The sequence below is a fragment of the Maribacter sp. MMG018 genome (assembly GCF_018100785.1).
Lineage (GTDB): Bacteria > Bacteroidota > Bacteroidia > Flavobacteriales > Flavobacteriaceae > Maribacter.
Genome location: NZ_JAGJEC010000001.1, coordinates 1095759 through 1153429 on the forward strand (window position 1 = coordinate 1095759; position 57671 = coordinate 1153429).

At 39.1% G+C, this 57671-nt stretch carries 48 protein-coding genes and 1 tRNA gene (2 of these 49 cut by a window edge); 16 read left to right on the forward strand and 33 right to left on the reverse strand.

Annotation, left to right across the window (positions count from 1 at the left end):
• The 6 genes in view from J8L85_RS04790 to J8L85_RS04815 are tightly spaced (at most 24 nt apart) and all read right to left on the reverse strand, a layout consistent with a single transcriptional unit that may run on beyond the window.
• A protein-coding gene (locus tag J8L85_RS04790; RefSeq protein ID WP_211015066.1) for a lipid A biosynthesis acyltransferase crosses the window boundary here: on the reverse strand, nucleotides 1-682 show its 5' portion. 206 nt of this gene lie to the left of the window's left edge; the window shows 682 of its 888 coding nt (coding positions 1-682); the start codon lies at nucleotides 680-682; its stop codon lies off the left edge, out of view.
• Between the two features lie 24 nt (nucleotides 683-706).
• Nucleotides 707-949: a phosphopantetheine-binding protein gene (locus J8L85_RS04795; RefSeq protein WP_211016298.1), complete on the reverse strand. Its 243-nt coding sequence runs from the start codon at nucleotides 947-949 to the stop codon at nucleotides 707-709.
• Nucleotides 950-951: 2 nt separating this feature from the next.
• A complete protein-coding gene (locus J8L85_RS04800; RefSeq protein WP_211015068.1) occupies nucleotides 952-2175 on the reverse strand; it encodes a beta-ketoacyl-[acyl-carrier-protein] synthase family protein in 1224 nt (407 codons plus the stop codon).
• Nucleotides 2176-2191: 16 nt separating this feature from the next.
• Nucleotides 2192-2938 (reverse strand): 3-oxoacyl-ACP reductase FabG, encoded by a 747-nt coding sequence (gene fabG, locus J8L85_RS04805; protein WP_211015070.1) that lies wholly within the window; start codon nucleotides 2936-2938, stop codon nucleotides 2192-2194.
• A 19-nt stretch (nucleotides 2939-2957) separates the two neighbouring features.
• Complete coding sequence (locus tag J8L85_RS04810; protein WP_211015072.1) at nucleotides 2958-4079, reverse strand: WG repeat-containing protein; 1122 nt, start codon at nucleotides 4077-4079, stop codon at nucleotides 2958-2960.
• Nucleotides 4076-5611, reverse strand: coding sequence for an aromatic amino acid ammonia-lyase (locus J8L85_RS04815; protein WP_211015074.1), 1536 nt, complete (start codon nucleotides 5609-5611; stop codon nucleotides 4076-4078). The genes J8L85_RS04810 and J8L85_RS04815 overlap by 4 nt, the downstream gene beginning before the upstream one ends.
• Before the next feature lie 116 nt (nucleotides 5612-5727).
• Between J8L85_RS04815 and J8L85_RS04820 the strand changes: the two genes are divergently transcribed.
• Nucleotides 5728-6975, forward strand: coding sequence for an NAD(P)/FAD-dependent oxidoreductase (locus tag J8L85_RS04820; protein WP_211015077.1), 1248 nt, complete (start codon nucleotides 5728-5730; stop codon nucleotides 6973-6975).
• 36 nt (nucleotides 6976-7011) lie between these two features.
• On the opposite strand, the gene J8L85_RS04825 is transcribed toward J8L85_RS04820, so the two are convergent.
• Entirely contained in the window at nucleotides 7012-7614 is a 603-nt protein-coding gene (locus J8L85_RS04825; RefSeq protein ID WP_211015079.1) for a hypothetical protein, read from the reverse strand.
• A 452-nt stretch (nucleotides 7615-8066) separates the two neighbouring features.
• Here J8L85_RS04825 and J8L85_RS04830 point away from each other — a divergent pair, with 452 nt between their 5' ends.
• The gene (locus tag J8L85_RS04830) at nucleotides 8067-9725 is read left to right on the forward strand and encodes a solute:sodium symporter family transporter (RefSeq protein ID WP_211015080.1); all 1659 of its coding nucleotides are present in this window, start codon (nucleotides 8067-8069) and stop codon (nucleotides 9723-9725) included.
• 9 nt (nucleotides 9726-9734) lie between these two features.
• Here J8L85_RS04830 and J8L85_RS04835 read toward each other — a convergent pair whose 3' ends face one another.
• The 5 genes from J8L85_RS04835 to J8L85_RS04855 form a co-directional block, all read right to left on the reverse strand.
• The gene (locus J8L85_RS04835) at nucleotides 9735-10568 is read right to left on the reverse strand and encodes a phosphatase PAP2 family protein (protein WP_247656555.1); all 834 of its coding nucleotides are present in this window, start codon (nucleotides 10566-10568) and stop codon (nucleotides 9735-9737) included.
• A 158-nt stretch (nucleotides 10569-10726) separates the two neighbouring features.
• On the reverse strand, nucleotides 10727-12868 hold the full coding sequence (locus J8L85_RS04840; RefSeq protein ID WP_211015082.1) for a Tex family protein: 2142 nt from the start codon (nucleotides 12866-12868) through the stop codon (nucleotides 10727-10729).
• A 28-nt stretch (nucleotides 12869-12896) separates the two neighbouring features.
• The gene (metG, locus tag J8L85_RS04845) at nucleotides 12897-14966 is read right to left on the reverse strand and encodes a methionine--tRNA ligase (RefSeq protein ID WP_211015084.1); all 2070 of its coding nucleotides are present in this window, start codon (nucleotides 14964-14966) and stop codon (nucleotides 12897-12899) included.
• A gap of 132 nt (nucleotides 14967-15098) precedes the next feature.
• A complete protein-coding gene (locus J8L85_RS04850; RefSeq protein WP_211015086.1) occupies nucleotides 15099-16808 on the reverse strand; it encodes a DUF1501 domain-containing protein in 1710 nt (569 codons plus the stop codon).
• Nucleotides 16809-16822: 14 nt separating this feature from the next.
• Nucleotides 16823-18316: a DUF1800 domain-containing protein gene (locus J8L85_RS04855; RefSeq protein WP_211015088.1), complete on the reverse strand. Its 1494-nt coding sequence runs from the start codon at nucleotides 18314-18316 to the stop codon at nucleotides 16823-16825.
• A gap of 186 nt (nucleotides 18317-18502) precedes the next feature.
• Between J8L85_RS04855 and J8L85_RS04860 the strand changes: the two genes are divergently transcribed.
• On the forward strand, nucleotides 18503-18862 hold the full coding sequence (locus J8L85_RS04860; RefSeq protein ID WP_211015090.1) for a YraN family protein: 360 nt from the start codon (nucleotides 18503-18505) through the stop codon (nucleotides 18860-18862).
• An 87-nt stretch (nucleotides 18863-18949) separates the two neighbouring features.
• A complete protein-coding gene (locus tag J8L85_RS04865) occupies nucleotides 18950-19609 on the forward strand; it encodes an aspartate kinase (protein ID WP_211015092.1) in 660 nt (219 codons plus the stop codon).
• Here J8L85_RS04865 and J8L85_RS04870 read toward each other — a convergent pair whose 3' ends face one another.
• The 4 genes from J8L85_RS04870 to mfd all read right to left on the reverse strand — a co-directional run bounded on the left by J8L85_RS04870 (nucleotide 19610) and on the right by mfd (nucleotide 26094).
• Complete coding sequence (locus J8L85_RS04870) at nucleotides 19610-20935, reverse strand: TlpA disulfide reductase family protein (RefSeq protein ID WP_211015094.1); 1326 nt, start codon at nucleotides 20933-20935, stop codon at nucleotides 19610-19612.
• An 83-nt stretch (nucleotides 20936-21018) separates the two neighbouring features.
• Entirely contained in the window at nucleotides 21019-22296 is a 1278-nt protein-coding gene (locus J8L85_RS04875) for an APC family permease (protein WP_211015097.1), read from the reverse strand.
• Nucleotides 22297-22415: 119 nt separating this feature from the next.
• Nucleotides 22416-22754 (reverse strand): TerB family tellurite resistance protein, encoded by a 339-nt coding sequence (locus J8L85_RS04880; protein WP_211015099.1) that lies wholly within the window; start codon nucleotides 22752-22754, stop codon nucleotides 22416-22418.
• Nucleotides 22726-26094: a transcription-repair coupling factor gene (gene mfd, locus J8L85_RS04885; RefSeq protein WP_211015101.1), complete on the reverse strand. Its 3369-nt coding sequence runs from the start codon at nucleotides 26092-26094 to the stop codon at nucleotides 22726-22728. Before mfd ends, J8L85_RS04880 begins: the two co-directional genes overlap by 29 nt.
• Nucleotides 26095-26457: 363 nt before the next feature.
• Here mfd and J8L85_RS04890 point away from each other — a divergent pair, with 363 nt between their 5' ends.
• The gene (locus tag J8L85_RS04890; RefSeq protein ID WP_211015103.1) at nucleotides 26458-26880 is read left to right on the forward strand and encodes a TerB family tellurite resistance protein; all 423 of its coding nucleotides are present in this window, start codon (nucleotides 26458-26460) and stop codon (nucleotides 26878-26880) included.
• 48 nt (nucleotides 26881-26928) lie between these two features.
• Here J8L85_RS04890 and fbp read toward each other — a convergent pair whose 3' ends face one another.
• Entirely contained in the window at nucleotides 26929-27939 is a 1011-nt protein-coding gene (fbp, locus tag J8L85_RS04895) for a class 1 fructose-bisphosphatase (protein WP_211015105.1), read from the reverse strand.
• A 109-nt stretch (nucleotides 27940-28048) separates the two neighbouring features.
• On the opposite strand from fbp, the gene J8L85_RS04900 reads away from it, so the two are divergent.
• The 3 genes from J8L85_RS04900 (at nucleotide 28049) to J8L85_RS04910 (ending at nucleotide 31711) form a co-directional block, all read left to right on the forward strand.
• Nucleotides 28049-28528 (forward strand): GNAT family N-acetyltransferase, encoded by a 480-nt coding sequence (locus tag J8L85_RS04900; protein WP_211015108.1) that lies wholly within the window; start codon nucleotides 28049-28051, stop codon nucleotides 28526-28528.
• 30 nt (nucleotides 28529-28558) lie between these two features.
• The gene (locus J8L85_RS04905) at nucleotides 28559-29806 is read left to right on the forward strand and encodes an aspartate kinase (RefSeq protein WP_211015109.1); all 1248 of its coding nucleotides are present in this window, start codon (nucleotides 28559-28561) and stop codon (nucleotides 29804-29806) included.
• Between the two features lie 87 nt (nucleotides 29807-29893).
• A complete protein-coding gene (locus J8L85_RS04910) occupies nucleotides 29894-31711 on the forward strand; it encodes a lysophospholipid acyltransferase family protein (protein ID WP_211015112.1) in 1818 nt (605 codons plus the stop codon).
• A gap of 1 nt (nucleotide 31712) precedes the next feature.
• On the opposite strand, the gene J8L85_RS04915 is transcribed toward J8L85_RS04910, so the two are convergent.
• From J8L85_RS04915 to J8L85_RS04960, 10 genes are all read right to left on the reverse strand, one after another.
• On the reverse strand, nucleotides 31713-32207 hold the full coding sequence (locus J8L85_RS04915) for a GNAT family N-acetyltransferase (RefSeq protein WP_247656556.1): 495 nt from the start codon (nucleotides 32205-32207) through the stop codon (nucleotides 31713-31715).
• A 100-nt stretch (nucleotides 32208-32307) separates the two neighbouring features.
• A complete protein-coding gene (locus J8L85_RS17980) occupies nucleotides 32308-32748 on the reverse strand; it encodes a YtxH domain-containing protein (protein ID WP_247656557.1) in 441 nt (146 codons plus the stop codon).
• 54 nt (nucleotides 32749-32802) lie between these two features.
• Nucleotides 32803-33189, reverse strand: a complete 387-nt coding sequence (locus J8L85_RS04925) for a VOC family protein (RefSeq protein WP_211015114.1) — start codon at nucleotides 33187-33189, stop codon at nucleotides 32803-32805.
• On the reverse strand, nucleotides 33186-33644 hold the full coding sequence (locus J8L85_RS04930) for a DUF1801 domain-containing protein (RefSeq protein ID WP_211015116.1): 459 nt from the start codon (nucleotides 33642-33644) through the stop codon (nucleotides 33186-33188). The genes J8L85_RS04925 and J8L85_RS04930 overlap by 4 nt, the downstream gene beginning before the upstream one ends.
• 93 nt (nucleotides 33645-33737) lie before the next feature.
• Nucleotides 33738-34682 (reverse strand): 2-hydroxyacid dehydrogenase, encoded by a 945-nt coding sequence (locus J8L85_RS04935; protein WP_211015118.1) that lies wholly within the window; start codon nucleotides 34680-34682, stop codon nucleotides 33738-33740.
• Nucleotides 34679-35425: a dienelactone hydrolase family protein gene (locus J8L85_RS04940; protein WP_211015120.1), complete on the reverse strand. Its 747-nt coding sequence runs from the start codon at nucleotides 35423-35425 to the stop codon at nucleotides 34679-34681. The genes J8L85_RS04935 and J8L85_RS04940 overlap by 4 nt, the downstream gene beginning before the upstream one ends.
• A 195-nt stretch (nucleotides 35426-35620) precedes the next feature.
• Nucleotides 35621-36973, reverse strand: a complete 1353-nt coding sequence (mgtE, locus tag J8L85_RS04945; protein WP_211015122.1) for a magnesium transporter — start codon at nucleotides 36971-36973, stop codon at nucleotides 35621-35623.
• Nucleotides 36960-37829 carry a 16S rRNA (adenine(1518)-N(6)/adenine(1519)-N(6))-dimethyltransferase RsmA gene (rsmA, locus tag J8L85_RS04950; protein WP_211015124.1) on the reverse strand — a complete coding sequence of 290 codons (870 nt, stop codon included), beginning with the start codon at nucleotides 37827-37829 and terminating at the stop codon, nucleotides 36960-36962. The genes mgtE and rsmA overlap by 14 nt, the downstream gene beginning before the upstream one ends.
• A gap of 17 nt (nucleotides 37830-37846) precedes the next feature.
• Nucleotides 37847-38479: a DUF4286 family protein gene (locus J8L85_RS18095; protein WP_211015126.1), complete on the reverse strand. Its 633-nt coding sequence runs from the start codon at nucleotides 38477-38479 to the stop codon at nucleotides 37847-37849.
• 73 nt (nucleotides 38480-38552) lie between these two features.
• A complete protein-coding gene (locus tag J8L85_RS04960) occupies nucleotides 38553-40337 on the reverse strand; it encodes a tetratricopeptide repeat protein (RefSeq protein WP_211015128.1) in 1785 nt (594 codons plus the stop codon).
• Nucleotides 40338-40552: 215 nt separating this feature from the next.
• Here J8L85_RS04960 and J8L85_RS04965 point away from each other — a divergent pair, with 215 nt between their 5' ends.
• On the forward strand, nucleotides 40553-41860 hold the full coding sequence (locus tag J8L85_RS04965; RefSeq protein WP_211015130.1) for an MBL fold metallo-hydrolase: 1308 nt from the start codon (nucleotides 40553-40555) through the stop codon (nucleotides 41858-41860).
• 6 nt (nucleotides 41861-41866) lie between these two features.
• On the opposite strand, the gene serS is transcribed toward J8L85_RS04965, so the two are convergent.
• From serS to J8L85_RS04980, 3 genes are all read right to left on the reverse strand, one after another.
• Nucleotides 41867-43138, reverse strand: a complete 1272-nt coding sequence (gene serS, locus J8L85_RS04970; protein WP_211015132.1) for a serine--tRNA ligase — start codon at nucleotides 43136-43138, stop codon at nucleotides 41867-41869.
• A gap of 127 nt (nucleotides 43139-43265) precedes the next feature.
• A complete protein-coding gene (locus tag J8L85_RS04975; protein ID WP_211015134.1) occupies nucleotides 43266-44594 on the reverse strand; it encodes an HTTM domain-containing protein in 1329 nt (442 codons plus the stop codon).
• Complete coding sequence (locus tag J8L85_RS04980; protein ID WP_211015136.1) at nucleotides 44594-45523, reverse strand: bifunctional riboflavin kinase/FAD synthetase; 930 nt, start codon at nucleotides 45521-45523, stop codon at nucleotides 44594-44596. The genes J8L85_RS04975 and J8L85_RS04980 overlap by 1 nt, the downstream gene beginning before the upstream one ends.
• A gap of 54 nt (nucleotides 45524-45577) precedes the next feature.
• Between J8L85_RS04980 and J8L85_RS04985 the strand changes: the two genes are divergently transcribed.
• Together J8L85_RS04985 and J8L85_RS04990 are read left to right on the forward strand one after the other, a co-directional pair.
• Complete coding sequence (locus tag J8L85_RS04985; RefSeq protein WP_211015138.1) at nucleotides 45578-49357, forward strand: reprolysin-like metallopeptidase; 3780 nt, start codon at nucleotides 45578-45580, stop codon at nucleotides 49355-49357.
• Complete coding sequence (locus J8L85_RS04990) at nucleotides 49354-50037, forward strand: hypothetical protein (protein ID WP_211015140.1); 684 nt, start codon at nucleotides 49354-49356, stop codon at nucleotides 50035-50037. Before J8L85_RS04985 ends, J8L85_RS04990 begins: the two co-directional genes overlap by 4 nt.
• Before the next feature lie 6 nt (nucleotides 50038-50043).
• Here J8L85_RS04990 and pth read toward each other — a convergent pair whose 3' ends face one another.
• The 3 genes from pth to J8L85_RS05005 all read right to left on the reverse strand — a co-directional run bounded on the left by pth (nucleotide 50044) and on the right by J8L85_RS05005 (nucleotide 52371).
• The gene (pth, locus tag J8L85_RS04995) at nucleotides 50044-50673 is read right to left on the reverse strand and encodes an aminoacyl-tRNA hydrolase (RefSeq protein WP_211015143.1); all 630 of its coding nucleotides are present in this window, start codon (nucleotides 50671-50673) and stop codon (nucleotides 50044-50046) included.
• A gap of 84 nt (nucleotides 50674-50757) precedes the next feature.
• Complete coding sequence (locus J8L85_RS05000) at nucleotides 50758-51384, reverse strand: 50S ribosomal protein L25/general stress protein Ctc (protein ID WP_211015145.1); 627 nt, start codon at nucleotides 51382-51384, stop codon at nucleotides 50758-50760.
• 45 nt (nucleotides 51385-51429) lie between these two features.
• Complete coding sequence (locus J8L85_RS05005; protein WP_211015147.1) at nucleotides 51430-52371, reverse strand: ribose-phosphate pyrophosphokinase; 942 nt, start codon at nucleotides 52369-52371, stop codon at nucleotides 51430-51432.
• Between the two features lie 166 nt (nucleotides 52372-52537).
• Here J8L85_RS05005 and J8L85_RS05010 point away from each other — a divergent pair.
• From J8L85_RS05010 to J8L85_RS05030, 5 genes are all read left to right on the forward strand, one after another.
• Nucleotides 52538-52618, forward strand: a tRNA-Leu gene (locus J8L85_RS05010).
• A gap of 445 nt (nucleotides 52619-53063) precedes the next feature.
• The gene (locus J8L85_RS05015; RefSeq protein WP_211015149.1) at nucleotides 53064-53732 is read left to right on the forward strand and encodes a sigma-70 family RNA polymerase sigma factor; all 669 of its coding nucleotides are present in this window, start codon (nucleotides 53064-53066) and stop codon (nucleotides 53730-53732) included.
• 152 nt (nucleotides 53733-53884) lie between these two features.
• Nucleotides 53885-55843 (forward strand): glycoside hydrolase family 172 protein, encoded by a 1959-nt coding sequence (locus J8L85_RS05020; RefSeq protein ID WP_211015151.1) that lies wholly within the window; start codon nucleotides 53885-53887, stop codon nucleotides 55841-55843.
• 453 nt (nucleotides 55844-56296) lie between these two features.
• Nucleotides 56297-56953: a sigma-70 family RNA polymerase sigma factor gene (locus tag J8L85_RS05025; RefSeq protein ID WP_211015153.1), complete on the forward strand. Its 657-nt coding sequence runs from the start codon at nucleotides 56297-56299 to the stop codon at nucleotides 56951-56953.
• Between the two features lie 175 nt (nucleotides 56954-57128).
• On the forward strand, nucleotides 57129-57671 hold the beginning of the coding sequence (locus J8L85_RS05030; RefSeq protein WP_211015155.1) for a FecR domain-containing protein. 669 nt of this gene lie beyond the right edge of the window; only the first 543 of its 1212 coding nucleotides appear in the window; it begins with the start codon at nucleotides 57129-57131; the stop codon falls past the right edge of the window.

Consider the following 57671-nt stretch of genomic DNA (forward strand, 5'->3'; position numbering starts at 1 on the left):
GAGATGCCAAAACATAAGGTCCCATAGGGAATTCCGCTTCGGCCCCAAGAAATTCTTGTTTCAAGGTTTTTGTTCCGGGAAGATAACGATCTCCGGTAAAAACAACTAATCCTCCTTTGTCCAATGCCGCATGAATTTCAAATATGTGAGACATATCGTCTTTTACAACTATGAACTCCATAGATGATTCCGATACTTGACTTTCCATGTATTCTTTAATGTTCTCCCTCTCGGCATGGGTCGTTACCATATGTATTTTTGAAATGGAGTAACGACTTTCCAAGAAGTAATGAGACACCTCAAAGTTGCCTATGTGTCCACTAATTAGAATACCTCCTTTGTTCTGTTTTAATAAATGGTCTATATGTTCAATACCATCATGTGTGTACGAGAATTTATCCTTAAATACGGTCGATATGGCAAACCGGTCGGTAAGCACCTTGCCCAATGCATAGTAGTTCTTGTATATGCACAAGATACTTTTCGTGGTAGAATACTTTAATCGTTTTTTAAAGTAATAATAGATGGCCTTTGAGCTATCAAAAGAGAACAGAAAATAATAAAGTACTATAAACCGAAGTATAAAATAGGCAGTGCCTATTCCAAAAGTTTTAAGGAAAAAAATGTACAGTTTATATCCTAGTAGAGTGCCTTTTGATTTTCCTTTCCACTCGGTTGCCATTGAATTTTGGTTCTTGGTATTTGCTTAGTCCAGTTTTCTTTCTATTAGGTCATAGAAGTCCTGCAATGTTACGATGTTGACAAAATCCTCACCTACCAACTTAACCCCGAAATTGCTTTCTACGGCAACTACTAGATCCACAAAATCCAAGCTATCCAAGCCAATGGCCTCTTTAAGGTTGGCACCAGGTTCCAATGCTTCTTCCTCGACCTCAAAGTCGTCTATGAGAAAGTCGTTAATTTTTTCAATTATGGTTTGTTTGGTCATCATTATTGGTCAACACTTTTTACGATTAAAGCGGAATTTGTTCCGCCAAATCCAAATGAATTGGACAAAAATACGTCAATTTTTTTATCTATCGTTTTACGGGCAATGTTTAGTTTGGCAGAATCTTCGTCTGGGTTTTCCAAGTTAATATTAGGGGCGATAAAACCGTTTTGCATCATTAACATAGAATAGACCACTTCACTGGCGCCTGCCATCCAACACTCATGGCCTGTCATAGATTTTGTAGAACTTACAAAGGGTTTGTTTTCTCCAAAAACTTCATGAATCGCCTTTGCTTCATTGGCATCGCCAACGGTTGTAGAGGTTGCATGGGCGTTTACGTAATCTATATCAGAGGTTTTAAGGGTGGCGTCCTCTAATGCTTTTTTCATAGCTCTGGCAGGGCCGTCAACATTGGGCGTAGAGATATGGTCACCATTGGAAGAAAAGCCGTAACCGACCACTTCGGCAAGTATGGGTGCGCCACGTTTTACGGCAGATTCGTAGCTTTCTAAAATTACGGTCGCCGCACCACCGCTGGGTATTAGGCCGTTTCTGTCCTTATCAAAGGGTCTAGATGCCTTGGTGGGTTCGTCCGGTCTAACGGCGAATACTCCCAAACCGTCGAAACTTGCCATAGAAATATGGTTGATCTCTTGTGCCCCGCCCGTTATTATACAGTCTTGAAGGCCACTTTTTATCAGTTGGTACGCAAGCCCGATAGAGTGCGATCCACTGGCGCAAGCTGCACTTAGGGTAAGGTTGATGCCCTTTAGTTTAAAAATGGTGGACAGGTTCATGGTCACCGTAGAGTTCATGCCCTTGAAAATGGCTCCTGAACCTACCAGGGTCGTGTCTTTTTTCTCTTTAATGGTATCTATAGATTGTACAACGGATAGTGCTGTACTATCATTGCCATAGATGATGCCTACTTCGTTATTATCAAAAAAGTCTTGGTCTATTTTTGCGTTTTTCATCGCTTCGAGAGAAGCTACATAGGCATACCTGCTTTCCTCGCCCATACTTATACGTTGTCTTCTGGAAAGCATTTTTTTTAGGTCGGGGTCTTCGACAACCCCAGTTAATGGAGACCTATAGCCAAATTCTGTACGAACTGGGTCGATGGATATTCCAGATTTTCCTTCGTAAAGAGATTTTTTTACCTCTTCTAGATTCTTGCCTATACAAGAGTATATGCCCATACCGGTAATTACTACTCGCTTCATCCTCCTCTTTCTTTTACTATGAATAAATACCTCCGTTAATATTTATTACCTCTCCCGTAATGTAAGATGCCTTGTTAGAGGCTAAAAATGAGACTACGTCGGCCACCTCTTCGGGTTTGCCAAATCTATTTGCGGGTATCATTTTTTTAAGTTCCGACTCGTCCAATTCTTCGGTCATGTCGGTTTCAATAAAGCCTGGAGCAACTGCGTTTACAGTTACTTTTCTTTTTGCAACTTCTTGTGCCAAGGCCTTCGTGGCCCCGATTACAGCACTTTTGGCAGCGGAATAGTTGGTTTGTCCGGGAGTACCTTTTAAACCGGATACAGAAACTATATTGATTATTCTTCCGTATTTATTGACCAATAATTTTTGTATCAAGGCATTGGTTACATGGTAGAAACCGTTAAGGCTGGTGTTGATCACAGATGACCAATCTTCTGGGCTCATCCACATGAAAAGACCGTCTTTTTTTATTCCGGCATTGTTTACCAATACTTCGATAACCGCATTTTCGTTTGTATTGTGCCAATTGTCCAAGGTAGATTTGACACTTTCGTTGTCGGTAACGTTGAATTGTATTATTTCTCCAGATCCGCCCGCTGCTTCTACTAGGGCAAGCGTTTCCTCGGCGGCCGTTTTATTGGTGTTGTAATTTATCAGTAATTTATAATCCAGGTCCTTGGCCAATTGTATGCAAACAGCTCTTCCGATTCCTCTAGATCCGCCTGTTACCAAGGCGTACTTGGTCTTTTCCTTTCCCATTTAATTTTTAAATTCCTTTTTAATTCTTTACGAACGGTTCCGCATTTTGGTACCATTTGTTACCTAAAAGCTCTCCTTTTGTATTAAAGAAGCCCCATCCTTTTTTAGATTTTAGTCTAGCATAGTCGCCTAAAAAGCCTTTGTCATTGTTACCTGCTAAAAAGGCCAATCCTGCAGTAATGCTGTATTCTGTCGGAATTATCATGTTTCCGGAGGTGTCGATGAATCCCCAATTTTTTTCTTTTACGGGTGCCAATCCGTTGGCAGAGAATACTTCGGCATCCCTATATTGAAAATCTATGACCGTTTTACCTTCCATATCTATATACCCCCACTCTTTGTCTTTGGCAACGGGTGCCAATCCGTTGGAGAATGCTCTTGCTTTACTGTATGTTGGTGGTATTACCCATTCTCCCTTAGAGTTTACAAAACCTGTTTTTTTATCTTTTCTTGCATAAGTAAGGCCAGAATCACCATGAAAGTTCCATACTTTATCTGCGCCTTCGATTACGTTAAAAGTGCCGTTGTGTATAATTCCGAAATTACCTCCTTTTTTTCCGTACACTCCAGAGGTGTTGTAGGTATTCCCGATTTCTTCATATTCAAAAGGGACGATTACTTCACCCTTATTGTTGATCATGCCCCACAACTCTCCTTTTCTGGCTTTCGCATAGCCATCTCTAAATGCTTTTATTTCATCATAGGTAGGCTCTAGAATGGTTTTGCCATCGGTGCCTATAAGGCCTATTTTGTCATTTTGGCGAATAAGGGCCACACCCTCTTGAAAATCGTAATATTTATCCGATGCCGGTGCATTAAGTTCTTTTTCGTTTTTATCGATATACCTCCATTGATCGTCCTTTAAGACCAGTGCGTAACCGGAATTGAAGTATTTGACCTTGTCGTACGTTGGTTCAATGACCCATTCTCCTTTTGTATTGATAAAGCCCCAGGCCTTATCTTTTTCTGCTGCTGCCAAACCTTCAGAGAAGCTTTTGGCTACTTTGTACTGTGGTTTTATAATATATTCACCAGACTTGTTGATGTAACCGAACAGCCCGTCTTCGCGAACCAAGGCCAGTTCCTGGGCAAAGGACATCGAGAAACAGAATACTAATAATAGTGAGAAAGCTTTTTTCATGACTTTTTATTTTGATGGTTTATAATATAGTTCTTTACTTCATTTACATAAGGATACATAACCTTATCTTCTTTGAATGGGGGAACTATTTTACGAACAGCATCGTACATTTTTTTGGTTTTCGAGGAAACCTTGTCCTTTACTTCCAAATATTCTATTGCCTGTACAATAGTTATCATTTCTATGGCAACTACCTCAAAGGCGTTTTCAATTACTTTTTTTGTAATCAGGGCCGCGTTGGTACCCATGCTTACAATATCTTGATTGTCGTTATTGTTCGGTATACTGTGAACGTACATGGGGTTCGACAACATTTGGTTTTCTGCCGTTGTCGATGTGGCCGTGAACTGCACACCTTGCATTCCGAAATTTAATCCTAATGTACCTAAATTAACGAAAGGAGGCAAGATATCGTTTAACTTAGAGTTAAGAAGGTAATTAAGTTGTCTCTCGGCGAGCATACTCATTTTCGTAACGACTATTTTAAGCTTGTCCATTTCTAGGGATACGTAATCGCCATGAAAATTACCGCCATGGTAAACATTTTGTTTTTCGATGTTTACGATGGGGTTGTCGTTGGCAGAATTCACCTCTTCTATAAGAATTCGTTCAACTTCGTTCAAGGTATCCAATACGGGACCCAATATTTGGGGAACACAACGAATAGAGTAGTATTCTTGTACTTTTTCTTCGAACACGGCCACATCATTGTTGGCATTGTATAAATGATGTTCTCTTTTTCTGGTCAAAGTACTGTCCTCTAAATGGCTGCGCATAGATCTTGCGATCTCTCGCTGGCCTTTGTGTCTTTTGGTTTGGTTGAGTTCAAAAGAGAGATGGTCGTCATAGGCCTGCATAATTTCATTGATGGCGGAAGAACAAGCAATGGCCCATTCTAGCAATCTTCGGGTGTAAATGGTATTTACAATGCCGATTCCGGTCATTACCGAAGTACCGTTTATAAGCCCTAGCCCTTCTCGCAACTCTACTTTTATAGGTTGTATGCCCTCTATTTTGAAAACTTCTGCTGTGGGTCTTTTTTCTCCTTTGTAGAAAACTTCGCCTTCACCTATAAGTACAAGTGCCAAATGTGCCAATTGGACCAAATCTCCACTTGCCCCGACACCGCCATGTTCATAGATTAAAGGGATAATATCTTTGTTCAATAATTCTGTCATTACCTTAACAACAGATACGTGTACTCCAGAATTCCCCAAGCTTAAGGTGTTTAACCTTGCCAACATGGCCGCTTTCACATATTTGGGAGGAATCGGATTTCCGGTTCCGGAAGCATGGCTGCGTATAAGATTGTACTGCAGTTCCAATGTTTCCGAATCTTTTATCTTGTATTGGGCCATGGGGCCAAATCCGGTATTTACACCGTAAATAACTTTGTTTTTTGAAAACTCTTTTAAGAAGTTGTGACTTTCTTCTACTGTGCTTAGGAGTTTATCTGAAAGGTGAATGTCTTTTTTCTCAAATATGACATCGTAAAATTCCTTAATTCCTAGGCTTCCTGTAATTTCTGGCATGTATGGTTGATTCTGTAAGGTTTATATAATACCTTAGTCTTTATAAAAAGGATTCTTGTTGCGCAAATTTAAAATAATTAGCGAATTAGGATACTTATTGTCAGGGAAATAATCCAATGAAGAAAAAAGAAAAAGTAGATGTATTGATTATTGGGGCCGGGCCATCTGGTTCTGTTGCGGCTTCTTATCTGTTTAACGAAGGCTTTTCCGTAAAGGTAGTCGAAAAGAATAGGTTTCCTAGGTTTGTTATCGGTGAAAGCCTAATTCCGAGGTGTATGGATCACTTTGAGGCAGTTGGTTTGTTGGATTGTCTGAAGGAAAAGGGCTTTGAAATTAAGACCGGGGCAAGGTTTTTACAGGGGGCTAAAGCTTGTGAGTTCGATTTCAGTAAGAAACATACCGAAGGTTGGGACTGGACTTGGCAGGTGCCACGGGCCGATTTTGATAAGACATTGACAGACGAACTAATAAAAAGGGGCGTTGATATCGATTTTGAAAAAGAGGTTACCGCGGTTGATTTTGTTGACGACCGCTCCGTTACTACTATTTTGGACAAAGATGGTAATACATTAAAAGTCGAAGCTAGGTTTATAATAGATTCCAGCGGTTTTGGTAGGGTATTGCCCAGGTTATTGAATCTGGACAAACCTTCTGAAATACCAAAGCACTCTTCTATATTTACACATGTAAAGGATGTAAACAGACCCGAAGGTTGGGAAGGCCATAGAATTACCTTTGATATCGTAAGCAAAGAAACGTGGCTATGGGTGATTCCTTTTTCCGATGGGTATACCAGTATCGGGTATGTAGGGCCAACTGAATATTTGGCATCTTTTAAAGGTACCAATACCGAAAAACTTCAAGAAATGATGAAGCTGTCGGATCATTATTATGAGAGGTTTCAGGACCTGCCTTATGAGTTTGAGCCTAGAATATTGAAGAATATTGCTAAGTCGGTTAAACAGTTATATGGGGATGGATACGTACTTACGGGCAACAGTGCCGAGTTTTTAGATCCGGTATTCTCTTCTGGGGTGGCTTTTGCAACAGAGTCGGCTCATTTGTCCGCTAAATTAATTGCAAAAGAACTTAGGGGGGAATCGGTTGATTGGGAAACCGAATATTCGGACTATATATTAGAAGGTGTACGTGTTTTTTCTACCTATGTGAAAGAGTGGTATACGGGCAATTTGCAGAAAATTTTCTTTGCCGATTCCGAAAATCCTGTTATTAAGTCACAGATATGTGCAGTGCTTGCAGGCTATGTGTGGGACAAGACGAATCCGTTCGTTAAAAACCATCATAGGCTAGTGAAAACAGTGGCACATATAACGGATATGGAAAAAGAAAACGCCAACAGTTAACTGTTGGCGTTCAAACAATTCAATAATTGTCGGTCTTTATTTTAAAACCTTTTTCTTTATAACATTGGCAATGTTCTTGGCCAGTTTTGCATAGCATTCGGCAATTCTGTCGCCAGAGTTGTAATCATACCCCATTGAACCATATCCTTGCACGTCTTTATATTTGCCTTCGAAAAGTACGGTTGCCGGATCATCGGTCTTATAAATGGTGAACGTAGCGTCAATTTCCGCATTGTGTCTTACGATGCCTACGTTATACCCTGGGTAGATTTTTGAGGTGTGTATTTTCATAGTGTAATCGGCGGCATCTTCGGTGACCGAAACAACCCCGTCGTCAAATCTTTTGTTGAACGATTCAATGAACTTGGGGTGGTAACGATTGGGTCGGTCACTGAACCAATCATTTTTAAAACGCTCGCCATCACCAGCCTTTTTTTCTTCCCTTTTATCCATCTTATCTTTTAAAAACGCTTCTTCGTTGTCAAATTTTGGAATCTGTACATCGGTATAGTCAAATACCAAACTATAGGTGTCTATCCCTTTTAAATTATTATAATCACCTTCCTGTATTTTTAATTTTTGGGCAGATGCGCTAACAATGACAAGCATGGCGAAGAATGAGAACAGTTGTTTTTTCATGATTTTGTGTTTAATTAAGTGTTTGATTATTAATATTTAAAAAGGATAAAGGTTTGTTTGTTATCGAGTAACCCCAAGATTGAACGTATTTAAACGGATTTTATTCTAAATGTTCCATTTAGTCATCTAAGGCGGCAAAAATCATTTGTCTAAATTTTCATGACGTATCATCATTGATTTTAGTTTTTTTGAAGAACTAAAAAGGCAAAACTTAAAGGAAAAATAGTAAATACCTCATTTAAAAGTGGTTTTGTATAAATGTAACAAAAGTTTTTTTTATTTAATCCGTAATATGTGAAGAGTAATTCTGTATGTATTATATTAGAGGCCGTCATTTTATATTGTTTTCATAATTTTTTGTCTTACGGCTGCTTTTTAAAGTGTGCCGGTGATTATATGAAAGATATAAATACCATTGTGAATTCGATTAACCAACAATACAAATTTCTAATATGGATTTTCTTTCAATATTTTCTTTTCTCGGTTTTACTTTATTAGTGGCTATTATAGCATGGTACGCTACTCGTTCTACCAATGAGAAATCTTCCGATGGATATTTTTTAGGAGGCAGGAGTCTTACCGCCGGGGTAATCGCAGGTTCTTTGTTGTTGACCAACCTTTCAACAGAGCAGATCGTCGGATTGAACGGTAGTGCCTATAAAGATGGGTTGTCCGTAATGGCCTGGGAGACTTTGGCCGCCATGGCCATGGTGGTTACGGCTATTTTTTTATTACCTAGATATTTAAAAGGAGGGTTGACGACAGTACCCCAGTTTTTGGCCGACAGGTTCGATGTATCTACAAAGACGATAACCTCTGGATTGTTCTTGACAGGTTATGTGGTAGTGTTGCTTCCCGTAATTCTATATTCAGGCTCCGTTGCCATCAGTGGAATGTTCGATGTTCCGGGGATGTTCGGAATATCAGAATCTTCTGCACTTATCTATTGTATATGGGGTATTGGGGTTATCGGTTCTATTTATGCCGTTTTTGGTGGTTTAAAAGCGGTAGCCGTATCTGACAGTATTAATGCGGTAGGGTTGATTATCGGTGGTATTCTGATTCCTATTTTTGGGCTTATGGCCATTGGTGACGGAAGTGTTACCCATGGTCTGGATGTTTTGATGAGTGCAAATCCCGAAAGGTTCGATTCTACAGGAGAGAAGGGGCAAGAGGTTCCTTTTGTGACCATTTTTACCGGAATGATGTTGGTTCAGCTTTTTTACTGGGGTACGAACCAACAGATAATACAAAGAGCGTTAGGTGCCAAGAACTTGGCAGAAGGGCAAAAAGGATTATTATTGGCCGCTTTTTTAAAGATTTTAGGGCCTATTATTTTGGTTTTACCGGGCATGATAGCTTATTATTATTTTGAAGGTGGATTGTCATCCAGTGATTTGGCATATCCGGAACTGGTAAGGGCCGTTCTGCCAAAAACCCTGGTCGGTTTCTTTGCCGCTGTTTTGTTCGGTGCGATCTTGAGTTCTTTCAATAGTGTACTTAATAGTTCTGTTACCTTGTTCGGTATAGATATCTACAAACAGCATATTAATAAAAATGCCTCTGAGGTTACGGTGGTCAAATATGGTAAAATATTTGGAATATGTTTGGCTTTGGCGGCAATGTTCATTGCTCCTTTGATTGCAAATGCAGGGAGCCTTTTTAACTATCTGCAAGAAATAAATGGTATCTACAGTATCCCTATTTTTACGATAATCGTAATAGGTTATTTGACTAAAAGAGTACCTGCCATAGCTGCGAAAATTGGAATTTTCTCCGGTTCTGCCCTGTATATTCTAAGTCAATTTATCATGAAGCCTCATTTCGTAGACAAAGCTTTGGAAGAAGCTAAAAATGCGGGTATTACCGATCCGGGCCAATTAAATTTGGTTGAAGCTGATGCGTATCCCCATTATTTACATGTTATGGCTATTTTATTTGTAATGAATTGCATCATAATGCTCGTAATAGGTAAGTTTTACCCAAGAAAAGAAGCTTTTGAGTTAAAGTATACAGAGCAGGTTGATATTTCCCCTTACAAATATGTAAAAGAGGTAGGTATTGCCATTGTGCTTATTGTTGTGGGAATCTACATTTACTTTGCTAAGTAGATTTAAAGGTCAAAACTGAATTTGGACACCTACTTGCCCAGGGGCAAAATTGAGGTTCCAGGCCAATTTTTTGTTTTGGGCATTGTATTTTTGGTCATATCTACTATCTAGGTAGCGATCTATAGATTCAACGGTAAATATACTGATGGCCATACCCAACGCTACATCTGATAGCCAATGTTTACCTTCCCAAAGTCTTGATATGCCAGGGATGGACCCCAAGGTGTATATGCCCGTTTTTACCCAAATATTACTAAATTGTTTGGCAATTGCATGTGCGTTGGTCATTGCCAGAATAGCATGGCCCGAAGGGAAGGAATGATATTTTTTGTCCCCCGCCCAAAATGGATTAAAAGTGTCTTTGCTCTTTCCGCTGAGAGGTCTTGCGCGACCTACGGCAGATTTTAATATTTGTTGCAATAATCCGGCAGATGAGGCCGAAGCGATTAATAGGACCCCGGTTCTTCTAAGTTTTTCATTTTTAATGGCAAGTCCTGTTAAGTAAACACCTCCAGTTACCATATAATTGTATGAAGGACTCCCGTATTCAAAACCGTAATCACGTATTACTTCAGGTACATCTTGTTTAATATCCCTTAAATAATCGCTTACAGGGGTGTCTACGAGGTAGATGATAGCTGTGCCGCCCATAGTGTAACCAAGGTTGGCCCAATCTTTTCCTTGCCAGTGCAAGGGTCTGGTATAGGAATGGCCAATACCTCTGAAAACACTTCCCATATCATAAGTGAACATTTCCCAACGGGTATCAATACTGTCATTTATTACACTTTGCCCTTGTGTATAAAATGAAACAAGAAGGAAGAAAATGATAAGATGTTTCAATGGCTTTAATTAAAAAGGTTTATTAGTATAGGGTGTTTTGGTTATCTATAAACCAAATAGGGGCAAGATTACATAATATATTTATTGTTTTTTCTATAATCTTGTTTTTTAACAATCTTAAAGATATATAAATTAGAGGGTTATATATTTTAGGAAAATTACTTGTGCAATTTTAACTGAATTCGTTTTCTTGAAATATCTACCGCCAATACTTTTACGATTACCTGTTGGTGTAGGCTTACGTGGGCGTTTACATCTTTTACAAATCCGTCCGAGAGATTGGACACGTGTATAAGTCCACTTTCCTTTATCCCTATGTCCACAAAGCACCCAAAATTGGTGATGTTGTTTACAATGCCGGGCAATAATTGGCCTTCCCTTAAATCGGTTATCGATTTTATGTTTTGGTCAAAAGAGAAAACCTTCGCTTTTTCCCTACGGTCCAATCCTGGTTTTTCCAACTCTGAAAGAATGTCCTCTAAGGTAGGTATGCCGATCGTGTCGGTACAATAACGGGTTAGTTCAATTTCCTTTAACAAGGCCTTGTTTCCTATAAGTTCAGGTACTTGTTTATTTTTGTCAGAAGCCATTTTTTTGACTATGGCATAACTTTCTGGGTGTACAGCGGAATCGTCCAAGGGGTTTTTGGCATCTTTTATGCGTAGAAAACCTGCGCCTTGTTCAAAAGCTTTTCCTCCCAACCGGGGTACTTTCAAAATTTCTTTTCTACTGGTATAAGACCCTATTTCTTTTCTATATGACACTATGTTTTTCGCAAGTTTGGGGCCAATTCCAGAAACATAACTCAATAAAGGAACGCTGGCAGTGTTAATGTTTACACCCACCGAGTTTACACAGCTTTCTACGACCATGTCCAAAGATTTTTTTAGTTTGCTCTGGTCTACATCATGCTGGTATTGTCCGACCCCGATAGATTTTGGGTCTATTTTTACCAATTCGGCCAATGGGTCTGCCAACCGTCTGCCGATAGATACGGCGCCTCTAACGGTTACATCGTAGTTAGGAAATTCTTCTCTGGCGATTTTAGAGGCAGAGTAGATAGATGCGCCCGCTTCACTGACTACAAAAACTTCTATAGGGTGTTTAAAGGCTACCTTTTTTACTAGGCGCTCTGTTTCTCTGGAAGCTGTTCCGTTTCCTATGGCAATGGCTTCTATTTTGTAGGCATCCGCTAAAGAGCTTAATTTTTTGATAGCCCCGGATACGTCGTTTTGAGGGGCGTGGGGGTAAATGGTTTCGTTGTGCACCAAATTACCTTGCGCATCTAGACATACGACTTTACAGCCGGTTCTAAAACCGGGATCAATCGCCAAAATGCGTTTTTCGCCCAAGGGAGCCCCTAATAATAACTGTCTTAGGTTTTTAGAAAAAACAGCAATGGCATCGTCATCGGCCTTTTCTTTTGCTTTCTTCAGCAGTTCGTTCGACAAAGAGGGAAACAACAATCTTTTATATGCGTCGGCAATGGCCATTTTAATATGGTCGGCACATTCATTGTTTGTTTTGATAATTCTACGTTCAATACGGTCCAGCAGCCTTTCTTCGTCCAATTCAATTTTAACCCGGATGAATTTTTCTGATTCAGCTCTCAAAATTGCCAGTAAACGATGCGAGGGGCATCTGTTTAAAGGTTCGCTCCAATCAAAATAATCACGAAATTTTTGAGCTTTTTCATCTTCTTTTTTAGTAGAGATTACCTTTGTGGTAATCAATGCAAAACGTTCGAGTTGCGTACGTATTTGGTCACGTATATCGGTTCTTTCATTGATCCATTCGGCAATAATGTGCCTGGCCCCCTCTAAAGCATCGTCTTCATTTTCTATTTCGGGACCTAAATATCTGGAAGCAATAAACTCTATTTCGTCCGAACGTTGGGCCATGATGATTTTTGCCAAAGGTTCTAGGCCTTGTTTTCTGGCTACTTCCGCTTTTGTCTTTTTGCTTTTTTTAAATGGAAGGTATAGGTCTTCCAGTTTGGTCAAATCATCGGCTGCTTCAAATTTTGCCTTTAATTCGTTGGTCAATAGCCCTTGCTCCTCGACCGCTTTAAGAATTGCTTTTTTTCTTTTTTCAATCGTTTCGAACAGCTCTTTGTATTGAACGATTGCCCCGATCTGTACTTCATCTAGTCCGCCGGTCTTTTCTTTTCTGTAACGGGCTATAAAAGGTACGGTGCAATCTTGGTCTAAAAGTTCTATGGTGTTCTGTATGTTCTTTTCTGCAAGTTCAGTACGTTGCACAACATACTTGACCAAAGTGTTTTTTTCGGTAATCGTCATTTAAAAAGAAATTTTAAAAGCTATCCGTTTAGCTTATTGTTGATCCATTGTCCACCCCGTCTTCATCAGGGTTAACGAATACCAGTTTGCCTTCTGCGTTTTCGGTCATTAAGATCATACCTTCACTTTCAACACCTCTCAAGGCTCTTGGTGCTAAATTTACAAGTACGGTAACTTTTTTCCCTACGATTTCTTCTGGCTTAAAGCTTTCTGCAATACCCGAAACAATAGTTCTGGTGTCTAAGCCGGTGTCTACCTTCAGCACTAATAATTTCTTGGCTTTCGCCATTTTTTCAGCCTCTACTATGGTGCCGACACGCATATCCAGTTTAGAAAAATCATCGAAAGTAATGGTGTCTTTTTGCGGTACAACTACCTTGTTTTCTTGTTCGTTCACTTTTTTTGTGGCTTCTAGTTTGTCTAATTGTGCTTGTATTTCAGAATCTTCAATTTTTCTGAACAATAACTCGGCCTTGTTAATTTTGTGGTCTGCAGGTAGTAATGGCTCTTCTTTGGATACACTTTCCCATTTTAGGCCTTGTTCTGAAATAGCTAGAATATTCTTTAGTTTTTTGGAGGTAAAAGGTAAAAAAGGCTCACTTAGAATAGCAAGGCCCGTAGCAATTTGTAAAGCTACGTACATTATGGTTTTTACCCGTTCTTCATCTTGTTTTATAACTTTCCAAGGTTCTTCGTCCGCTAAATACTTGTTACCGAGGCGGGCCAGGTTCATTAATTCTTGCCCAGCTTCCCGAAAGCGATAGCGTTCCAAAGAGCCAGAGATAATCTCTGGGAATTTTTTTAGTTCTTGGAGCGTTTTAAGGTCTACATCAGTAAAATTGACCGGTGTAGGTACTGATCCATCATAATACTTATTGGTGAGCACTACGACACGATTAATGAAGTTACCAAAAATGGCAACCAATTCGTTATTGTTTCTTGCCTGAAAATCTTTCCAGGTAAAATCGTTGTCCTTTGTTTCCGGTGCATTTGCCGTGAGGGTGTATCTTAATACATCTTGCATGTCTGGAAAATCTACAAGATATTCATGTAGCCAGACAGCCCAGTTTTTTGAAGTGGACAGTTTGTTGCCCTCCAAGTTCAAGAATTCGTTCGCAGGAACATTGTCCGGAAGTATATAATCTCCGTGTGCCTTTAAAATGGAAGGAAAAATTATACAGTGAAAAACAATATTGTCCTTGCCTATAAAGTGTACCAGTTTAGTGTCTTTGTCTTTCCAATATGGTTCCCAATCTTTGTTGTTTTGTTGGGCCCACTCCTTGGTGGAAGAGATATATCCGATAGGGGCATCGAACCAAACATAAAGTACTTTTCCTTCTCCACCTTTTACGGGTACGGGTATCCCCCAATCGAGGTCTCTTGTTACGGCCCTAGGTTCTAGGCCGCCATCTATCCATGATTTACATTGGCCGTAAACGTTAGGTTTCCAGTCGTCTTTGTGTCCTTTTAGTATCCATTCCCTTAAAAAGTCCTCATACCTGTTAAGGGGTAAAAACCAATGGGTGGTTTCTTTGGTCGTAGGTACGGTACCTGTAATGGTAGATTTTGGATTAATTAGGTCGGTGGCATTTAAGGACGAACCACAATTTTCGCATTGGTCGCCGTATGCTTCTTCATTTCCACATTTAGGACAAGTGCCTACCACAAAACGGTCCGCTAAAAATTGCTTTGCTTCTTCATCATATAACTGTGCAGTGGTCTCCTCTATAAAATCATCTTGATCATAAAGCTTCTTAAAGAAAGCGGATGCTGTGTCGTGATGCACTTTTGCCGATGTTCTAGAGTAATTGTCGAAGGCAATTCCGAAGTCTGAAAAAGACTGTTTTATAATACCGTGGTATTTGTCGATTACATCTTTTGGGGAAATTCCTTCTTTTTTCGCCTTCATTGATATGGCTACACCATGTTCATCACTTCCACAAACAAAGACTACATCTTTACCTGTTAATCGCAAATAACGCACATAAATATCTGCAGGCACGTATACACCTGCCAAATGTCCAATATGTATAGGGCCATTGGTATAGGGCAGTGCTGCGGTAATCGTATATCTTTTGGGTGTTTTTATTGTGGACATCTAAATTTTTATTAGGGCACAAAAATAAAGATTTTTAAGGCGGGGCAATGCCTGTTTTTCAAAAAAGAGAAAACCCTCGGTGTACCTGTGTAAGATACTGCCGAAGGTTAAGTTGCATAGTGGGGAAACAGATTAAGCTACCATTACCGATTTGCTCATTTTTTGATTCTGTACACTTATTCTATAAATGTACTTACCGGTAGATAGGTGCTTTGGTATGCGCTCTCGTATGTTTATCTCTGTGGAACCCTCTAGCATCATTTCGTTAAATACCGTGCCTACATGCTGTCCAAGAATATTATAAAGTTGAATGTCTACTTGAGCGGTAAAGGGCATTTCTAAATAAATATGTGGAGTACTGTCCGTTGGATAAAAAGGTTTATGTACTATAGCGTTCAACAGATCTGGGTTAAATGGATCCGTACTTTCTTCTCCTGGTTGGGTCGGTGGGGTTACCTCACCATCACTGTATACAATATCGGGAAAATCGGTGCCACTACAATTAAAGCCCAAGTTGACCGGTGCATATGGATGGTTCAGTAAATGTTGTTCTACCAATGGAATGTCTACACACAACCATTCTGCCAAAACGGTGGCGTACAGGTCTCTAAAGTCCATCGTGTACTCTAGGTTTCCTCTTCCGTCCGGGTTATCCAATGTTGGGTGGTCACCCACAAAGGCACTACCGTTTAAGCCAGACCCAAAGAATAGGGTAGGGGCCGCTTTACCGTGATCGGTTCCGTTAGAACCGTTTTCAAAGATTCGACGCCCGAATTCAGAGAAGGTCATACTTAATACCTTACTGTCTTGTTGTGTACAGGCCAGATCTTCGTAAAAATTATTTATTGCGATAGACAGATTGGTCATTAATCTTTCATGTACCAAAGGTTGGTTACCGTGGGTATCGAAGCCCGACATTGATATCATGTATACCTTGGTTCCTAAATTGCCTTTTATCAGTTTAGATATAACGGATAACTGTCTGGCGAAAGAATTATCTTGGTATTCAACACCACAACCTAGGGCTTCTCCTCTTTCATATGCTTCGTGTATCATACCAGAGTATTCATAGGTAGTATTGGCAACACCTCTTAAAAATTTTAATTGGTCACCATACATACAATCGTTGAACAGTGTATCGTCCAGGCCATAAACTACACCAGATTCCGCTATTTCTTCAAGTTGGTCGACATTAGAGGTCACAAAGGCATAGTTGGTTTCTTCCCCTTGAAAAACCAAACTACCAAATTGGCCTATTTGAATGGCCGCAGGTGCTGCTGGTGGGTTTACCAAATAATCTGGATAAATGTTTTCGAAGTGTCTTCCCATCCACCCGGTATTAAGCCCACTAAAACCGGTTGTGGTAAGGTCTGTATTGGCAAATATGTCGGATCCCGTAAAGTGGGAAAGACTTTGCCCTTCATAACCTACCCCGTGTACCGCTTTAAATTGCCCATTTCCCCACATAGGTTCCAATGCACTCATGTAGGATGGAACGCCAAATTCGTCCGTAAGCTTTAATACCTTACTTTCCGGAATGTAGATGTTAGGTCTTGCGTTGGCATAACTATCGTACTGTTCTATGGGGATAACGGTACTTAAGCCATCGTTGCCACCTGCAAGTCTAATTAGTATTAGAATGTTGTCCGTTTCAGCAGCCGCAATTCCGGCAGATAATGGGGAAGGGGCGGAAGCTGTAAGCATATTGGCACCTAACATCATAGAGCCTGAACCGGCTATTCCGAGTGCTTGTAAAAAAGAACGGCGACTCCAATACTGGTGTTCGTGATCATGACCATCGTGTTCTAGTCCTTTGTGGGGTGAATGAGGTTTATTGCACATAGTAGTAGGTGTTGTTATTTTAATTGAAATTCTGGTTGCCTTGCTAAATATTGAAGTAATAAGTATACTTGGTACGGCGCTTGGGGCCAGGTGCTCAATGTCCAAGATTCTTGATTGCCGCCTTCGTAGTAAACATCTTCCACATCACTTCTGAAAATAGCGAAAGCCTTTTCGTATTCGGCTTCGTTAAGAAGGCCTTTAGGTAACACAAAATCTATAATTTGTCGAGCGATAACATCGGGGTTGGCACTGGTCATACCTGAGGTTCCGGTAATTTCCAGTCCAAAAGTTCTAAATTGTTCGTTATTATCTTGATAAAAACTCTGTAAAATACTTTCAATGGTAAGCCATCTACCTATTAGAAAATTTGTGTTTATCCAAGTTCTATCTCGTTGCCAGCCGTTAACGTCAAATGGGTTGAACAGTTTTTGACTCAATAGTTCACTATAATAGACCATTCCGCTTACAGTGGTATCGTCATATGCAAAACTGGTTTCCTTTAGGGTGTTAAAGTAGAAGTCGAACGGACTTTTTATAATAACCCCTATAGCTTCATCGTCAAAAAAGTGTTCACTTTTAAAAAGTTGCCTTAGTACCGGTGCTATTTCAAAATCGTTAAGAACAAAGGTCGCTGCCATACCATCTATTATGGTTTGGGCATTGTTCATCTCATCTTTCGAGTCTGGATGAACAAAGAATTCATATAGTTTTCTACAAATGAATTCGGCAACTTCATTACCTCTTTGTTCGAAAAGAATATCGATTACATCGTCGTAACCCCAATTACCGGTCTGTCCTAAAATGGTCTTGGTGCCGTCATCATGTTTTGTCGGGTCAAAGGTGACTTGTGTACAACCTTCTTCGCCACGTTCTACATAACCACTTAGGGCCCTGGCAGTTTCTACAATATCTTCTTCCGTATACCCATTACCTTCACCTAGGGTAAAAAGTTCGTATAGTTCACGCGCATAGTTTTCATTTGGATTGCTACCGTTGTTATAGGCGCCATCCAAATAGTATAACATCGCACTGGTGAGGCCGACTTCGCGCACAAATGTTTTAAAATTACCAATAGCATATGTTTGTAGGCAGTTGATGTAATGGTATAAAAATGAATTACAATTGTACACTTCTATTTGGGTCACGAAATGATTGCTCCAAAAAAAGCTTAAACGATCCCTTAGGTTGTTGTTTAAAAGACTATTGGCATAATCTAGTGTGAATTGAGATCGCTGTTCGTTTATAAGTTGGTTTCTGGCATCATCGTCCGCAGGGTAGTCGGCATTGTTCCAGTCCGCCCATGTAGGGGCCGGTAAGGGAGCCATGCCAATAGCTTGGTCCACAAGTGTGTCTACCAATGTTCCTGAATTCTGACCTATTGCTTGTTTAATGGTTTGTACAGATGCACTAAATCCTAACCTTCTGTACAAATGCGAAGCTCTTAGCTGGTCTAAAGGAGCATTATAGGGTGCAAGAGTAGAAGTATTACAATTAATGAAATATTCCATAGTCTTAGTAAGGCGTTATTAAATTACGTTCTATAGAGTTGGGGCTTCTATTTAACGACACGAAATTTTGGATAGTATATAAATCCGTATATTTTCGTTGACCGGCAATCGAAATTAGCTTCTTAATTCAAAAAAAACGTCAAATAACGTATATTTTCGATGAAATGCACGTTTTAACTTATTATTATGGGGAGACATAACGAGTTTGGGAAGGAAGGTGAAGAAATAGCAAAGAATTTCTTGGAGAAAAAAGGATATTCTATATGTTATAGAAATTATAGGTACTTACAGGCAGAAGTAGATATAATTGCTGAGAAAGACAATGTATTGGCTGTTGTTGAGGTGCGCTCAAGAAGTTCTGACTTTATAGAGAACATTGCGGAAACCATTACCCCTAAAAAAATTAAGTTGTTGGTCATGGCCGCCGATCATTACGTAACCTCTAAAGATTTGGATGTAGAAATACGATTTGATGTGATTACGATACTAAAAAATAAAAGCATCTTTAAAATAGAACATTTAGAATCTGCTTTTTACCATTTTTAATACTCTACCATATTAATAGGATAAATTTTAAAAACATTTTGTTTTATTTGTAACAAGTTGTTATATTTGCACAACAACTAAAAACTTATGAAAACAATATCGTCTGTTGTAGAACAATACATTAAGAAAAAGCCTTTTTTGCAAAGCGCTTTAGCTCAAGGAATTATAAACCTAACTTCCTTGTCTAGAATCGTAAAACCTGAAATCGAGTCTGAATTAGGGAAGGAAATTCGTAATGGGGCCATTGTGATGGCGTTAAAAAGATTGTCTGACGATTTAGAGTTTAGGGCGACCCATAAGATTTTAAAGGTTTTAAAAAATATTGGTGAAATTACGGTGAGATCTTCGCTTACCGATTATACCTTCTTGGCATCTGACAATATTTTGGTACAGCAAGCCAAATTGTTAGAGGAGATAAATGATAACCAAGATGTTTTTTACACTTCGAGCAGGGGTGTAAATGAGATCAATATTGTTATCAGTAATTTAATGGACAAAACGGTAGAGCAGCTTTTTAAGAATGAAAAATGTACTCAAAAAGCTGAAGATCTATCTTCTATAACAGTAAAACTCCCAGCAGAGAATGTTTCTGTGCCGGGAATTTATTACTTTATTTTTCAGCGCTTGGCTTGGGAAGGTATCGTGCTTTACGAAGTTATTTCCACTACCAACGAGTTTACTATTTTGGTAAACGACGAGCAGGTAGATATTGCCTTTAAGACCATTAAGGACCTTAAATCTTTATAACTAATCTTTCTTTTTAAGAAAGTCCATTACCTCTTCTGCAGATTCAGGTTTGGCAATAAATCTTTTTTTGCTGTCCAATATAAAATAGGATGGGGTCTTTTGTATGGCAAAAGTTTTGGCGTACTCGCTTTCCCATTTTCCCAAAGCGATGGCGTGGTGAAAATCGGCTAACCTTGGTATGGTCGCTTGCCAGTTTTCGGTGTTGTCCTCCAGTCCTACGGCCACAACTTTTATACCATCGAATTTTTGTAGTTCTTTGTGAAGTCCTGGTAATTCGTTTAGACAGTGAGAACATGTACTGCTCCAGAATATAAGTACGTATTTAGATGCTCCGTTCAGTGCTGAAAGAGATTTTGTGGCACCATTTTCCTGCCAAGTTATTTCAGGTGAGACCGCTCCTATTCGTAACCTGATATTTGTCTCTATTTCGGCTACCAAATTATTGTTGCCGGCCTCTAGGGCAAAACCTTTTAAGTAATTGTCAAAAATATAGTCGGAAACTTCATATACGCCATCGTTGTTTGCTTTTGTCCAAGCTTGGTCTAAAATCTGTACTTTAAGGTTTAGGGGAATGTCTCCTAATTTAGAAGCTACATCTGTCACATTTTCATTAATGGCCTTTACCAGAACGTCTCTTTTGGTCGCATCTGGGGGTATGGCCCAAAAAATATAACTAAGTATTTTATCCGAAAAGAAATCTGAAGATTGTATGGTGCCATCCTTAAAATCTATAGCATCGAAATAATGATCCTTTTTTAGTTTGAGGAAATCGTTTAAAGGAACAAATTTCTCTGGTAGATAGTGTTTGTTGGCCTTTATGAAATGACTGGCGATCGTTCCTTTGGATGCTTCTTCATATTTGGCCTGGGCCTTTTTAAGGTTGGCCGTAATCTGATCATATTCTTTCTCTGTAGGATTTTCTTTCTGATAAAAATCCATCAACCTATTTTTTAACATGTCAATTTCCGAGAAGTAACTGCTATATAGCTTGTTTTCTACCGAACTGACAAAATCTAGGCCCGATTCCAGATCAAAATTAAAGACAACATCTTCTTCGCAATTGTATATAAAATCTATGTAGTAGGTGTCTTGTGGTACGGCATATACCACTCTGTACATTCCTGGGGATACTGAATTTGACAAGGTAAATTCGAAATGGCCATCTTTTACGGCCGTATCGGTTACATAACTCTGACCATTTGAATTTAAATGGTATACCATAAGCCATTTGAAAGATTTTGCAGGCGATAGGTTGCCCGATACGGTATGTTGTGATTTGGCTCCAGTGCTAATGAGCAGTATAAAAATAATAGCGAATAATCTCATAATCTCAGATTTCAATTTTCTATTTTATGTCTTGGCTTCTTTTTTAAAAGGGTTCTAAACCGTAGTTCTTATTTGAACATTTACTACGTATCTTTTCTTTTTTTATAAATGAATTCCATTAAGAAACAGCTAAAGATAACCGAAATAGAAACGATTACCCCCAATCTGTTGTCCGAATATTGTTGGGCCATAAGAACACATGTAGCCACCATACAAAGTATGAAGCCAAGAAATGTAATTGTTTTATTGGCATTTATCTCTTTAAATAGTTTGAAAGCGCTATAATTTACCATGGAAAAGATGAGGAGAAAACCTACACTGCCCGATGTGGAAATACTTTCAAGGTTGAGGGTGTTCACCAATATCAAGGTAAGTACGGCCGTGATCAGTAGGCCAATGGGTTGGTTCCATAATCTACTTGTGAGCTCATGGGGCAATTCATCATCTTCGGCTATTTCGTAACTGACCCTGCTACCACCGTACAAAGAGGCGTTAATAGCGGAAAAGGTAGATATGAGGGCGGCCACTGTCATAACGGTAAAACCTAGTTCGCCAAGCATGGGTTTGGCGGCTTCTGCCAATACATAGTCCTCCGCATCGGATATGTCGGAAAAGGATAGTGAGCCAACAGTAACCGTTGCTATGATCATATATAGGGCGATTACAAAAATCACTGACCAATAATAGGCCCTTGGAATGTTTTTTTCCGGGTTTACAATATTGGAGGCAGAGTTGGCAATAAGCTCAAAACCCTCGTAGGCCACAAAAATAACCATGCCACCGGTCAACAAATTCAAAGGACCTTCCCAATGTTCGGGTTTCAATTGGCTAAGATAGGGGTTGCCAATTAGCCCGTATGTGCCAATACCTATAAAAACAAATAAAATTATAAGTTTAATGATAACGGCATACGATTCTATTTTACTCACTACCGTTATGCTGTAGTAATTTATGGCAGTAGCAAAAATAACGACCATACTTGAGTATAAGTGGGTGTCTATGCCAGTGTCACCTGTAATGGAAAATAAATTTGGGGCATACGATCCAAAAGCCGAAGCATAGAGCCCGAGCATAATAATATAGCTGATCCATAGTAAATTATTGAGGCCACCGCTGAACAGGTTTTTGCCAAGGCCCTGGTTCAAAAATTTTACGGTACCGCCACTGTCTGGATAGACCAGCGATAGTTTTACATAACTGTAAGAGGTGATAAGAGCTAAAATACCGGCTATAAAAAATGCAATGGGCGTGCCACCTTGGGCCAAAGAGACAGCTAGTCCTAAAACGGCAAAGATGCCGCCTCCGACCATACCGCCGATGCCTATGGACATAGCTTCTTTAAGGCCTATTTTGTTGCTCATGTCTGAACTTGTATTAAAAACAATGGGCAGGGCCCAAAAAAAATTCTTGAATAGCTAAAAGAATTTTGACTATCAAAATTAAAAGAACTCAAGGTAGATATATAATATAGGAGCTATTTTTAAATAGCTCCTAAAACCTGTTCTATTATCTCTATTTCTTTATGGTGCACAAACCCATCGGACTGAGCTACTTCTTTCATGCGTTTAGAAAGAAATTCTTTCTTTTCGAGAGATAGGTTTTTGAGTAATTCAATACTTTGTTCCCTATCTAAATTTCGGGCTTGAATAAGAAAATTGGTATCAAAATCCAGAACCTTCATAAGTTGGGCAAAAGCATTTATCTCTCCTTTATGTACTTGTCCGTCAGCATAAATTACTGCATCGATAACATTTACAATAGCCAGTTTTTCCGATATATCAAATTCCACTTTATGCTGTTTGTTTTTCTTTTGTTTCAAAAGGTTGTAGTGCCAATAAAGCCCTGTCTACAGACCTGATGTTGTCAAAGACCAATAATAAACGTAGCCCTTTACGGGTCTGTTTTTCTTTGATCTTGCATTCTTTTACATGTGATTGCACATATTGTAATACTCTGGTGAATGTGCTGGTTTGATAAAACTCGGATTGTTGGTCGCTAATAAAATAGCCGATCATCTTACCTTGTTTCATCACTATTTTTTCTAACCCTATACTATTGGCAATCCATTTGATGCGAACAGAGTTTAGTAGATCTTGGGCTTCGTCGGGTAGTTCGCCAAAACGATCTACCAATTGCGCTTCAAATTTTTGTAGTGCTTCTTCGTCCTTTACTTGGTTAAGGTCGGTGTACAAGGTGAGTCTTTCTGTGATGTTATTGATGTAATCATCGGGGAACAGTAATTCAAAATCAGAATCGATCTGTGTTTCCTTGACAAATACCTTTTTTTGATCACCTTCTACTTCGTCATATAAATCCTTGAATTCATTTTCTTTGAGCTCCTCTATGGCTTCTGCCAATATCTTTTGGTAGGTCTCAAAACCTATTTCGTTGATAAAGCCACTTTGTTCACCGCCCAAAAGGTCTCCAGCACCTCTAATTTCAAGGTCTTTCATGGCAATATTAAAGCCACTGCCCAATTCTGTAAATTGTTCCAGTGCTTCAATACGTTTACGGGCATCGGTGGTCATCACTTCATACGGGGGTGTAATAAAATAGCAGAACGCTTTTTTGTTTCCACGTCCTACACGGCCCCGCATCTGGTGTAGGTCGCTAAGGCCAAAGTTATTGGCATTGTTAATAAAAATGGTGTTGGCATTGGTTACATCCAGGCCACTCTCTACAATTGTGGTGGAAACCAGCACATCAAATTCACCGTTGATAAAACCTAGCATTAAGGCCTCTAATTTTTTTCCGTCCATTTGCCCATGGCCGATTCCCACTTTGGCATCGGGTACGAGGCGTTGGATCATTCCGGCAACTTCTTTGATGTTTTCTATGCGGTTGTGAATAAAGAAAACCTGTCCGCCCCGTTCAATTTCATAACTAACGGCATCCCTGATCGTTTCCTCGTTAAAACGAATTACCTGACTTTCTATAGGGTATCTGTTTGGTGGGGGAGTGGTAATCGTAGAAAGGTCTCGCGCGGCCATTAAGCTGAACTGAAGGGTACGGGGAATTGGGGTGGCCGTCAATGTAAGTACATCTACATTCTCTTTTATAGATTTTAATTTGTCCTTTACCGATACACCGAACTTTTGTTCCTCGTCCACTATTAAAAGTCCAAGATCTTGAAATTTTACGTTTTTGTTCACCAATTGGTGCGTACCGATGATGATATCTACCTTGCCCGCTGCTAAATTCTCAAGAGTTTGCTTTTTCTCTTTTGCAGTTCTAAATCTATTTAGATAGTCGACCGTGACGGGCATTTCCTTTAATCTTTCGGAAAACGTGCGATGGTGCTGAAAAGCCAATATGGTGGTCGGTACCAGTACGGCTACCTGTTTACCATTGTCCACAGCTTTGAAGGCGGCCCTAATCGCAACTTCTGTTTTGCCAAAACCAACGTCTCCACAGATCAAACGGTCCATGGGGCGTTCGCTTTCCATGTCTTTTTTTACGGCTTCGGTAGCGGTACTTTGATCGGGTGTATCTTCGTAAATAAAGGAAGCTTCCAATTCGTTCTGTAAGTAACTATCGGGGCTGTACTGAAAGCCTTTTTCCAGTCTTCTTTTGGCATACACCTTTATAAGGTCGAATGCTATTTTTTTGACACGGGTCTTGGTCTTGTCCTTGATTTTTTTCCAAGCCCCAGAACCTAATTTGTATATTTTTGGGACCGCTCCGTCCTTTCCGTTAAATTTAGAGATCTTATGTAAAGAATGTATGCTTACGTACAAGATGTCGCGTTCCCCATACATTAATTTAATGGCCTCTTGTTTTTTGCCGTCTACGTCTATTTTCTTTAATCCGCCAAACTTGCCGATACCATGATCTATATGGGTAACATAATCCCCAATTTCAAGTTTGTTGAGCTCTTTTAGGGTTATGGCCTGTTTTTTTGCATAGCCATTTTTAAGGTGGAACTTGTGGTAGCGTTCAAATATTTGATGATCGGTATAGCACACCAGCTTATTATCGTCGTCCACAAAACCCTGAAACAATGGAAAAACGATAATCTGGTAATGCACCTGTTTGCTCACCTCTTCAAAAATTGCGTGAAAACGATTTGCTTGTTGCTCGCTGGCGCAAAAAATATAATTGGTGTAACCTTGTTCTCTATGGCCGTTTAGGTTATCGATCAATAGATCGAACTTTTTATTGAAAGAGGGTTGGGGTTTGGTGCGGAACTCCACTACTTCCGATACATCTCGGTGAGAATCCATGGTAAGCAGCGTAAAATCGGATAAATGATTTTTGAATGCAGTACCGCCCATAAACAGTTCCTCGGGCTCGGCGTGCTTTATATCTTTCGATAATTTTAAAAAAGCTTCTTTTGCCTTTTCGAAAAAATCGTCCAAACGACCATATAAAAGGTCTGTGTTTTTGGCAAAAACCAAGGTTTTAGATGCTACATAGCTTAAAAAACTCTGTCTTTTTTCTATTAAGAACTTATCGGCCATATTGGGCACAATAGTGATCGATTTCACCTTTTCTTTAGAAAGCTGTGTTTCTACGTCAAAGGTTCTGATACTATCTATCTCATCGCCAAAAAACTCTATACGGTAGGGCTCGTCATGTGAAAAGGAATACACGTCCACAATACCCCCACGAACAGAAAATTCGCCTGGTTCCGTAACAAAATCGACTCTTTTAAATTGATACTCGAACAGTACTTCGTTCAAAAAATCTAAAGAGAGGGTGTCTCCCAATTTTATTTTTAAAGTGTTCTTGTCCAGTTCTTTTCTGGTAATTACCTTTTCGAAAAGCGCATCCGGATAGGTAACTATGAGCGCCGGTTTTTTTCTAGAGTTTATCCGGTTTAAAACTTCGGCCCGCAATAGCACATTGGCATTATCGGTTTCCTCTATCTGGTAGGGTCTTCTGTAACTGCCGGGATAAAAGAGGACATCATCTTCGTTTATTAACCGTTCTAGATCGTTCAGGTAATAGGCAGCTTCTTCCTTATCGTTAAAAATAGCAAGAAGGGGAAGCTCGGCATTTGTAAAAACATTGGCCAGCACAAAAGACAGGGATGAACCCGTAAGGCCTTTTATTTGGATGTTTTTGTTAGAAGTAGTTTCAGAAAGGGCAATAGTATCCAGTAGTTTCCCTGTTTGGGGAGACTGTAGGTACTGTTGTTGGATAGAAAAATGGCTCAACAATTAAATATTTGTGCAAATATAAGCATCCATGATCTATAGATACTAAGTGTTTTGTCTAATATGGAATACATTTTGATCAAAAAATGTTTTAAATATTTATGTGGCGATGAACTGGTTTTTGTACTTGTGTTTTATTGTATCGCTGTTTTTTAAAGGGTGTAAAGACTTTTCTGTTCGCCACCTCGATCTTAAAAAAAAAATGGGAGTTTTCATTTAATAAATTTTATTTCTGATAATCTGTGCAATAGAGAGTTATGGGTATTTTTTTGTGTTTGAATTTTACATTTCAACAAAGTTTGAAACAAAATAAATAATGAACTTTAAAAAAATTATATTTGCCGAATAACTAAAAATTAAGATATGTCTTTTGCAGATTTATATACTAGTGGAGAACACAGAAAAAATCTAGCTCATTTTGCTGCCTTGGCTACTTTGGCTTCTGTAGATGGGGAGATTAGTGTCGAGGAAAAAGAATTGTTGGATCGTTTTGCACGAAAGTTGGATATCACCAAATCGGAATACGAAGAGGTATTAAAAAAAGAAAACAAATATCCTATCGATGCTACCAACGATTCTGAAAAGCGTTTAGAGCGATTGTTCGATTTGTTGCGAATTGTATATTCCGATCATAAAATAGACGACGAAGAAATGGTGATGCTAAAGAGATATGCAATAGGTATGGGCTTTACCAACGAAACGGCCGATAAGATAATTAAAAGGTCGGTAGCTATTTTTGGTGGTAAAATAGATTTTGAGGATTATCTATACTTGGTTAAAAAGTAATAGACACCGATGATAAAATGAAAAGGGAGCTTTTAGCTCCCTTTTTTTTTATTGGTATTTTTCTAAAAATTCTTTCAGTTTCTCTACCATTTTTCTACTTCCGCAGAAAAAAGGAACACGTTGGTGCAACTCGGTCGGTTGAATGTCGAGAATACGGGTTTTACCACCTATTGCCATACCGTTCGCCTGTTCGGCAATAAAGGCCATAGGATTACATTCATACAACAGCCTTAGTTTTCCACTGTGTGTTACACTGCTTTTAGGATACATATATATACCGCCTTTGATCATGTTTCTGTGAAAATCGGAAACCAATGAGCCAATGTATCTAGAGGTGTAGGGCCTGTCACCTTCTTCCATTTGGCAATATTTGATATAATCTTTTACCCCTTGGTGAAAATGAACGTAATTACCTTCGTTTACCGAGTATATTTTACCCGTTTCCGGAAATTGCATGTTAGGGTGCGATAAATAAAAAGTACCTAGGGCAGGGTTAAGGGTAAATCCGTTAACTCCGTGGCCCGTTGTGTAAACAATCATTGTAGATGTGCCGTATACGACATAGCCCGCCGCTACTTGTTGATTTCCGGGCTGAAGAAAATCCTCAAGGGTAACGGGTGTTCCTACAGGGGTAATTCTTCTATAGATAGAAAAGATGGTACCTACCGATACGTTCACGTCTATATTGGAAGAACCGTCCAAAGGATCGATCAAAACCACATATTTGTTCTGATGGTTTTCGTCACTACTGTTTATAGATATAAAGCTGTCTTCTTCTTCTGAGGCAATACCACAGACTATTTCACGGTTCGTTAAGGTCTGAATAAACTTTTCGTTGGCAAAGACATCTAGTTTTTGTTGATTTTCACCCTGAATGTTGGTTTCGCCTGCAGCACCTATGATATCTACTAGCCCTGCTTTATTTACTTCGTGGTTCACTACTTTTGCCGCAAGTCTTATCGCATTTATAAGTTTTGATAATTCGCCCGAAGAATATTGAAACGAGTTTTGATTTTCAATAATAAACTCCCCTAAGGTCTGTTTTCTTGTTGCTGCCATATTTTATTGGTTATTCTGTATACAAATATCGGGTATTTTGTGAAACTCTCTTCTTTTGGATGGATATGTTTTTTTAAATTTATAACTTTGTGTTTTATTTGTAACAATTATGAATTATACAATAAGAGAAGCTAGAAGAGAGGATATGGCTCAGGTCTTGAATCTGATAACCGAACTTGCCATTTTTGAAAAAGAGGATAATGCGGTTGAAGTGACTGTTGAGGATCTAGAGGAAAGTGGGTTTGGTGACCAAAAGCTATTTCATTGTTTTGTAGCCGATAAAGAAAGACAAATTGTAGGTATGGCCTTGGTCTATCCCAGATATTCTACATGGAAGGGTCCGGTGATTCATTTAGAAGACCTTATTGTTACCGAGCAGATGAGAGGTAGCGGCTTAGGTACCGCTCTATTGAACGAAGTAGTTAAATATGGGAATGGGCTCGGTGTAAAAAGAATAAGTTGGGAAGTGTTGGATTGGAACGAACCCGCAATTGATTTTTATCAAAGCAAAGGTGCCGATGTAAAAAGAGATTGGGATGTTGTACACCTGGACGAAGAAGGTATTTCTACCTACTTGTCAAAAATTTAAATAAAAAAATAGATTGTAGAAGTATAGATTATGAGAGTATTTAAATTCGGGGGAGCATCGGTTAAAGATGCAGATGCGGTTAGGAATGTGGTAAATGTATTGCAGCAAGTAGGCTACGATAATACTTTGTTGGTGGTTTCCGCAATGGGTAAGACCACTAATGCCATGGAAGAAATAGTGAACGCTTACTTTAGGAACAAAGAAGAGATACCTTCTAAAATTTCGGATATAGTAGAGTATCATAATAATATATTGTCAGACCTTTTTGAGAACAAACAACATAGCATATATAAAGATTTTAAAATATTGATCGATGAGATCAATGGTTTTTTGGTTTGGAACAAATCGCCTAACTATAATTTTGTCTATGACCAAATTGTGGGTTATGGTGAGTTGATATCCACGACCATTATCAGTGCCTATTTAAAGGAGGTGGGTATTGCTAATAATTGGTTGGATGTTCGTCATTATATAAAGACCAACAATGCTTACCGCGATACAACGGTCAATTGGGAAGAAACCCAGAACAATATGGCGAATATTAATACCGAGGTGCTGAACATAACACAAGGGTTTTTAGGTAGCGACGATAATAACTTTACGACTACCCTAGGTAGGGAAGGGTCCGATTATACAGCGGCCATCTTTGCATATTGTCTCAATGCTGAGTCGGTGACCATCTGGAAAGATGTACCTGGAGTCTTGAATGCCGATCCCAGATATTTTAAAGAAACACAACTGTTGAACAATATCTCGTACAGAGAAGCAATAGAACTTGCTTTTTATGGTGCGTCGGTAATACACCCTAAGACCTTACAGCCATTACAGCGCAAAGAGATCCCGTTGCATGTAAAATCCTTTTTGAACCCAAAAGGAAATGGAACTACGGTAGGCAAAGGAATGGGGATAGAACCAAAAGTGCCATGTTTTATCGTTAAAAAGAACCAAGTACTGATGAAACTCTCTTCGTTGGATTTTTCCTTTATGTTAGAAGATAATATTAGCGAGATCTTTAAGCTTTTTCATGAGTTTAAAATAAAGGTAGACCTTATCCAGAATTCAGCGATCAGTTTTTCGGTATGTGTAGATAATAAATTTGGAGGATTGGACGATTTGTTAAAACAATTAAAAAGTAAGTTCAAGGTGGTGCATCAAGAAAATGTATCCTTGTATACCGTAAGGCATTTTAACAATAAAGCCTTGGAAACCTTACAGAACGGATATGAAATACTGTTAGAGCAACGAGGTAAGGAAACGGTGCAGTTAGTGGTAAAATAGAAAAGGTTATTTCTTTAGAAATGTTAAAATAATGCGCTTCGAAAGCGCATTTTCCTATATTTATGGATTCTTTAAGAAATATTGAATATGGGTTTAGTGACCGCAAAGGAAGTAGCCAAGGCTATCAATTTATCCAGATATGGCTTCGTAGGTACTTTTATTGGTTGGGTGTTGATGAAGGTCACCAGAATTTCGGATATCAATAAATTTTATGATAGTATTTCTCATTTAGAAGGGGAACATTTCACGAAGGCCATTTTAGAACATTTTGAAATTGACTTTGAAATTCCAGAGGAAGATTTTAAAAGATTGCCAAAAGAAGGGGCATTTATAACGGTAAGCAACCATCCGTTGGGGGCCATAGATGGTGTGTTGTTGATGGATCTTATGCTCAAGAAGAAAAGCGACTATAAGATCATGGCCAATTTTCTTTTACAGCGAATGCTGCCCTTAAAACCATATATTCTTCCCGTAAACCCTTTTGAAGATCATAAAGATGCGAAAAGTAGCATTGCCGGTTTTAAAATGGCTTTGCAACATTTAAAGGACGGTCATCCTCTTGGTATTTTTCCGGCGGGTGAAGTGTCTACCGCTAAAGAAGGGAAGTTGATTGTGGACAAACCATGGGAAGAGGCGGCCTTAAAGTTGATACAAAGGGCGCAGGTACCGGTAGTGCCCATATATTTTCATGCTAGAAACAGTAAACTTTTTTATAGACTCTCTAGGCTTAACGATATCTTTAGAACGGCCATGATTCCTTCTCAGGTCTTTTCACAAAGAAACAGGCCCATAAAGGTTCGTATAGGGCAACCTATCTCTGTTCAGGCTCAAAAAGAACAAGAAAACCTGGAAGATTTTGGAGAGTTGTTACGAAAAAAGACCTATATACTTTCCAATGCCTATGAGAAAGAACGATTAATAGATCAAATACCTACTTCCTTAAAAATACCTAAAGCGCCCAAAAAAATTGCCTCGGCCATGCGTAAAGAGGTAATGTTGGGGGAAATCGAAAAACTAAGGGAAAAAGACTGCCGACTTTTACAAAGTAAAAATTATGAGGTCTTTTTGGCAAAGGAGAAAGACATGCCGTTTATTCTTAAAGAGATAGGTAGACAGCGCGAAGTAACTTTTAGAGCAATTGGGGAAGGTACCAATAATGCTATAGATCTTGATAAATTCGACTCGTATTATTACCATCTCTTTCTTTGGGACGATACGGAACAATGTGTAGTAGGCGCGTATAGAATGGGAATGGGGTCTGAAATTTTCCCCAAGTATGGTATAGATGGTTTTTATTTACAAGATTTGTTCAGGGTAGAACCTGAGTTGTATGGGATGATGAGAAGCTCTATTGAAATGGGGCGTGCATATATCACTAAAGAATATCAACAAAAACCAATGCCCCTCTTTTTGCTTTGGAAAGGAATTGTGCATACAACCTTAAGGCATCCGGAACATAAATACCTTATAGGCGGTGTTAGTATCAGTAACCAGTTTTCGAACTTCTCTAAATCGTTGATGATAGAGTTTATGAAATCGCATTATTGGGATCCGTACGTGGCACAGTATATAAGACCAAAAAAGGAATTTAAGGTAAAGCTAAAGGATGCCGATAAAGAATTTGTCTTTGACGAGACGCAGGCAGATCTCAATAAGTTCGATCGTATGATAGATGAGGTAGAGCCCGGTAGTTTGCGGTTGCCTGTTCTAATTAAGAAATATATAAAACAAAATGCGAAGGTAGTGGCCTTTAATGTAGATCCCTTGTTCAATAACTCGGTAGACGGGTTAATGTACATTAAGATTGCCGATTTGCCCGAAAGTACGGTAAAACCGGTCATGGAAGAGTTTCAGGCCGAACTGGAGCGGAAAATGAACGAAGCGGCACATCAACACCAAGAATAGATTAGTCCGTTCCCACTATCTTGCTTCTTCTTTCATACAATAGGTTGTCTACCCAGACCCCATGTAGTTTACCCACTTTTTCACGCTTGCCGATATACCTGAAACCAGATACTTCATGGAGTTTTATACTGCCTGTATTGGTAGGGAAGATTCCCGATTGCAATGTCCATATATCATCTTTTTCACTTTCCAATATCAAGTGGTTCATTAAGGTCTTTCCAATGCCCAGCCCTCGGTATTTTTCTCCTATATAAACACTTACTTCTGCTACGCCGCCGTAAACACATCTGCTAGAGACCGGCGATAGGGCGGCCCATCCGGCAATATCACCTTTGTAAAGAGCTGTAAACCTACAATTATTTAAATGGGCGGTGTCCCAATCTTTATAGAGGGGGACGTTGGTTTCAAAAGTGGCGGCCCCTGTTTCTATACCCTGCTTGTATATTTTTGCGACTTGCTCCCAATCTTCGGGAAGCATTTCTCTTATTTTGACCATTGCGCCTAATTTTTATATTGGTTCGTTTGTTGTATATCGTAATATTACGATAATAGTAATTATAAAAAAAGGTTGAATGAAGATTCAACCTTTTTAATGATTATAAGCTTTTAAACCAATCTTGGAATTGTTTTCCCAGACCTACTATCGGTACCATTTTTCCGTTTGCGGCATTTACCAAGCTTATGATGATGAGCACCACGCAGATGATAAATGCAAAACAACCTATAATGGGTATTATGCCCAATAAGAACCCTAGTATCCAAATGCCCAACGTCTGTCTTATATAATAACTACCAAATTCCGTTTTGTTTTGGCTGTTCATTATTAGGGCTATGATCCAGCCGATTACGGTTATATGCGCTATAATGGCTACATTTTTTCCGCTGTCGGGATTGTTGGGGTCAAATGTTTGTTTTACATCTTCTTTTAGGTCCTTGGCAGCTTCCTCTGCCTTTTTTCCAAATTCTTTTGCTTCCTCTTTGGCTTTGTCAAAAGCATCTTCAGCTTTATCTTCGAAATCTTTTTTTTCGTCCGACATTTCTATTGTTTTTTGGTGGTTAAATTTAGGTTAAAATTAAAGAATAAAAAGGCATCATAAAAATGCTTTGTCAATGGGTTCCCATAATTCTATTTTGTTGCCGTCGGCATCTAAGATCCATCCAAATTTGCCGTAGTCATATTCTTCTATTTCTCCTATGACCGTAACACCTTCTTCTTTTAATGTCGTTAGTAATTCGACTAAATTCTCTACCCTAAAGTTCATCATAAAAGATGATTTGCTTGGGTTAAAATAAGGAGTGTCGTCCTTCATGGGACTCCATTGTGTAGAGCAATCGTTGCCCTCTTTGTCTTTCCACCAAAAAGTACAGCCGTACTGGTCTGTGTTTAGGCCCAAATGCTTATGGTACCACTCTTTTGTTTTGTCCGGATCTTTTGTTTTAAAAAAGAAGCCTCCCAATCCAGTTACCCTTTTTTTCATGATTTGTTTATTTGTTTTTGATATATGTCGATCCATTCCGAGACCGATATTTTTTTACATAGTTCGCCGATAAGTCCGTAAGGTATGTCATCCAGTTTTTTAAACCGGACGCAGCTTTTGCCCATATCCAACTTGTGTTTGCAGTTTTTAGAATATTCGGCAAGAAACCATTCCATTACCTTTTTGTCGGCATAAAGGCCTGAATGGTATAGGGCGATATAATTTTTTTGTGACGCTAAATTGATGAAGGGCAGGGGTAGTTCGGGGTTTACGTGATAACCGGATGCGTATATGGTATGTGGTACCACATACCCCAACATACCATAGCTTATTTGCTCTTCAAAACCCTGTGGTAGATTATTTAATATGGTAGCCCTTAATTTTGAAATAACTTTTTGCCTCTCTATCGGAAGTTGTTCAATATATTCTTCAGGTGAATCGGCTTTGTATTGCATATTGAATGTTTTACCCCTGTTGATAGAAAGGTTGTCGTATGGCTTTTTGATTATATTTTTAGACTATCGGCTACACTGTATATAAAGATTGTTTTAAGCTACAAAATTATTTTTGATCTTGTCCACTACGGTCTGTGCCAATTTTACTTTGCTCTCTACTGTCCAGCCGGCCACATGTGGAGAAAGAATTACATTATCGGCATTGATCAGGTATTTAAAGGCGTTTGGAAGTTCGTCTTCTGTAAACATGTTTTCAAAAGAGGATTTTTCATATTCCAATACGTCCAATGCGGCACCTAATACTTTTTGCTCTTTTAATGCCTGTACCAGATCGGCCGTTTTAATGCACTTACCGCGAGCGGTATTTACGATCCAAATCGGTTTTTGAAACTTGTTAAGAAAATCGGTGTCTATCATGCCTATGGTCTTCTCGGTTTGGGGTACATGTAAGCATAATACATCCGTTTTTTGCTGTAGTTCCATAATGCCCACTTGACGAGCGTTTTCATCTTCTACCCCTCCTAGTATATCATAACAGATAACTTCGCTTACATCGAATCCTTTTAGTTTTTTTGCAAAGGCTTTGCCCATGTTCCCGTATCCGATAATACCTACGACTTTTCCTTCGAGTTCAATTCCTCTGTTACCTTCTCGGTCCCAAATTCCAGATCTAACTTCACGGTCCGCTTTGTTGAGGTTGTTAAATAAAGATAGAAGCATGCCCAATGCATGTTCCCCTACGGCATTTCTATTGCCTTCTGGGGCAGAGGCCAAAAAAATACCCAATGATTTTGCATGTTCGGTATCTATATTTTCTAGTCCGGCACCCAATCGGCCAATAAATTTTAAGTTTTTTGCCTTGTCCAAAAAAGAAGCATCTATGGTAAATCTACTTCTGATGATCAGGCCGTCGTATTGTTCGATTTTATTTTCAATTTCTTCTTTAGACGAGGTGTAGTCCTCATCGTTTTGGAAACCTAATTCATTAAATTGTTCTATTATTAAAGGATGGTTCTTATCTACGTGAAGTACTTTCATTTTATATTCCATATATTTTGGAGCCACTTTGTCGATTTTTTTAACTCTTCCGAATAGGCGCAAGCCTCAAAATGCGAAAGTCGCTCATTTTTTATAAAAGTAATATTACTACCTTTTTCTATACCACTGTTAATGTAATTTTCTGTTTTGGAAGCCAAAAATAATTCATCTTTAGCTCCGTGAATGGCATAAACGGGAATTGAGATTTTTGTTTTAACGGGGTATGAACTCGCCATGGGTATGGCTGCTGAAAATAATTCGGGGTAGTGTTCTGCAAAGAACCAACTTCCATTTCCACCATTGCTGTACCCCATAATAGCTATCTGGGTTTTATCAATGTTCCAATATTTGATGGCCATATGAACAAGTGACCGTATCTTCTCTATGTTATTTTCGGTGGTCCACAACTGTTCTTCGCCTTCGGGGCAAATTACATAGGCATTAAGCTCTTTAAGCCCGGGGGCTACAAGGCAATCGTGAAATTCCTTATAAGTGCCATAGTTTCCGGCGTAGTGAAGTGCTACGATCAATGGCTTTTTATTTTTTATGTCATCGGGGAAACGTACTCTTGCCTTATATCTTTTGCCGTAATCGTTCATCAATGTAACATCCGATACCTTGTTGGCTTTCAATTTAATTCTTGAAAAAGCTTTAGCTGCCTTGTTTTGGCTTTCTTGGGATTGTGCGTCATATATGCCCGATACTCCAATTAAGAACAATAGGATGATACTGGCCGATTTCATATTGTAAAGCTATTCGTCTAACTTAATATGTGCTAATTTCTAGAGTTATTTTAGAAAGAATGATTTCTTTTTTGAACTAGGGTCTTAACAAACTAAAAATAAGGTTTCTTTTATAAAGCGGACTACCAATATGAAACAATGTTCGGAACGATAAAATTTCTTTATCGAAGTGGTGATAACAAAATTACATACTGTCTATATACCCAGTATGACCTTGGCGATCCAAAAATAAATAAGAATTCCAAAGATGTCATTACTGGTGGTTATAAAAGGCCCGGTGGCAATAGCGGGATCTATACCTCTTTTATGTAAGAAAAGAGGTGTAAAGGTGCCTATAAAACCAGCGACCAGAATAACGGTGACCAATGATATGGATATAGCCAAAGAAGTAAGAAACTCACCTTTCCAAGACCAAGTGAACATTAATAGGATTACCGCTAATATAAGACCGTTCAATAGAGCCAAGAGCATTTCTTTTATAAGGCGATTGCTCACACTGCCCTTTAAGTCATCATTGGCAAGGCCCTGCACAATAATGGCACTGGATTGTACCCCTACGTTACCGGCCATGGCCGCAATAAGTGGGGTAAAGAAAAAAAGAACGGCATGTTTGCTTATCAACTCTTCAAACCCTCCCATAATGGCAGCTGCGCTAACACCACCTATAAGTCCTAAGAACAACCATGGCAAACGAGCCCTGGTAAGTACCCAGATACTATCGTCGGCTTCGACATCTTGCGATATACCTGCCGCCATTTGGTAATCTTTGTCGGCCTCTTCCCTAATTACATCTACAATATCATCAATAGTAATACGACCTACCAAACGGCCTATTTCATCCACTACAGGTATGGCCTCCAAGTCATATTTGGACATGATCTTGGCGACTTCTTCGGGCTTTTCATTTACGTTCACCGAATCTACTTTCGGTATATAAACGTCGCTGATATGTGTTCTGGTAGATGTCGTCAATAAATCTTTTAACGATAGGCGGCCCTTTAACTTGTCTTCATCATCCACTACGTAGATGGAATGTACCCTGGTAACATTTTCTGCTTGTGCACGCATTTCTTTGACACATTTGAGCACATCCCAGTTTTCCCTGACCTTTACAAGTTCTTTGGCCATTAGCCCACCGGCAGAGTTTTCATCGTAACGTAAAAGGTCTACAATGTCTTTGGCATGCTCACGGTCCTCTATTTCGGAAATAACCTCTTGAACAATATCCTGTGGAAGCTCGGCGATAATGTCGGCGGCATCATCGGTATCCAGTTCGCCCAGCTCATCGGCAATTTCTTTAGAGGAAAGGTTGGCCAAGATCGCCTCACGAACATCTTCATCGACTTCTGTTAAGACATCGGAAGTTTTATCGCTGTCCAGTAGCTTTATAAGATAGGTGGCGTCCTCTTTACTTAGTTCATTGATGATTTCCGCAACATCGGCATAGTGCACCTCTTCCAATAGGGATGTTAGTTGTGAATCCCTTTGGTTTTCTATGAGCTCCTCTATCTGAGCGATTAATTCGTCTGTTAATTTAAACGGTGTCATCTGCAATTTTCTTCGTCAACGCGATAAATTCTTGAACCGAAAGTTGTTCTGGGCGCTGGTCAAATATAGTATCTTCTTTGAGAATATCTGACAGGGCGAATGTTTTTAAACTGTTACGAATGGTCTTTCTTCTTTGGTTAAAAGCTGTTTTAACAACATTAAAAAGCAATTTTTCATCACAATCCAATTCATAGTTCTTTTTTCTGATAAGGCGAAGTACACCAGATTGTACTTTTGGGGGTGGATTAAATACCTGCGGACTTACCGTAAACAGGTATTCGGCATCATAAAAAGCTTGTGTTAAGACGGATAGAATGCCGTAAGTTTTGTTTCCTTCCTTTGCACAGATGCGTTGGGCGACTTCTTTTTGAAACATACCTGAAAACTCTGGTACCTGATTACGCATCTCCAACATCTTAAAAACAATTTGTGTAGAGATGTTGTAGGGGAAATTGCCCGTGATGGCAAATTGCTCTTTGCCGAACAAGGAGGATAGGTCGTAGTTGAGAAAATCTGCTTCTATGACCTTGAACGATCCTTTGCCGCCCATTACTTCTGGGTGTTCTAATGAAAAACTGTGGTTTAGGTAAACGATGGAATCTTCATCAAGGTCCATGGCTACCAAATCGATATCTTGAAGTAATAGATACTTGGTCAACACACCGGTTCCGGGGCCGATTTCCAATACGTTTCTATAATTTTTTAGGGACAGTGTTTCCCCTATTTTTTGGGCAATACCTTCATCTTTTAAAAAATGCTGTCCAAGATGTTTTTTTGCCTTTACGGGGCTTTCGTTGGTTGATTCGGCTCTTTGCGAGTAACGATCTTTTTTTTGTTTCTTTCTCTTCTGTCCCATGTCATTATATATTGCGTTTATCGGGCCAGATATACCCATGCCTTTTTTCCGGAAACTAAAACTACCTCTTCACGTTTATAGGCTTCCCCCTCATATAAATCAGCCTTTTTCAACTCTTCTTCCGTTACCGTATATACTTTTCCCTTGATAAAGTCTTTTGAGTTGCCTGTTGGCTCTAAGGTTGGGTAAAGACCTGCTACTTTTTCTTCGGATATTTTGTGATGGTGCAAAGTATCGTCGATTCCTCCTAAAAGTCTAGAAAAAACACCCATCTGTACTTCTTTTTCTTGTAGGGTGCCATAAGTGAACAAGTGGTGTGTGGCGGTATTACGATGTACAAAAAACTCGTCAACGATTTCTAATTCTGTTCTAAAAGAAACCAATTTGTCCGCAAAAAGTTTCATGGCGTCTTCTCGTAATCTAGAAGCGTCCTCTTCGTAATAGCGATTTAAAATTTCTTTGTCAGACACGGTATATTGTACAGAATAGGTATGGCCCCCGCTTTCTTCCTCTACCAAGACCTTGGTCATTTTTGCACTCAAAAACTTACCTGTGGATAGTACTTGTGGAATATGAACGGTCTTCATCCAATGTAGCCACTCGTTGTGAGCGGAATCTTCAATGTTGGTAGTAACGTTATAAATATACATGGTATGTAATAATCGGTTTATTGTATTTGTTAATATGCATCGGATATTGGTGTCATTTTATATAGAAACAAGACTAATTAATGACATCTCCCCTTAGGATTCTAAAATTCTTTCTGGCCTGTGGGAAATAATAGCTATCCTGATAGTTATAGATTATTTTCTCGTAATGCTGTTTTGCGTTTTCCGTATCGTTAAAAATAGTTCTGTATAATTCTGCCAGTGCAAAATGGGCGTCGTCGGCAAGAATACCGTTGCCATAGAATTCAATTATTTTTTGATAGTTGTACTGCGCCTTTTCATATTTCTTTTGAGATTCATATAGTTGCGCCTGTTTTAAAAGGGCTTCATCCTCTATTTTTTCTCCTTTATGGTATTCCAGTATGTCATCTAAGGCCTTAATGGCTTCGTCCGTTTTGTTCTGATATGCCAAAAAATCGGCACGGGCATATTTTTTCAATGCCGTTTGTGTGGAGTCTTCCAGAGAGTTGTCCGAAATCAAAAGGCTCAATTGCATGGCGTCGTTGGCAATTAGTTGAGAGGTGGATCCCCTTAACACCTTCAATTGCGTTAGGGCCCAATCAAAATCACCTTTGTAAAAACTTGTTTCTGCAACCTTGTACCTTGCATTTTGTCCTAAGACATCGTTTTTGAGCTTTTCTTGTATTTGCGAGAAGTAAATGAGTGCTTCGTTAAATTTTCTGTCATACACCAAGATATCACCAAGAGCTAGTTTAATGTAGGCTTTTCCCCTTTGGTTCAAGGGCAGTTCCAAACTATTTTTTAATAACTCTATGGCAGGGGCGGGGTTGTCTTGTTTAAATGTCAGAAAATTGGAATATGCTATTTGTAATTGTAGTGTTTGAGGTCGATACCCATATTCGTCGATGAGGTTTTGGTATCTTTTTTGGATGACTTCCAGTCGGTTTTTATCTGTATTCAATAAATCTATTTTTATTAGATTTAGTTCGGCATCCAACTTGGTGATGTCATCGGTTGTCTCGTTCTTTATGTATTCATAAATGTCTTTGGCAATAGCTGATTCGCCTTCTTCAAAAGCAATATCTCCTAAATTTTCTAATCTTTTGACCGTGCTGCCTTCCATTCGTTTGTAGATTGCCTTTTCTTGTCTAAAGGCACTACTGTATTGCTGCTGCTTTACAAACAGCCAACTCAGAAATTCGTTCCAGATTACATCGGGGGTCTTTTGGGCGCGTTCCAGCAAAATCTTTTTAAGAATAAGATTGTTGGTGTCCTCGGGGTCAGAGCTTACAAAATCGTCAATGCTTCTTAAAATGTTGGATTTTGAGGTTTTGCCATTCTGAAGCAGGTCTAGGTAAGAACTGTACATTTTTTCTATATCTCCCTGTTCCCCGTAAATACGTGCCAATTGGTAGTTGTAGTCCAGTTCCGGATTTAATTCCATTGCTTTTTTGTAAGCGGCCAAAGCCCGGTCCAGTAGGGTGTATTTTTGAAATTGGTAGCCCAATGCGTAACCGTAATTCGGATTTTTATCGATTACGGCCAAAGCTTTGTCATAATATGTGTTGGCTTTTTCGGTTAAATTTTGAAGGGTGTAATTGTATCCCATTTCAATCAGTAGGGTAGGATGCGGGTTTCGGGTCTTTAGTTGTCGTGATAAATAGTTCTCTGCATCCTTGTATCGTTCCAATTGCTGGTAACAAGAAATCAACCCTTGCAGGTAATCTGTTCTTCTTGGGCTTTTCTCCGCAAGTTTTTCATAAAAAACGACCGCTTTTTCAAAATCACCATCGGCATAGTATTGTTTGGCCAAAAAATCTTCTTGGCCAACAACGGCACATGTGAATAGTAAGAATGTTAGAAAGTGGAAAAACTTCATACAGGAAATTTATCAAATTTACGTAAGCTCTAGAAAAGAATTGTTAAGTGTACGCTAATTACGCCAGATGTTTTTAATTGTATCGCAAAAATTGGACCGCTATAGGTAAGATACACAGTTTTTGCTTCCGATTATAAACCTTATAGTCGAATTGTCAGATTTAAAATATAGCTTTATTAGTCGCCTGTTGTTTATAATCTATAAAATGGTTTTAAATGGAAAAAAGATTTTTAGGAGTTAAGACCAAACGTTTTTATTTCAATAACGGTATAGAGGATGTTAGCTATGTGGCCATATACGGGGATGAATTGGAAGTGGACCCGGCCGAGGACGGTACTGCCCAAGATTATAGGATGGCCATATACAGGGGTAGAACCGGTAAAATTGCCTCTAATACATTATTGTTGAATAAAAGAGGTATGGAGCTGTATTTTTTGGATATTGGTCAGGGCGATGCCTCTTTCATTGTTACCCCCGACAATATAAAAATATTGGTCGATGGAGGTTTAAAGGACAGGGCTTTGGGTTTTTTGATATGGAAATATAGATTGGATGAGCCCAATAACAAGGTGGTGATCGATCATCTTTTTTTAAGTCATGCGGATAAAGACCATGTAATAGGGTTGATCCCTCTTTTAAACCACCCAAAAATAGAGGTAAAGAATATTTATCACAATGGTATCGGTTTGTATAAAGAAGGACATAATACCGCATTGGGGACTATGCACAATGATCGTTTAATAACGTTGCACGATACATTGCAAGATCTTTCCGGAGAGGTGCTGAAAGATGATTTTAAAGAATGGATCGAAGCGGTATCTAACTCTGGGGCCAATTATAAAAGGGTAGACGCGTCCCATGGTTTTTTACCTATTGGCGATGCCAGTATAAAGTTGGAAATATTGGGCCCTATCTTAGAATCGGACGATACATTAAAATGGTTTGGGGGAAAATCTCATACCATTAACGGACATTCTTTGATATTTAGGGTCGATTACGATCATGTGAGAACCTTTTTCTCGGGAGACCTGAATGTTGAAGGTAGTGAACATCTGTTGTCAATTCCGGGAAATACACTAAAGGTGAATGCTCAAATATTTAAGGCGCCTCACCATGGTAGTCATGAATTTTCGCAAGAGCTGTTAAACTATGTAAATCCTATGGTCTCTGTGGTCTCGTCTGGCGAGACTCCCGATCATGGCCATCCGAGAGCTGTGTTTCTAGGAGGGCTTGGTTTGGCCGGTAGGGGCCGTATGCCCCTAATATTTTCGACAGAACTTTCTGCATTGTTCATAGATGCCGGTGATGTAGAAGCACAAATACACGCCGGGTCTAGTGTTACCACCTTGAGCGACCTCGATTTTTCTAGTTCATTGTCAAATTCCGAGGCCCGTCAACGGTTTAAAAAAGTGTTGCCCGGAATTATAAATGTTCGTACCGATGGGGAAAAAATATTTGCTTTCAGACGCGTCCAAATGGGATACCAATGGGAATCGTATGAATTTAAGTACAACGACGTTTAATATCTTCTAGTCGATCATTTCAAACCCGCAATAAGGTACTAAAACCTTTGGTATCTTGATCCCGTTTTCTGTTTGATAGTTTTCTAATATACCGGCCAAAACACGTGGCAATGCCAAAGAACTACCATTTAAGGTGTGTGCAAGTTGATTTTTGCCGTTTTCGTCTTTGTAACGAAGTTTTAACCTGTTTGCCTGGTAGGTTTCGAAGTTGGATACAGAGCTAATCTCCAGCCAACGGTCCTGTGCCGTAGAAAATACTTCGAAATCATATGTAAGGGCAGAAGTGAAACCTAGGTCGCCACCACACAATCGCAATACGCGGTAAGGGAGTTCCAGTTCCCTTAATATTGTTTTTACGTGCGCTACCATATCGTCTAGGGCCTTGTAAGAATTAGAAGGGTGTTCTACGCGTACAATTTCAACTTTGTCAAATTGATGTAGCCTGTTCAATCCACGAACGTGGGCGCCATAACTTCCGGCCTCACGTCTAAAACAGGGGGTGTATCCTGTATATTTTATAGGAAAATCACTTTCTTGTAAGATAACATCCCTGAAGATGTTGGTGACAGGAACTTCGGCCGTAGGTATCAAGTAAAGGTCGTCTGCCGTTACATGGTACATTTGGCCTTCTTTGTCCGGTAATTGTCCCGTACCATAACCTGAGGCTTCGTTGACCAAATGCGGCACTTGCATTTCGGTGTAACCCGCTGCCGTATTTTTGTCCAAGAAATAAGAGATCAAAGCCCGTTGCAGACGTGCACCTTTGCCTTTATAAACGGGGAATCCCGCGCCTGCGATTTTAACGCCGAGTTCAAAATCTATTATATCGTATTTTTTGGCAAGTTCCCAATGTGGCAATGCCCCGTCTACCAATTTTGGTATGTCTCCTTCTTTAAAGATCTCTTCATTGTCATCTTCAGAGTTTCCTGCAGGTACTAGGTCGTTAGGAACGTTCGGTATTTGGTACAGTAAAGATTGAAGCTCTTCGGCCGCCTTGTTCAAATCCTCTCCAAGTTGTTTGGACTCTTCTTTTAGCGCAGCTGTTTTTTCTTTCAATTGGTTGGCCTCTTGGGCTTTGCCAGACTTGTATAGTGAACCTATTTCTTTGGACAGTTTATTGGATTCTGCCAAAACAGCATCCAATCGTGTTTGGGCAGCACGTCTTTTTTCGTCCAAAAGCAGCACATCGTTCAACATGCCTTCCGCGTCGATATTACGCTTTTTAAGCGCTTCTACTAAACTATCCTTAGATTCTCTTATTACCTGTAACTGTAGCATTACTTGATTAATTTGGCTGCAAATTTAAACTAAACTTATGACTTAACTAAGGTTCTTTGGTCGCGTAAAACCCAAAAACGGATTTTTTTTAAATAGCACAGTGCACGAGTGTGTTCTTAAGTGATGTCTATGGTGTTTGGTCTTCCAATTTTGAGGGTAAGATCCATTCGCTATGTTCTAAAGGTTTCCATGGGGTATCGGCCAAATTCACTTCTGGATCTATAAAAGGGGTATAAGGGCGGCCGTTGATGCTTACTTTTGAATTGACCAGATAGACTGCTACGGTTTCATTGTCGGTAGAAAACTCTTTTTTTAGATATTGGGCAAATTGCCAGGCAAAATCCGGATGTGAGAATACTTTTCTTTTTTGACTTTTGGTGAGGTAATCATTGATACTCACATGGATCTCTTTGCCATTTTTCTTGATGACCTTAAATTTTCCCTTGCCGCTTCTGCTGCGTAACATCATACGCCAACTCATTCTGTGGCCTTCTTCTGTCCACAGTACATCGTCTTTTATAAAATGATGCCTAATGGGTAATAATAGCTGAAGAGTAAAATAGCAACAAAAACCGAGTAAAACGGCATTTTTGTATTTGGGAAAAACTGTTTTTGTGTTCTTAAAGGGTGTTTTGCGTTTAAAAAATATTTTTCTAATGGTTTCGGGTTCAAAGAAAAAGACTGAAAAGGCCAAAGACAAATAGGGGAATATGCCTATTTGAAAAATAAACGAATTAAAAAGGTGAAAGAATATGGAGGCGTAAAAAGCAATTTTTCTTGTGGGTTTCCATAGTAGGGCGGGGACTACCAATAAATCGAATAATATGCCTACGGAACCTATAATTTTATGTATCCAGGGTTGTTGTAGCAATTCTCCCACTAAAAAGTAATCGGCCTTCGATTTCATTAAGATCTTTATCATACCAAAATCTAACCAGTCACCATACATTTTAGCAATGGAAGCGTATGTGTAGACAATGAACAGTTGCAAAACGATGGCCCATTTTACGTAACCGTACATGGAGTTTTCTTTTGGTTTGTTGCCATATTTGACATCCAAGGAATAATCGGTACTGGCAGGAAAGAAGCACATTAGAAAGGAAATCAGTATCAGCAGATAATAGTGGTTGTTGTAGGCTCCTTTTTGCATTAAGTAACTACCTGTCCATAGCACGGTAAAGGCGATGCTACTGATCCTGTACTTATAGCCAAGAGCAATAAAAATACCCAGGCACCCCATGGCAAAAAAGTAAAAGTACATGCCCGGTCCGGCGAGTGTTTCTAGCCATGCAAAATCTATGAACGGAAACGTATATTGGGGTTCTACGAGGTTTCTTCTTACCCATCCGGTGGCAATGGCCCCAAAACATTCCAATGAAACGAGTATTCCGAAAAATATGCGAAAGATGATCAGGGGACTGTTGTCAATTTTTTGGAATAACAACCTGTTCAACATTACATTTTGGTTATGAACGTAAGTGAGTTTTCTTTGTCTTTTTCCAACTGGTCTTTAAGGGCCTCTACCGATTCAAATTTATGTTCGTCCCTAAGTCGGGCCAAAATATCTACTCTGATCGAGGTGTCGTATAAATCGTCATCAAAATCAAAAAAATGTATTTCGATAGTTTTAGAGGTACCGTTAACCGTAGGGTTGTAGCCAATGTTCATCATTCCAAAAACAATTTTTCCCGCAATATTGCTTTTTACGACATAAGATCCATTTTTAGGGATCATCTTGTAAGATTCCGCAATAACCAGATTGGCCGTAGGGAAGCCTAATTTTCTTCCGAGGCCCTTTCCTTTTTTTATGGTACCGGTCAGCATGTATTCGTAGCCCAAGTATGAATTGGCAGTTTCAATATCACCTTCTTTTAAGGCTTTTCTTATTTTGGTGGAACTGACGGAAACTTCATCTATTTCTTGTGCAGGTATCTCTTCTACGCTAAAGTCCAATGCGTTTCCAAAAGCGATAAGGTCGGTAATGTTCGCGTTTCTGTTTCTTCCGAACCGATGGTCGTACCCAATGATTACTTTTTTTGATTTTAGTTTGTTGACCAAAAGGTCTCTCACGAATTCAGTGGCCGATAACCTTGAAAATTCCCTTGTAAAAGGATGTATCACTAGAATATCCAATCCCATTTTTTCCAAAATGGCTTTCTTTTCTTCAATAGTGTTGAGCAATTTTATGTCCGCATCTTTTTGGAGTACCATTCTCGGATGGGGAAAAAACGTTAATACCGCCGACTTCAGATTTGAGTTTTTGGCATGGTTTATGATTTTTTCGAGTATTTTACGATGGCCAATGTGAACACCGTCAAAGGTGCCAATGGTTATGACTATCGGATGTTTTTCATCGTATTTGGAAATGCTTTCGACTGTAATCACCTATGCTTGAAAATAAAAAAGACCTATATTTGATTCTGAGATAAAAGCCCCTCAATGACTGCTAAATTACGCCTTGTTTTCTCAATTACCATAGCATTTCTTTCCTTTTATGGGGTAGCACAGACCAAATACTGGAAAAGTGCCGAGTTGGGTAATGCGGATAAACATATCACTCTTAAGAGATTAGATGTAGCAAAAGCCAAGGCTTTTGTGCTAAACGAAGTTGTTTTCAGGCAAAGGTTAAATACTGTTTCCACATCAGATAGTGCTAATATCGTGTATTTTCCTGATGAGAATGGTGGTGAAAAGGCCTATAACGTTGTGGAGGCCAATGTTTTTTCTCCAGAATTGGCGAGAAAATATCCAAATATAAAATCGTACAAAGGAACGGGAATCGATGACCCTTCTAGAACCATAGTTTTTAGTGTTTCCCCTAAAGGGATACAGAGTATGGTTATGGACCCAAAGAAGGAGGGTACCGTTTTTATGGAAAAAGGGGAAAGTGGTACCTACGTTGTTTATAACGCGAAAGATCGTTTGTCAAAAAAAATAGATTTTATATGTAAGACCAATCCAAAGGTTTTAGAGGTGCAAAACGCTTCTACGGCAAAATTGGTCGATGATCAAAGTTTAAGAAAGTTTAGGGTTGCCATAGCTGCCTCTGGGGAGTATACCGAATTTCATGGCGGCACCAAAACTAACGCACTAGCGGCCATAAATGCTACCCTGACCAGGGTAAATGCCGTTTTTGAACGAGATATCGGGGTTACTTTAGAGTTGATAGGCGATACCGATCAGGTTATCTATACAGATCCAGATACAGATCCCTTTACAGGTGGGCTAAGTTCTCAAACGCAAAGTACGTTGACCAGTGTTATCGGGGAAGAAAACTATGATATTGGACATTTGTTCAACCAAAAGGATAATGCCTTGGATGGTAATTCGGGCTTCATAGGATCGGTATGTGTAGATAATAGAAAAGGAAGTGCCTACACCACTTTTTCCACGCCCCAAGGAGATGAGTTCGATATTGATTTGGTAGCCCATGAAATGGGACATCAATTTGGGGCCAACCATACATTTTCACATATAAGCGAGAGTACGGCCGTTCAAGTAGAACCTGGTAGTGGAACAACTATTATGGGTTATGCAGGTATTACGGGGGCAAATAATGTGGCGTATCATTCCGATGATTATTTTCATTATGTAAGTATTGTTCAGATCCGTGATTATTTAGAGACTATTTCTTGCGGAGAGGTAATTCCGATTACGAACAATCCGCCGAGTTTGATTCCTGTTGAAGACTATGTAATTCCGGTGGGCACTCCATTTGTGCTTACGGGAGAAGCTACCGATCCCGATGTAGGTGACGCACTTAGCTATACTTGGGAGCAAATAGATAATGGAATCGTTACCCAAGCGACCTTTGGACCGAATAGTCCTACCGGAGCTCTTTTTAGGTCTTTGCCACCAAAGAGTGTGCCCGAACGATATTTTCCTGATATTAGTAGAATCGTGTCGGGAGACCTGACACAAACGAGTCCTAGTGTCGGTGATGCCTGGGAAACCCTTTCCAATGTTGAGCGTAACCTTAATTTTTCTTTGACGGTACGAGACAATGCCCTAGGTGGTGGGCAGTTGGTTTCTGATGAAGTAGGAGTTTTAGTGACCGATGATGCGGGGCCATTTATGGTTACCAGTCAAAATGTTGCAAGTTCATTTGTTGCTGGAGAGGTGGAAACCATTAGTTGGGACGTGGCCAATACGGATATGGCACCGGTATCTTCAGAAACCGTCGATATCTATTTGTCTACCGATGGGGGTCTTACCTATCCTACATTGGTTGCAGAGAATATTGAGAACAATGGTAGTTATGATATCGTAATACCGGGAGGAATAGAAACAACTACAGGTAGGTTTATGGTGAAGGCCTCGGATAATATTTTCTTTGCGATAAATGCAGCCGATTTTTCAATTGCGGAATCGAAAGTGGTTTTGGATTTTGCTGATTTAAGCTATGATGTTTGTAAACCTGATGACCTGGTGGTCAATTTTGATTATAAGACCTATTTAGGCTTTTCGGAAGAAAGTACTTTAAGCATAGATTCTTTGCCAACTGGCCTTACGGCGATTTTTTCGCAGGATACGGTCTCCGTCTCCGATACCAATATAGAAATTACTTTTTCGGGTACTACCAATTTGGCAATAGGTAATTACCCGATCAATGTGGTTGCGACATCCGATAGTATTACAAAAACGGTACCCTTAGAATTAAATATTTATGATACCAGTTTTTCAGAGATTGTTTTAACGGCCCCTGCCGACGGTATGATGGATGTCTCCAAAGATGTATTGTTAGAATGGGATCCTGATATTTCCAGTACGGCATATGAGGTAGAAATAGCAACGGATGTTGCCTTTACGTCAATTATTGAAACCGCTACGGTTTCGGTAAATACATATGCACCCTCTTCTTTATTGAACGATACCCAATATTTTTGGAGGGTTAAACCTAAAAACGACTGTGGGGAAGGAGCGTTTGGAACGCCTTTTAGCTTTACCACTATTCAGTTTAATTGTAAAACTAAAAGTGCTGCCAATCTACCTATAGAAATATCTTCTTTAGGTACACCGACTATTACGTCTAAAGTAGTTTTTTATCAAGATTTGGCATTGGCGGATTTAAACGTCAATCTTGAAGTAGATCACACGTATTTGGCGGATATTGTAATTAGTCTTACTTCTCCTGCTGGTACTACAGTGGTGTTGGTTTCCAGTTCATGTGGAGACAGTAGAAACATTAACGCAATTTTCGATGACGATGCCTCTTCCGATTTTCAGTGTTCGGGTACTCCGGCTATTAGTGGAACCGTACGACCGTTAGGGTTGTTAAGTTCTTTTAATGGAGAATCTATATTGGGGGAATGGACGTTGGAAATACAGGATAATGCCGCTTCTGATGGAGGAAGCTTAAAATCGTTTTCTCTAGAGGTTTGTGTGGAGGGGGATTTTCGGCCGGATGAGGATGAGGATGGTGTTTTTGACGATGGGGAAGATCTGTGTTTAGGAACACCATTAGGGCAAGAGGTAGATGCTTCCGGTTGCCCGATCTATAGATTTTCGCAAGAAAATTTTAAAGTAACCTTAGAAAGCGAAACCTGTAGTTCTAATAATGATGGTATAATCAGGATTTCTCCAAAAGTGTTTTTAGATTATGAGGTAACCGTAAATGGTGTAGGGTTGAACGTGGTAGAGAATTTTACGAACGATTTTGTTCTGACAGGCTTGAGCGCCGGCACCTATGATATTTGTATCAATGGTTCTGACGGTACAATTGTTTACGAGCCTTTTTGTTTAGAGGCGGTAATTACCGAGCCAGGGCCGTTAAGTGTTAGCTCAAAGGTTTCGTTGCAGGGAACTCAGTTAATTGTTGATATGGAAGGGGCCGATTATTACTATGTGGAACTGAACAATGACATAACTTATACCCAATCTTCAAAGGTAACCCTTGATCTAAAGGAAGGGGTGAATTTTTTAAAGGTGTATACAGATATACCTTGCCAAGGGGTGTATAAGGAAGAGTTTGTTGTGTCCGAAAGCCCGGTAGTTTTTCCGAATCCGTTTACAGATGTTGTTGATGTGTATTTTGGCGAGCAAAAAGAAGAGGTTACCATCGCAATTTATAGTGCGGATGGTAGATTGATAAAAAGCGAGGTTTCACAAGTGGATGGGGCTAACATGACCATAGATTTAAGTCAGTTGGCGACTGGCTTGTATTATGTTAGGTTCAATAGTAATGGAGTAATAGAAACAACTAAGATTATAAAAAAATGACCCGTACCATTGTAATTTTAATCTGTGTTTTGGGGCTCTTTGGTTGTAAAAAGAAAGACAACCCCGAGCCACCCGGACAGGCATTGTTGATATTCCCAGAGAAAAACTCTGAGTGTACTACTGGGGTAGATCAAGGGGAAAACACAAGTCGGGTAGAGTTTAGGTGGCAGCTTGCCGACAATACAAAGACTTATGAACTTAGAGTAACGAATATCAATACAGGTATTGTTCAGACGGTTAGTACCTCGAGTACCAGTGCCAGTCTACCTTTGATCAAGGGGCAACCGTATTCGTGGTTGGTCAGATCTAGAAACAGTCAAACATCCAAAACTATTTCTAGTGAAACATGGAGTTTTTACAACGCAGGTTCTCAAACAACGTTTGCTCCTTTTCCTGCAGAGATTTTAGCTCCAAAAATGTCCGAGAAGGTGTTCAGGGACATTAACAACGATGTTACTCTGTCTTGGTCCGGTTCGGACCTAGATGGTGATATCGCCGCTTTTGAGATATACCTTTCTAAGGTAAATCCTCCGACAGATTTGATAAATACGCTGTCTAGCGAAACCTACACCTTAAAGGTGGATGTTGATTCTGGCGCCGTTTATTATTGGAGCGTTGTCACCAAAGACGCAGAGGGGAATGCAACAAGTTCGGGGGTATATAGCTTTGTGGTGTTGTAGAAGCGTTTAACTGCCGTTGAATTGGTTCATAGTTCTGGCGATTCCGGCCAATACAAAAGAATCAATAGCTTCTATGCTCTTTTTTAGGCGTTCTTCCATTTTAGAGTTCTCTTCATCGTTCCATTGTCCTAAAACATATTCTATTTGTCTTCCCTTTCCGAAATTGGCACCTACTCCAAATCTAAATCTATTGTATTTGGTGGTCTGTAGTATATTTTGAATGTCCTTCAGACCGTTATGGCCACCATCGCTTCCTTTGGTTTTTATTCTGATCGTTCCAAAAGGAAGGTTAATATCGTCCGTTATAACCAGAAGGTTTTCTAAAGGAATCTTTTCTTTCTCTAACCAGTATCGCACCGCTTTACCACTCAGGTTCATGTAGGTGGATGGTTTTAGGCAAAGAATACTTCTTCCCTTTAATTTATATGTGGTAATGTCGCCAAGTTTTGCCGTTTCGAATGTTAGGTCTTTTTGTGTTGCAAGAAAATCTAAAACTTTAAAACCTATGTTGTGCCTGGTCTCTGTGTATTCATCGCCTATATTGCCTAAGCCAACCACTAAAAATTTCTTCATAGAATCGTTTTCTTTTAGAACAGTTTTCTGGAAACCGAATAATGATTTAAGCAGTGTTACCATACATCAAATCTTTTATCCGTTAAAAATACAAAAGCACCCCGATACTTGGTATTGGGATGCTTTTTGCTTTTGTAAATACTTGAATTATTCTTGAGCAGCTTCTTCTGCTGGAGCTTCTGCTCCTCCTTCTGCTTCTTCATCCTCATCGTCATCCGTAATAATTGCGGCACGAGCTGTCTTAACTTGTACAACAGTTGTAGTTTCTGGATGCATGATCGTAAAATCGTCGTTCATTAGACTAGAAACGGCAATGTTCTGACCAATTTTTAATTTGGATATATCCACGTCAAAGAAATCCGGTAATTTGTCCGGTAAAGCTTTGATGGCCAATTTTCTTTTTCTGAACAATAATCTACCACCATTTCTAACACCTGGTGAGTTACCTTGTAATCTCACAGGAATGTTCATGGTAACAGGTTTGTCATCGAATAACTGATAAAAATCGATATGTAGAATTCTATCCGTAACAGGGTGAAACTGAATGTCTTGCATTACGGCTTTTACTGTAACCCCGTTTTCCAACTCAATTGCAACTGTGTGTGCATTTGGAGTGTAAACCAAGTCTCTGAACGCTAGTTCATCTGCTGAAAAATGTAATGGCTTATCCCCTCCGTATACCACGCAAGGAACCTTTCCAGCATTACGTAGGGCTTTGGTTGACTTTTTGCCCACGCTTTCTCTTTCTGATCCTTTAATTGTAATTGACTTCATTATTTATATTAAAAATTAATAATTCTGAATTGTATTTCCTTTTATCTACATTAAAAATTTTGAGGAAATAGAGTTGTTGTTATGTACTTTGTGCATCACGTCGGCAAATAGGTCTGCGCAACTTAATACCCTTACTTTATCACTTTTTATCTCAATCGGAATAGAATCGGTAATTATCAGTTCCGTTAGTTTTGAGTTTTCTATTTTTTCATAGGCATTACCGGACAATAACCCGTGGGTGGTAATGGCTCTTACGCTTGCGGCGCCTCTTTCCATCATTAGGTCGGCGGCTTTCGTAAGTGTGCCTGCCGTGTCTACCATGTCATCTACCAATACGACGTTTTTTCCCTGTACATCACCAATAAGTTCCATATGTGAAATAACATTGGCTTTTGCCCTTTGCTTATAACATACCACTACATCGCAATCCAATGCCTTTGAATAGGCATAAGCCCTTTTTGATCCGCCCATATCCGGTGAGGCAATGGTCAGGTTCGGTAACCCAAGACTTTTAAGATAGGGCAAGAACAAAGTAGATGCGAACAAATGATCTACCGGTTTTTCAAAGAATCCTTGAATTTGGTCTGCATGCAGATCCATGGTTATAATTCTTGTGGCACCTGCCGTTTCCAACATCTTGGCCACTAATTTTGCCGCAATAGGTACCCTTGGTTTGTCTTTTCTGTCTTGTCTGGCCCATCCAAAGTAGGGCATTACCGCTGTAATATGTCTGGCAGATGCTCTTTTGGCAGCATCGATCATCAACAACATCTCCATTAAATTTTCGGGACCAGGATGGGTAGAACCTATAATAAATATCCTGGTGCCTCTAATAGATTCTTCAAAAGAAGGTTGAAACTCGCCATCACTGTAGCGAGAGAAAATTACATTGCCCAGTTCCGTTCCATATGCCTTTGCTATTTTTTCTCCTAAAGACGTACTCTGTGTACAGGTGAAAATTTTAGGTTCTGGGACTTGGTACGACATGACTTTTTTTATATTATAATTTAGACCTCCAAAGTTTGCGCTCGGAAGTCGCTGTTTTCTAAGGAGGTGCAAATTTAGAAATTAATTTGGCTCCCTAAAGGATAATTGTTGAATTTTTTGGTGTAGAAAACAAAATATTTTTTAATTTTGCATTCCAATTTGAAATGCTCGAGTGGCGGAACTGGTAGACGCGCTGGATTCAAAATCCAGTTCCTTTGGAGTGTGGGTTCGATTCCCACCTCGAGTACAAGAAAAAACCAGGACGAAAGTCTTGGTTTTTTTGTTTTATATCTTTTCTCATTTTAGTACCAAATCTAAGACCGTTCGGTAACTGAATTGGTGAACTTAACGGTAGTGCCATGGTTTTATATCAGATAATGAATGAAACTATTGTTGTGTTCAAATCTAAAATAATATATGAACCGATAATTGATTGGTGCTATTGGTCTTATCTTAAAAGTTTTCGTCTTCTCATAAAACCTACATAGGTGTATAATGGTATTTCATATTAGCGGAGTAGGTATGCCTTGTCACTATCATATATATTTAATTGGATATACTTTAAGTTTAAATACTGTATTAATAAAATGATAATACATTAAGTTTAATTCTTCTTTTATTTAAATTAAACAGGTGTTTGTTTGAAAAAACCTATATTTATTGTTAATAAAATGTTTTGTTAACATATTGCAGTGTGGGATAAGATGGGGGAAAGTACTAAATATAAGCGGTTTGATTTTAATGAGGATAGGATTGGTCTTTCGGTGCAAGAAGATATTTCCCACGAGGCTAAAATCTCCGATATTCAATTATGGGAAGAGTTTAAAATGGGCGATGAAGCCGCTCTTTCCAAAATATATAAGAACAATGCCGACAAACTATATAGTTATGGTCTAAAGTTGGTAGGCGGTAAGGAAGTTGTAAAGGACGCCATACAAGATTTGTTCGTAGAGTTATGGAATTCAAAAGAAAGGCTGGGCGAAGTAAGGTCCATCAAATCATATCTTTATAGTTCGATCAGAAGAAAACTTCTTGCCAAGGTCGTTAAGGAAAGAAAGTTGTACAGCTCCGAAGAAATGGCGGAAAGTATTTGCGGGCAGGTGCCTTCGGTGGAAATAAGCCTTATAGAAAAACAACGTTTTGAGGAGGACCGCCAAGAGTTGAGAAGGGCATTGGCCAAGCTTAACGACAAGCAACGGGAAATCATCCACCTAAAGTTCTATGCACACTTAAGTTATGATGAAATTTCGGAAATCATGTCCATGGACAGGAAAGCCATATACAATCTAATGGCATATACCATCAAGTTCTTAAAAAATCATTTGTCCACATTTTTGGCCATCATGGTCGCTTGTTCATAATATTCGTTATTTTTTTGTTTCATATATCTTATAATCAAATTGTTAGACCATATTTTTTTGTGTTGTTTTTCTCTTCTCTTTAAAAAAAGGAATCTTTTTTAAGTAATCTTAAAAGTTACTGCTCTTAAATACTAAAAGATAAGACCTTTATAATGTTTAGATCAACAATAAGTATTCTATGCCTGATTATAGCACTTTCTTCCTGCAAAAGAGAGGAACAAGCTTCAATAGCCAACTATTTGGACCCAGGACATTTGCCTACCCTGAAAAATAGTAAGATGTATCAGGTGTCTAGCTATGATACTACTGGAGGCAATAATGATCGCATAAATATTCATGCAGGAAAAACTGCCGAAATTGTCAATATTGATGGCCCAGGTATAATATCGCGTATATGGATAACCATCGATTCTCGTGATCCACATTTTTTAAGAAAAATATTGATCCGGATGTACTGGGATGATGAAGAAAATCCTTCTGTTGAGGTGCCTGTAGGTGACTTTTTTGGTAGTGGCTTTCAATATAAACATCATACTCCCCAATATGTAGGTATGTCCAGCGGAGGATATTACTCTTATTTTCCGATGCCTTTTAATAAAAATGCACGTATAGAGGTGGTGAATGAAACCGGAGAAGAAATTTTCGCTTTTTATTATCAGGTGAATTATCATAAACTGGAAAGTGAATTGCCAGAAAATACAGCCTATTTTCATGCTCAGTGGAATCGAGATATTCGTACGGACTATGAAGAAAATTACAAGGTACTGGAGGCCGAGGGCAAAGGTCATTTTGTAGGACTCAATTTTAACGGACAACCTTATAATAAGAGCCTCTTTTATTTAGAAGGTGATGAAATGATCTATGTTGATGGCGAGAAGGAACCTTCCACTTATGGAACGGGACTGGAAGATTATTTTACCAGTGGATGGTATTTTAAGGATGGTGAATTCGATGCGCCTTATCATGGCTTGGTACATATGGATTCTATAGGTAGGGTTACCGCTTACAGACATCACATCATGGATCCTATTCCTTTTAAAGATTCTATTAAAGTGACTTTGGAGCATGGCCATGCAAATGAACAGGCTGTAGATTTTAGTACTACGGCATATTGGTACCAAAAAGAACCCCACAAAAAATTCTTTCCCATCAAAAAACCGGGGTTGCGTATTCCTTTGAGGCGTCCTGTTCCAAATGGGGCCGTTGAAGCCGAAACACTTGTGGTTAAAGGAGCTGGTTATGAGGTAGAGGATATGTCAGATTATGGAAGTGACTGGAGCAGTGAAAATCAACTTAGTGTCAGTTTTAAAGATGAGGATGAAATAAAGATTGTAATCCCAAATGCAATCGAAAAAGAATATAATCTAAAGGTATATATGACCCAGGGGCCGGAATACGGTACTGTAGAAATGAGCTATAAAGATGTTAATAAAATTGGGTTTGATGGTTATAGACCTCAAATCGCTCCGGCACCGGCAGTTGAATTGAATAATGTAAAACCAGAAAATGACAGTATTGTTCTAGCTTTTAAAAGTATAGGTAAAGCTTCCGAATCTAAGGGGAACAAACTGGGGGTAGACGCCATACTGCTCACCCCAAAAAGAACCTATATTCCTGAATGGAACGTAATAGGCCCTTTTCCTAATCCTAGAGAATCCGATTATTTAAGGTTTGGCTTAGATAGTATCTATCCGCCCGAAAAAGAAATAGATTTTACGGCTACATATATAGGTGCCGAAGGCCAGAAAGTGTCTTGGCAAAAAATTTCTGGAGAAAAGGGAGGCTACGGTATGAATCTTTGGGAGCACTTTAAACCTTATGAATTTATAGTTGTTTATGCCTTAACTTATGTTTATTCTCCCACTGATCAGACTGTTCCAATGCTTATTGGAAGCGACGATGGTGCAAAGGTGTTTTTGAACAACGAAGAGTTATATCGTTTTCTGGAAGTGAGAATCGCTTCCCCTGATCAAGATGTTATTGATCTACCTTTGAAAAAAGGTTGGAACAAGCTTATGGTAAAGGCCGAAAATAATTTTGGAGGCTTTGCTTTCTATGCTCGTATTATAGATAGAAATGATAATTTGAAATATAGCATCGATAAAAAATAGGAGTTGGATGAAGATGTTGTTCTCATTAATTGTTCCGGTTTTGATCACGCTCCGGCTAGTAAATTTGTGAAAAATAAGATTCAATAAATAAAACCGGAACGACTTGGTTATAAGTCTTTTGAGGCTTTTTGTAGAATAAGAACATGAATAATAGAGCATGGCCCATATTGTAATTATGGGTTTTTGTTTTTGTAGGCAATATCTTAAACCCTTATTTGTAATTAATGAATTAATCGAGGGGTCTGGCTTTAGGGAAGGATATATGCTTCATGTAATATGATCTTTTTTGGTGGAAACGGGGTGTATTCTATCAATAATGAAAGAAATGGTTTACATGTTTGCTAGGTATTGAAAAAATCATCTTATTTATTTCATATTATTGATTGTTTTATGATAAATAATGATATATTTATTGTTAAGGTAATGTTAATATGTAGTTTGTTAATTTTTTAGATGGCACAGTTTCCACATTATAGGACGGTTGATTTTAATGTTGAAAAGCATGTTAAAAGTGATGTGGATAATAGTCTAAGAACAAAAGAAATCTCCGATATTCAATTATGGGAAGAGTTTAAAATGGGCGATGAGCTGGCTCTTTCCAAAATATATAAGAACAATGCCGACAAACTATATGGTTATGGTCTAAAGTTGGTAGGCGGTAAGGAAGTTGTAAAGGACGCCATACAAGATTTGTTCGTAGAGTTATGGAATTCAAAAGAAAGGCTGGGCGAAGTAAGGTCCATCAAATCATATCTTTATAGTTCGATCAGAAGAAAACTTCTTGCCAAGGTCGTTAAGGAAAGAAAGTTGTACAGCTCCGAAGAAATGGCGGAAAGTATTTGCGGGCAGGTGCCTTCGGCGGAAATAAGCCTTATAGAAAAACAACGTTTTGAGGAGGACCGCCAAGAGTTGAGAAGGGCATTGGCCAAGCTTAACGACAAGCAACGGGAAATCATCCACCTAAAGTTCTATGCACACTTAAGTTATGATGAAATTTCGGAAATCATGTCCATGGACAGGAAAGCCATTTACAATCTAATGGCATATACCATCAAGTTCTTAAAAAATCATTTGTCCACATTTTTGGCCATCATGGTCGCTTGTTCATAATATTCGTTTTTATTTTTTATTTACACAAATATCTAACAATCATACTGTTAGAATGTTTTGATGTATTATTTTTCTCTTGGCTTAAAAAAAAGGAATCTTTTTTTAAGTAATCCTGCAAATAATGACTCTTAGTATATAGGAAGAAGTAATTCCAATTTGTGATTAATAGAGTAAAATGAAGTATATAAATTTTACAGTAGAGGATTTCGTCAATGATGAATATTTTCAAAGATGGGTATTCGAGGACGATTATATGGTGAACATGTTTTGGGAAAAATGGCTTTCTGAGCATGAGGAAAAGAGAGAGGATGTGGAAAAGGCGCTTAGACTTGTTCGTCTTATGGATTTTGATGATGATAAACTTTCCGAAGATGATTTTAACGGTATGTGGCAGAATATAGTGGAGAGAAAAACCGACGGGCAGCATAGAATTCATGTGCCGAAACGGTCTCAAAACAAAACTAAACATACCTTTTTAAAGGTAGCAGCAGTGTTTGTAGGATTATTGGCTACGGGGTTAGGTCTTTATTTAATAGGGTTTTTTGAACCCAAAGAAACTTTAGTTGTTGATGATCCATCTCAAATTACGCTTAAACTCGAAGATGGTACGTTGAAAGTATTGGATGAAGATTCTTCCAGAGCGTTGGCCAATGGAAAAGGAGAAATTGTAGTCAAACAGGAAAAAGGAGCCTTATTGTACGAGAAGGAGGAGGATAGT

Coding starts and splice junctions, on each gene's coding strand:
- J8L85_RS04795 (WP_211016298.1), bottom strand. CDS start 949: ATGACCAAACAAACCATAATTGAAAAAATTAACGACTTTCTCATAGAC.
- J8L85_RS04800 (WP_211015068.1), bottom strand. CDS start 2,175: ATGAAGCGAGTAGTAATTACCGGTATGGGCATATACTCTTGTATAGGC.
- fabG (WP_211015070.1), bottom strand. CDS start 2,938: ATGGGAAAGGAAAAGACCAAGTACGCCTTGGTAACAGGCGGATCTAGA.
- J8L85_RS04810 (WP_211015072.1), bottom strand. CDS start 4,079: ATGAAAAAAGCTTTCTCACTATTATTAGTATTCTGTTTCTCGATGTCC.
- J8L85_RS04815 (WP_211015074.1), bottom strand. CDS start 5,611: ATGCCAGAAATTACAGGAAGCCTAGGAATTAAGGAATTTTACGATGTC.
- J8L85_RS04820 (WP_211015077.1), top strand. CDS start 5,728: ATGAAGAAAAAAGAAAAAGTAGATGTATTGATTATTGGGGCCGGGCCA.
- J8L85_RS04825 (WP_211015079.1), bottom strand. CDS start 7,614: ATGAAAAAACAACTGTTCTCATTCTTCGCCATGCTTGTCATTGTTAGC.
- J8L85_RS04830 (WP_211015080.1), top strand. CDS start 8,067: ATGGATTTTCTTTCAATATTTTCTTTTCTCGGTTTTACTTTATTAGTG.
- J8L85_RS04840 (WP_211015082.1), bottom strand. CDS start 12,868: ATGACGATTACCGAAAAAAACACTTTGGTCAAGTATGTTGTGCAACGT.
- metG (WP_211015084.1), bottom strand. CDS start 14,966: ATGTCCACAATAAAAACACCCAAAAGATATACGATTACCGCAGCACTG.
- J8L85_RS04850 (WP_211015086.1), bottom strand. CDS start 16,808: ATGTGCAATAAACCTCATTCACCCCACAAAGGACTAGAACACGATGGT.
- J8L85_RS04855 (WP_211015088.1), bottom strand. CDS start 18,316: ATGGAATATTTCATTAATTGTAATACTTCTACTCTTGCACCCTATAAT.
- J8L85_RS04860 (WP_211015090.1), top strand. CDS start 18,503: ATGGGGAGACATAACGAGTTTGGGAAGGAAGGTGAAGAAATAGCAAAG.
- J8L85_RS04865 (WP_211015092.1), top strand. CDS start 18,950: ATGAAAACAATATCGTCTGTTGTAGAACAATACATTAAGAAAAAGCCT.
- J8L85_RS04870 (WP_211015094.1), bottom strand. CDS start 20,935: ATGAGATTATTCGCTATTATTTTTATACTGCTCATTAGCACTGGAGCC.
- J8L85_RS04875 (WP_211015097.1), bottom strand. CDS start 22,296: ATGAGCAACAAAATAGGCCTTAAAGAAGCTATGTCCATAGGCATCGGC.
- J8L85_RS04890 (WP_211015103.1), top strand. CDS start 26,458: ATGTCTTTTGCAGATTTATATACTAGTGGAGAACACAGAAAAAATCTA.
- fbp (WP_211015105.1), bottom strand. CDS start 27,939: ATGGCAGCAACAAGAAAACAGACCTTAGGGGAGTTTATTATTGAAAAT.
- J8L85_RS04900 (WP_211015108.1), top strand. CDS start 28,049: ATGAATTATACAATAAGAGAAGCTAGAAGAGAGGATATGGCTCAGGTC.
- J8L85_RS04905 (WP_211015109.1), top strand. CDS start 28,559: ATGAGAGTATTTAAATTCGGGGGAGCATCGGTTAAAGATGCAGATGCG.
- J8L85_RS04910 (WP_211015112.1), top strand. CDS start 29,894: ATGGGTTTAGTGACCGCAAAGGAAGTAGCCAAGGCTATCAATTTATCC.
- J8L85_RS04915 (WP_247656556.1), bottom strand. CDS start 32,207: ATGGTCAAAATAAGAGAAATGCTTCCCGAAGATTGGGAGCAAGTCGCA.
- J8L85_RS17980 (WP_247656557.1), bottom strand. CDS start 32,748: ATGTCGGACGAAAAAAAAGATTTCGAAGATAAAGCTGAAGATGCTTTT.
- J8L85_RS04925 (WP_211015114.1), bottom strand. CDS start 33,189: ATGAAAAAAAGGGTAACTGGATTGGGAGGCTTCTTTTTTAAAACAAAA.
- J8L85_RS04930 (WP_211015116.1), bottom strand. CDS start 33,644: ATGCAATACAAAGCCGATTCACCTGAAGAATATATTGAACAACTTCCG.
- J8L85_RS04935 (WP_211015118.1), bottom strand. CDS start 34,682: ATGAAAGTACTTCACGTAGATAAGAACCATCCTTTAATAATAGAACAA.
- J8L85_RS04940 (WP_211015120.1), bottom strand. CDS start 35,425: ATGAAATCGGCCAGTATCATCCTATTGTTCTTAATTGGAGTATCGGGC.
- mgtE (WP_211015122.1), bottom strand. CDS start 36,973: ATGACACCGTTTAAATTAACAGACGAATTAATCGCTCAGATAGAGGAG.
- rsmA (WP_211015124.1), bottom strand. CDS start 37,829: ATGGGACAGAAGAGAAAGAAACAAAAAAAAGATCGTTACTCGCAAAGA.
- J8L85_RS18095 (WP_211015126.1), bottom strand. CDS start 38,479: ATGTATATTTATAACGTTACTACCAACATTGAAGATTCCGCTCACAAC.
- J8L85_RS04960 (WP_211015128.1), bottom strand. CDS start 40,337: ATGAAGTTTTTCCACTTTCTAACATTCTTACTATTCACATGTGCCGTT.
- J8L85_RS04965 (WP_211015130.1), top strand. CDS start 40,553: ATGGAAAAAAGATTTTTAGGAGTTAAGACCAAACGTTTTTATTTCAAT.
- serS (WP_211015132.1), bottom strand. CDS start 43,138: ATGCTACAGTTACAGGTAATAAGAGAATCTAAGGATAGTTTAGTAGAA.
- J8L85_RS04975 (WP_211015134.1), bottom strand. CDS start 44,594: ATGTTGAACAGGTTGTTATTCCAAAAAATTGACAACAGTCCCCTGATC.
- J8L85_RS04985 (WP_211015138.1), top strand. CDS start 45,578: ATGACTGCTAAATTACGCCTTGTTTTCTCAATTACCATAGCATTTCTT.
- J8L85_RS04990 (WP_211015140.1), top strand. CDS start 49,354: ATGACCCGTACCATTGTAATTTTAATCTGTGTTTTGGGGCTCTTTGGT.
- pth (WP_211015143.1), bottom strand. CDS start 50,673: ATGGTAACACTGCTTAAATCATTATTCGGTTTCCAGAAAACTGTTCTA.
- J8L85_RS05000 (WP_211015145.1), bottom strand. CDS start 51,384: ATGAAGTCAATTACAATTAAAGGATCAGAAAGAGAAAGCGTGGGCAAA.
- J8L85_RS05005 (WP_211015147.1), bottom strand. CDS start 52,371: ATGTCGTACCAAGTCCCAGAACCTAAAATTTTCACCTGTACACAGAGT.
- J8L85_RS05020 (WP_211015151.1), top strand. CDS start 53,885: ATGTTTAGATCAACAATAAGTATTCTATGCCTGATTATAGCACTTTCT.
- J8L85_RS05025 (WP_211015153.1), top strand. CDS start 56,297: ATGGCACAGTTTCCACATTATAGGACGGTTGATTTTAATGTTGAAAAG.